Consider the following 57,127-nt stretch of genomic DNA (forward strand, 5'->3'; position numbering starts at 1 on the left):
GGCACTTATCCCGAACCGCCCCTGTAGCCTTGCTGCAGGGGCGGTTCTCTTTGTGGTGAGAAAAGTTGCGCAAAGCAAGAGACGTACGCGCTTCGTGAGGCGTCTGCTGCGCCCATGACGACGGCCTGAGCGTTGTCACAGCCCCATCACGTACATGCACGCTTGTAGAAGGCAGAGGCGAGAGGCTAGACTCCCCAGCCTTCTGTATTGGAGATGATGATGCAACCTCAAGAACTGTTGCTGTATTGCCGCCCTGGCTTCGAGGCTGACCTGGCCGCAGAAGTCAGCGAGAAAGCGGCGTATATCGGCACGCCGGGTTATCCGATTGCGGCACGCGACAGTGGCTTCGTGCGTTATGTGGTGACGGGTGATGAGCCCGCCAATGCCCTGCATCGTGACATGCCGCTACAGGCGTTGGTCTTCGCTCGTCAGACCCTGGTGGCGCTGGAGCCGCTGGTCGGCATGTCGCGGGAGAATCGTGTCTCGCCGATTCTGCAGCAGGTGGTCGACGCCGGCTGGAGCTTCGAGGAGATCCGCCACGAGATGCCGGATACCAATGATGGCAAGGCACTGTCGGGGCTGGGCAAGGCCGTCGGTCGCCCGCTGGAGTCCGCGCTCAAGAAGCGGGGTGCCCTGCGCCGCAAGGCCGGTGGTCGGGCGTTGCATGTCTTCTGGACGGATGGCGATGAAGTCCAGCTGGGCATGAGCTTCCCGGGCAACCGCAGCGAGTATGCCAATGGCATTCGTCACCTGCGTTCGCCGAGTCGTGCGCCCAGCCGCTCCACGCTCAAGCTGGAAGAGGCGTGGCACGAATTCGTGCCGCGCGATCAGTGGGAGCGTCGCATCGCCACTGGCATGCAGGCAGCGGACCTCGGTGCCGCCCCGGGTGGCTGGACCTTCCAGCTGGTCGAGAAGGGCATGTTCGTGTTCGCGATCGACAATGGTCCGATGAACAAGGACCTGATGGCGACAGGACAGGTCGAGCATCTCAAGGAAGACGGCTTCACCTGGGAGCCGCCGCTGCGCCTGGATTGGCTGGTCTGCGATATCGTCGACAAGCCGATTCGTGTGACCGAGATGGTCGAGCGCTGGCTGAAGAAGCGCTGGTGCAACGAGGCCGTCTTCAACCTCAAGCTGCCGATGAAGCAGCGCTGGAAGGAAGTCTCTCGCTGCCTTGACTATCTGGCCGCCAGTCTCGAGCGCTCCAACGTCGGTGCCGAGATTCGCTGTCGTCATCTGTATCACGACCGTGAAGAGGTCACTGTGCACGTGCGCATCACGCACTGATTGGCTGTTGCTCAATCAGCATGCACGAGTGGCACATGCCCCATACAAGAACCCCACGGCCAGTACAGGCCGTGGGGTTCTTGTATGGGGGCGTCTGATACCTTCGCTCGCCGGAGAGGTGCGCTCAGGTATGCTCCAGCAGGATTATCCGCTCCGGTTGGGATAGCATGGGCGCCAGGCGCGCCATCATGCGATCTCTGGCCGGACTGACCGACCATTCCTGCCATGCTCGTGCATCGCGCCATGAGGTGATCAGGATGCGGTGACCCGCGCGGCCGGTTTCCATCAGATTCTCGCCTGAGATGAAGCCCGGGACATGCGTGGCCTCGCGTACGACTTCACGCGAGGCCTGTTCGTAATCCTGTTCCAGTCCCGGCATGATATGCCGTTCGATCAGAACCTTGATCATGCCTGTCTCCCCTTTTTTGTACGTGCCGCCAGCCAGGGCGGCAGGATTGTCAGGAGTCTTCGATGACCGATATCACATTGCCCGAGGCCGATGCCGAACTGGAAACCAGTGGCCTGTATTGCCCGGAACCCATCATGATGCTGCACAACAAGGTGCGTGAGCTTGCCTCGGGTGATCTGTTGCGGGTGGTGGCGACCGACCCTGCCACCACCCGTGATGTGCCCAAGTTCTGCGCCTTTCTCGGCCACACCCTGGAGCTGAGCCACGAGACGCCGGAACAGTTCCTGTATTACATCCGCATCAGTTGAGCGCCATCCGCAGCCGCTGAGTCGCTGGCCATGACTGGTCCTCAGGCTTCGCGGTCATGGACCTCGACGCAGACCTGGTCGCTCTCGCCGGTCATCATCAGCGCGAGAGCCTCCAGCGTCGCCGGGTCCTGCTCGCGAATCTGATTGGCGATGGCGCGCTGGAAGAAATAGACCACATCATGCCGGCTGCGCCCCGGGTACAGGCAGTCGTCGCCGGCCAGCACGGGTGTCTGGGTGACGCGAGCCTCATCGACCAGCAAGGCCTCGATGTTGCCATCGCTGTAGAGACGCCAGCCGAAGACCTGCTTGAGCTGCCACTGTGTCTCGCCGTTGGTCATGCACAGCGCATGGGTACCCAGCGTGTCCGGCAGTTGCTGCAGCAGCGTCGTCTTGTCCGAGACTTCATAGTCGTAATAGGCCGCGGCATGTTCGAGCTCGAACACCTTGTGGTCAGGCGCCAGCATGAAGACTTCGTCGGTTTCCGGGTCGCGATAGCCGACGAAATGCCCCTGCTGGGGGTCTTCCAGCTCGTGGCAGGGCATCAGCCCCTCCATCCACGGCACCATGCCGACGACTTCACCATCCTCGCGCAGCCCCCAGGCCAGTACCGGAATGCTGTAATAGCTGTCCGGATCGCTGTCGAGCTGATAGAGCATTTCCAACCCGTCGTGTTCCGGCGCCAGCCGGAGAATACGACGTCGTGCACGCATCCTGTCACGCATGACACTCAGGTCGATGACCTTGGCGGAGCGGGGGGAAGATACTGGTACGCCCATGACGAACCCTCCTCAGCAGCTTGTCGATCGTCCTCGGCGTGTGCTGGTGCGTTCTCTCGCTTCTGCCATGTGTGTCGTCAGCGAGAGAGCACTGCCTTGAATAACCATTAGCACAGCCAGAGCCCTGACGGTAACCCCTCCTTGGACGAAATGACCGTCTATCAGCTTTTTCGTGTTTAAACGCAAAAGCCCCGCGTCACCCTGTCGGGTGTCGCGGGGCTTGCTCATCAAGGCGACTCAGGCAGCTGTCAGCCCAGTATCCAGGCCGTGCTTCCTGTTGGGATGCAGGCTGAGATGCAGGCGCTATCCGCCAGGCGTCACTGGCTCGCCAATGCCTCGTCACGCACGCCACGGCGCGCGATGATCCACAGGCGCCAACCGAGCAGCAGCGCCGCCACGGTCAGACCGGCCACCATGCCGATCCAGTAGCCATAGACGCCCATCTGCTCGATGGACCAGGGCGAGATCGGGAAGGCCTCACTGCCGACGCCCAGCAGGTGTCCGCCTCCCAGCCCGACCACCCAGTAGGCGAACATGGTGATCAGCATGATGATGCGCGTGTCCTTGAAGCCGCGCAGTGCGCCTGCCATGGCGACCTGCAGGGAATCCGAGACCTGATAGAGCATCGCCAGGGTAATCAGCGACATGGCCAGGGCCTGGACCTTGAGGTTGCTGGTGTAGAGCGCCACGGCCGGCTCGGCCAGTACCCAGATCACGATGTCATTCACCAGCGCCACCACCAGCGAGAAGGCCACGCCATTCCAGGCCACGAAACGTGCTTCGCGCATGTCGCCACGGCCGATGGTGTGGCCGACGCGCACGGTCAGGGCCATCGCCATCGACAGCGGCAGCATGAACAGCAGCGAGGTGAAGTTGAGCGCGACCTGGTGCGCCGCGACCTTGATCTCGCCGAAGCTGGCCACGAACAGGGCGATGACCGTGAACAGCGTGACCTCGAAGAAGATCGCTATCCCGATCGGCAGGCCGACCTTGAGCAGTTCGCCCATCTGCTTGAAGTGGGGGGCGCTGGGCTGGCACCACAGCGCCACGGCGCGATACGCGCTGCTGTAACGCGTGTAGGCGAACATGCTCAGGCACATGATCCACATCGCCAGGCCGGTGGCGATACCGCAGCCGGCGGCGCCCATGGCGGGGATGTCGCCCAACAGTCCCGGCAGGGTGATCCCCAGCAGGTCATCCACGCCCGCAGACCCGTAGATCAGCACGTAGTTGAGCGGGATGTTCGATATCAGGCCGATCAGGCTGATGATCAGTGCCGGGCGGGTATGGTTCATGCCGTCCGAGTAGGCGCGCAGGACCTGATAGAAGGCGGCACCCGGCATGCCCCAGGCGATGGCCATCAGGTAGAGGGTCGCCTGCTCGGCCACGGCCTCAGGCACCTCCATCAGGGTGAAGATCGGCGCGGCCAGATACCACAGCGCAAGCCCGGACAGGCTGCCGAGCACCAGCGAGATCCACAGCGATTGATGCACGTTACCACGCACCTCACCGCTGCGATTGCCCCCCATCAATTGCGCGACCACCGGCGTCAGACCCATCAGGGTACCCGCCATCAGCAGCAGCAGAGGCACCCACAGGCTTGAGCCCACCGACACGGCTGCCAGGTCCGTGGCCGAGGAACGTCCCGTCATCAACACGTCCACGGCACTCATGCCTGCCTGTGCCAGCTGCGCGCCACAGATCGGCAGCGCCAGGGTCAGCAGGCGTGAGGTTTCCGCTCTGACGCGGGGAATCAGTGGCGGAGGCGGAGAACCGGGGGCCGTCTGAGGCTTGGAGGGGGTGGATGAATCGGCGGGGGGCACGGCAGGCTCCTGCTAGTAATCGAGAATCATTCTTGCTTGGCGCGCCATCCTAGCAGATAAGCAGGTTTCATGAACGCAAGCTGATGAATTATCACGGCTGTGAGCGACACTGTCAGCTGAAATGACGCGCTATACGCTAGCCACGTACAATGAGCCATCCGACAGAGCAGGTTTTCCTGCCGCCATCGAATGCCCACACACTGCCAGCGCTTGCCGAGAATTGCCGTGTCGTCCCATGAGTCCCTACCTGCCGTCCATTGCTCTGATTCCGCCTGCGGGAGCCCCCGTCGTGCGCATGACCTCGCCACCTTGATGGCGTTGTTCGACGGCCTGTTCGGCGACACCTTCAACACCTTGCTGCGCTGTGATCCTGAAGAGCCGCTGTATCTTCCGGCCGGCATGCAGGGGGAAGGCAGGCATGTCCCGGAATCAGAGCTTGGCTATCACCGCATCTATCTGGCACGTGGCTTCTTTTCCAGCGCGCTGCATGAGATCAGTCATTGGTGCATCGCAGGCGCCAGACGGCGGCTCGAGGAAGATTACGGCTACTGGTATGCACCGGATGGCCGCGACGCCGAGCAGCAGCGCGCCTTCGAGAGTGTCGAGGTCGCGCCGCAAGCGCTGGAGCTGCTGTTTCACCGGGCGGTGGGCAAGCCGTTTCATGTCAGCGTCGACAATCTTGAGCTGGAGGTGGATCGAGACGCCTTCGCGCAACGTGTGATGCAGCGCGCCGCCGATGTCGAGCAGCGCGGCCTGCCCGCCCGGGCCGCTGCCTTCCGCCACGCACTCGCCGATGTCTGGCAGCAGGGGATGCCGCTTGAGCAGGCCATCGCCCATGCCAGGCCCCTGTTGCCTGCGGTGGGGGAGGACGGCCGACTGGCGTGAAGCCTTCCTGTGCATGCCAGGCGGCAGTGGCGTCGCCCGCTGGGCTTGCCTCCCGGAACTCGCCTACCTTAGCCGGATTGCATTATCTGCAAATCAGCGTTGCACTCACGTTGCAGGTGTCAGGGCTTTGTGATTAGAATGATTCGCATTGACACAATGGTTCCGCTTTTACTGGCCTGCAGGTCTGCTCATGGCAGTCCTCGTCAGGACAGGACACCTTGAACAGGGGTATTCGATGACTGCTGTATCCATGATTTCTGCATCCTCCGCTCGCAAGCTGTTGTTGAGTGCGCTGGTCGGCGTGACGGCTGTCACGGCCATGCCGGCGCAAGCCCAGGAAGAGGTGAACGTCTACTCCTATCGTCAGGCCTATCTGATCGAGCCGTTCCTCAAGGAGTTCACCGAGGAGACCGGCGTCAAGGTCAACGTGGTATTCGCCAAGCAGGGTCTGGCCGAGCGTCTCAAGCGTGAGGGTCGCAACACGCCGGCTGACGTCCTGCTGACGGTGGATATCGGTCGCCTGCAGGAGCTGGTCGACGAAGAGCTGGTCAAGAGCGTCAATGACGACGTCATCGAAGCCAACCTGCCCGAGCAGTATCACGGTCCTGACAACCAGTGGTTCGGTATCACCACCCGTGCCCGCGTGCTCTACACCAGCGTCGAGCGCCTCGAGGCCGGTCAGGTCGCAAGCTATGACGACCTGGCGGACCCGAGCCTCAAGGGCCGTGTCTGTTCGCGTGCCGGTGATCACCCCTACAACGTGGCATTGATCGCCTCGCGTATCGCCCACAACGGCGAGGAAGCGACCCGCGAATGGCTGGAAGGCTTCAAGGACAACCTGGCGCGCAAGCCGCAGGGCGGGGACCGCGATCAGATCAAGGCGATTCGTGACAACGTCTGTGACGTGGCCATCGGCAACAGCTACTACTACGGCAAGATGCTCGACAACGACGAGCAGCGTCCGTGGGCCGAGAAGGCACGCATCGAATTCCCGGACCAGAACGGTGTCGGCACGCACATGAACATCTCCGGCATGGCGATGACCAAGTACGCGCCGCACGAAGAGAATGCGCTCAAGCTGATGCGCTTCTTGACCGAGAAGACCGCCCAGCACATGTATGCCGAGGTCAATTTCGAGTACCCGGCCAACCCGGCTGCCGAAAGCTCGGAGCTGCTGACGTCCTGGGGCGAGTTCAAGCAGGATGACCTCTCGCTGACCGAGGTCGCCAAATACCGCAAGCGTGCTGCTCAGATGGTCAATGAAGTCGGCTTCAACCAGTAACGGCACTCACCGCTGGCGTAAGCCATCGGGTGGGATGTCATGAACGAAGAGGGGCTGTCGCGAAGCGACAGCCCCTCTTCGTTTGAGTGAACAATGTAAAATAGACGCAATTGCAGTTGGCAGGTCAGTGAGGAAGAACAGATGACGCAAGGCAAGCGGCTGTTGGCAAAGCGAGGTGCGAGCCTTGAAGAGGAAGCCTGCACGGCAACCAGCGCGACGGAGCTCGCCCTGGAGCGCGCGACTCACGGCACGTCAGTCGCCGAAGACGCGGCGATAAGACGTCGTCAGCGGCGCCTGGGTACTCACATGGGGTGGTTCGCGACGGCCTGGGGGGTCGCCGCGCTGGTGGTGATGCCGGTGCTGGCCGTCATCTGGCTGGCGTTGTTCGGCGATGATGGCAGTGATCAGGCCGGTGACGGCATCTGGCCGCACCTCGTCTCCACCGTGCTGCCTGATTACGTCATGACGAGTCTGGCGCTGGTGGCCGGGGTGGCAGTGCTCAGCGGCAGCATGGGCGTGGTATCGGCGTGGCTGACCACCATGTATCAGTTCCCGCTGCGGCGCACCTTCGAGTGGTCATTGCTGCTGCCGTTCGCGATTCCCGCCAACGTCATCGCCTACATCTACACCGATGTCTTCGAGTATGCCGGCCCCTTCCAGGGCGCGCTGCGTGCGCTGTTCGGCTGGGACTCGCCGCAGGATTACTACTTCCCCGAGATACGCAGTCTGGGTGGCGCCATCCTGATGCTGTCGCTGGTGCTGTTTCCGTATGTCTTCATGCTGGCGCGCTCGGCATTTCTCGATCAATCACCGTCACTGCGCGATGCCAGCCGCACCCTGGGCTGCAATGGCTGGCAGAGCTTCTGGCGCGTGGCGTTGCCCAGTGCACGCCCGGCGATCGCCGTCGGTCTGGCGCTGGCGATGATGGAGGCGCTCAATGATTTCGGCACCGTCGATTACTTCGCGGTGCGTTCGCTGACCGCCGGCATCTTCAATGTGTGGCTCAACATGGGCAGCCTGCGCGGTGCGGCCCAGATCGCGCTGTGCCTGATGATCTTCGTGGTCACGCTGATCTGGCTGGAACGACATGCCAGGCGCCGGCAGCGTCAGTTCGGCAAGGGCGATCGCTATCGTCGCTATCGTCGCCCGACCCTGCATGGCTGGCGCGCCGGGCTGGCGACACTGGCCTGCCTGCTGCCGCTGCTGTTCGGCTTCCTGTTGCCGGTGGGCCTGCTGACGCGGCATGCCATTCGCTACTTCGAGGAGTCGTGGACGCCGGACTTCGCCGGTTACGCGCTCAATAGCCTGATGCTGTCGGTGAGTGCTGCCGTGTTGACGCTGATCATCGGGGTACTGCTGGCCTACGCCAAGCGGCTGGATCGCACCGCCAGCGTACAGCAGGCGCTCAAGCTCTCGAGTCTCGGTTATGCCATGCCGGGCGCCGTGCTGGGGCTGGGCGTGCTGGTGCCGCTGTCCGGTTTCGACAATGCGCTGGACAGCTTCCTGCGCGCCAACTTCGGGTTCTCCAGCGGTCTGCTGCTGACGGGGACGATGGGCGCGATCATCATCGCCTATGTGGTGCGCTTCCTCGCCATCGCCGCGGGTTCCATCGAATCGAGTCTCGACAAGGTCACGCCCTCGATGGACATGGCGGCGCGCTCGCTGGGCGAGAACACCTTCTCGACACTGCGCCGGGTGCACCTGCCTTTGATCCGCCCCGGCTTGCTGACCGCGGCGCTGGTGGTGTTCGTCGATGCCATGAAGGAGCTGCCGGCCACCTTGTTGCTGCGGCCCTTCAACTTCGACACGCTCGCCACCCACGTCTATCAGTACGCCTCGGATGAAATGCTCGAGCAGGCGGCGTTGCCGGCGCTGGTGATCGTGGTGGTCGGCATCCTGCCGGTGATCGTGATCTCGCGCACCATCGTGGCCTCGCGCAGCGAGTCATGATGAAGACAGCGTCGGCATCAGCTTATTGCCATATGAGAGTTGTCCCTCGTGTGGAGATCGCCTAGGGTGCAGCGCTCGACACTGACAGGACAACGCCGGAGATGGTTCGCACGATGCTCAAGCCTTACGTAGCCAAGATGCGTGGTGGCCCCCTGAAGCGGGGCAGGCCGCATGTTGCCGATGCCCTGTGGTCGTGGCTCGGGGCCTTTCTGGGCATGGCGCTGATCGGCTGGCTGTCCTCGCACTACCTGGCGGTCAGCTCGCTGTTGCTGGTGGGGTCCTTCGGCGCGACCTCGGTGCTGCTCTACGGTGCGCCGCACAGTCCGCTGGCCCAGCCGCGCAATGTGCTGGGCGGCAACATGCTGTCGGCACTGGTCGGTGTCGCCTGCTATCACTGGCTGGGCGATGGCTGGCTGGCGGCCGCCATGGCGGTTTCGGTGGCACTGCTGGTCATGCAGCTGACGCACACCCTGCACCCACCGGGCGGCGCCACGGCCTTGATCGCGGTGATCGGCGGTCAGCCGCTGCACGAGCTGGGCTACTGGTACGCTCTGTTGCCGGTGGGGCTTGGCTGCTTGGCGATGCTGGTGCTGGCGGTGTTGATCAACAATCTGGCGCGTCATCGCCGCTATCCGCTGCACTGGCATTGAACCCATCGGATGCACGCTTCTGCAGGCGACGGCGGAAGATGGTAGACTGGGCCATCGCCTGACGCGAGCGACTGGCAGCAGCCGGATGAGGTCCCTCTGACCGACTCTTTCTTTTCTGCGCCTGATACGCCTCGCTCCCTCTCCCGGCACGTGCCCGGCCAGGCGCCATTCCTTAATGATCGACCAGCACGTGGCCGGTCAGCCGAAGAGATATTGATGACTGAGACTACTGCCAATTCCGTCCCGGCGTTTGCCTCCCTGGGGCTGTCCGCTCCTGTCCTGAAAGCGATCGCCGAGATGGGCTATTCCACGCCGTCTCCCGTCCAGGCAGGTGCGATTCCTGCCGTGCTGGAAGGCCGTGATGTGATGGCTGCCGCGCGCACCGGTACCGGCAAGACTGCCGGTTTCGCCCTGCCGCTGGTCGAGCGCCTCTCACAGAGCGCTCCCACGGGTGCCCGCAAGATCAAGGCCCTGATCGTCACGCCTACGCGTGAACTGGCCGCGCAGATCGACGAGAACGTCACTGCCTATTCCCGTCACCTGAAGCTGCGCAATGCCGTGGTATTCGGTGGCGTGAAGATCAACCCGCAGATCAGCCGCCTGTCCTCTGGCGTCGAGATCCTGACCGCCACGCCGGGCCGCCTGTTGGACCTGCACTCCCAGAAGGCCATCGACTTCTCCGATCTCGAGACGCTGGTGCTGGATGAAGCGGACCGCATGCTGGACATGGGCTTCATCCACGACATCCGTCGTCTGCTCAAGCTGCTGCCGACCAAGCGTCAGACGCTGCTGTTCTCCGCGACCTTCTCCGATGAGATTCGCGGCATGGCCAACAAGCTGCTGAATGACCCGGTGGCGGTGGAAGCCAGCCCGCGCAACACCACGGCCGAGAAGGTCGAGCAGCATATCCACACCGTGGAGAAGAGCCACAAGCCTTCACTGCTCAAGCACCTGATCATCAAGGAAAACTGGCACCAGGTGCTGGTCTTCACCCGTACCAAGCACGGTGCCAACCGTCTGGCGACCAAGCTCGAGAAGTCCGGCATCAGTGCTGCGGCGATTCACGGCAACAAGAGCCAGAATGCGCGTACCAAGGCACTGGCCGGCTTCAAGAACGGCGAAGTGCGAGTGCTGGTCGCGACGGACATCGCGGCGCGTGGTCTGGATATCGAGCAGCTGCCGCAGGTCGTCAACTACGAACTGCCCAACGTGCCGGAAGACTACGTGCACCGCATCGGACGTACCGGCCGTGCCGGCGCCAGTGGGCGTGCCATCTCGCTGGTCTCCAGCGATGAGCGCAAGGAACTCGGCGGCATCGAGCGTCTGCTCAAGGGCAAGCTCAAGCGCGTCGAAGTGGAAGGTTTCGTGCCGGAAGTCGATGTCGAGCCGGAACGTGAGCCGCGTCAGCCGCGTGGTGGCCAGCGCTCTGGCGGCCAACGCACTGGCGGCAAGCCTGCCGGTGAAGGCCGTGGCAATGGCGGCCAGCGTTCTGGCGGCCAGCGCACTGGCGGCAAGCCTGCTGGTGAAGGTCGTGGCAATGGCGGCCAGCGCTCTGAAGGTCAGCGTACTGGCGGTCAGCGCTCTGAAGGTCAGCGTTCTGGCGGCCAGCGCTCTGGCGGCGCGCGCTCGGGCGGCCAGCGTACTGGCGGCCAGCGTACTGGCGGCCAGCGCACTGGTGGTCAGCCTCAGCAGACTGCGCGTGTCGATGATGACAACCGCGGCAACCGTGCACCGGTGCAGCGTGAAGTCGATGGCAATCGCGTCGCGCCGCAGCCGGAGGTGAACGGCAACCGTGCGCCGAATGCGCCGAGCAATGATGAGCGTCCGCGTCGCCGCTCACGTGGTGGTCGCAATCGCTCCAGCGGTGGCAACGGTGGTGGCCGCTCCAACGGCTGAGCCGCGCCGTAGAGGCCAAGGCTTGAATGAGAACGCCCCGACAACCTTGCGGTTGTCGGGGCGTTTGCGTGTCAGGAGCAGGAGCGTCTGATCAGACGTCTTCTTCCCAGTCGATCTCGTAATCCGGGCCAGTGCCCTGGATGTGTTGCTCGCCACGCACGCCATCACCGCGCAGGCGGGTATGGATGGCCAGCATCACCAGCACCTCGTTGTCCGGGCGGAAGGGCTGCAGGCCCTGTTCGAACAGCATGTTGTTGCGCTCGCGCGCCCAGTCACCCGGGGCAAGCTCGGGGTAGAGGCCTTCCGCCGGCGCGAACTCGATGAAGGGGTCCATGTTGTAGGCGTCGAACAGGCGGGCCAGTGCCTGCTCGTCATCCATGACGCCGGTGGTATAGAGCGTGGTCTGGTAGTAGTCCTGCTCCAGCTCCTTGAGCACATCGAGGGGGCTGACGCCGAAGCTGCGCAGGTCGTCCAGGCTGTAGTCGCCCAGCTCCAGCATCTCGCCATCCAGCCATTCGTCATCCGGCTGGATCAGCACATGCTTCATCTGGCCATCGGGCAGCGCCCAGGCGATGGCCAGCGGCAGACTGGAGTCCTCGCCGGTCTCGACGGCGATGAATGCGGGGAAGTCCCCTGTTTCGGGTTCATATTCGTGCATGGTGATGTCCAGAGCAGGGAAGCGTGCAGGGAAAGTCGTTGATGCCGATTACAGGCGGAAGAAGCGTGTGGCAGTGGCGGTGGTGGCCTCTGCGAGTTCTTCCATGTCGATACCACGCAGCGCCGCGACCTCCGCCATGATCCACACCAGCAGTGAGGGTTCATGACGGCGCCCCTTGAGCTTGGCGGGCAGATTGCGCGGTACCAGATAGGGGCAATCGGTTTCCAGCATCAGGCGTTCGAGGGGAATCTCGCGGCACAGGCTGCGCAGGTGTTCGCCTCGGCGCTCATCACACAGCCAGCCGGTCAGGCCGATGTGCAGGTCGAGATCGAGATAGCCGTAGAGCGTCTCGCGCTCACCGGTGAAGCAATGCACGACGGCGTGACCGATATCGTCGCGCCAGTGCTTGAGCATCTCGAGCATCTGGCGACCGGCGTCACGTTCATGCAGAAACAGCGGCAGGCCTGTCTCGGCGGCCAGTGTCAGCTGCGCTTCGAACGCTCGGGCCTGTTCGGCGGGCGTCGAGAAGTTGCGATTGAAATCGAGGCCACATTCCCCCACCGCGACGACCTCCGGCTGCGCCAGTAGCTCCCGGATGCCGCGTTCGACGCCGTCGTTCCACTGGCTGGCATCATGCGGATGCACACCGGCGGTGGCAGAAAGGCCACGATAGCGAGCCGCCAGCGCCTGGGCCTCACGCGAGCCATCCAGGCTGGTGCCGGTCAGGATCTGCTGGCTCACGCCCGCCGCGCGTGCTCGCAGCAAGGTGCCCTCGATGTCGCGCGCGTAGCTCTCATGCGTCAGGTTGACGCCGATGTCGACCAGCGCAGAGGGGCTGGCGAAACGCAGCTCCGGTGCCAGCAGCGTCAGCGCGGCCGCGATATCGGCCTCGCCGAGTTCAAGGTCGTCACACAAGGCGGCAAGCGTCTCGTCGGACAGCCGCTCGCTATCATAGTAGGGCAGGGAGGCAGGATCGGCATGCGTGGGAAGCGCGGACATCGGACACCCTTGGGATCGCGGGGAGGGAGAAGACACGTGACAGCGCAAGGCTGGGCAACAGCCCGTCGGCCTGGCACTCGATAGCGCTGCATGCCAGGCGGGCCTTGGCAGTGCAGGGCACGTGACGTGATTTCAAGCGGTCGGCCATTCTACCCAAGGCGCCGGCGTCTTTCAGCCCTTGCGGCGTCTTCCATCGCCTGCACGCTGCGCCTCGGGTAGAATGGCAGCATTCTCCGGCGCGCGTCGCTGGCGGCGGCCTGTCCGCCTGACTCCCACTTCCTCCGTGGCCTTCCCGGCCGTGGACCCGTCACGAGTTGCTGCTGCACATGGCATTGTTACGACTGGAAAATCTTCAGCTGGCCTATGGCCATCACGTCTTGCTCAACGGGGCGGACCTTGTCGTCGAGCGCGGCGAGCGTCTGGCGCTCGTCGGCCGCAACGGCACCGGCAAGTCGACCCTGCTCAAGCTGATCACCGGCGAATTCCAGGCCGATGCCGGTGAGCTGTGGAAGGCGCCGGGCCTCAAGATCGGCGTACTCTCGCAGGACCTGCCGGCCGCCGAAGGACGCACCATCTTCGATATCGTCGCTGAAGGCTTGCCGAAGGCGGGCGCGCTGCTGGCGGAATATCATCATCTGATCAGCGATCCCGAGCCGGACCTCAAGCGTCTCGAGCACGTGCAGGTCGCGCTGGAAAGCGTCGATGGCTGGCAGTTCCAGCAGCGTATCGATACCGTGCTGACCCGCCTGGGCCTGCCGGAAGACACCATGATGGAAGACCTGTCCGGCGGCTGGCGCCGTCGTGTCGCGCTGGCGCGTGCGCTGGTGTCCGACCCGGACCTGCTGCTGCTCGATGAGCCGACCAACCATCTGGATCTCGATACCATCGCCTGGCTGGAAGAGCAGGTCGCGGCCTTCTCTGGTGCCGTGCTGTTCATCACCCACGACAGGGCCTTCCTGAAGCGCCTCGCGACCCAGATTCTGGAGCTGGACCGTGGCCGTCTCGGGCGTTACCCGGGCGATTACGCGGCCTATCAGGCCCAGAAGCAGCACGAGATGGATGTCGAGGCCAAGGAGAACTCCGAGTTCGACAAGAAACTGGCCCAGGAAGAGACCTGGATCCGCCAGGGGGTCAAGGCGCGTCGTACCCGCAATGAAGGCCGTGTGCGTGCGCTGGAGAAGATGCGTGCCGAGCGTGGCCAGCGGCGTGAAGTGCAGGGCCGTGCGCGTATCGCCGTCGACTCCGCCGAGCGCAGCGGCAAGCGGGTGGTGGAGCTGGAGAACGTCAGCTATCGCTACGATGAGGCGCAGGAGCAGTGGGTCATCCGTGACTTGAGCGTCGAGATCCAGCGCGGTGACAAGGTCGGCCTGCTGGGGCGCAACGGCGCGGGCAAGACTACGCTGCTGCACATTCTGCTCGGTCAGCTGGAAGCCAGCGAAGGCAAGCGCATCGAAGGCACCAAGCTGCAGATCGCCTACTTCGATCAGCTGCGCAAGGGCCTCGACATGGAAGCCACCGTCTACGACAACGTGGCGCGCGGCAGCGACCGTGTCACGGTCGGCGGGCGTGACATGCACGTGATGAGCTACCTGCAGAACTTCCTGTTCACGCCGGACCGCGCGCGTCAGCCGGTTCGCTCCCTGTCAGGGGGCGAGTCCAACCGTCTGCTGCTGGCGCGTCTGTTCACCATGCCGGCCAACGTGCTGGTGCTCGATGAGCCGACCAACGACCTGGATGTCGAGACGCTGGAGCTGCTCGAGGAGCTGTTGCTCGACTTCGACGGTACCGTGCTGCTGGTTTCCCACGACCGTGCTTTCATGGACAACGTGGTCACCAACATCCTCGCCTTCGAGGGCGACGGGGTCGTCAAGCCGTATGTCGGGGGTTACAGCGACTGGATACGTCAGGGCGGGCATCTGCCGCCGGCACCGTGGGAAGTCGAGCGTGAGCGCGAAGAAAAGCACCGTCGTGATGCCCAGGCAGAAGACGAGCGCCGCAAGCGTGAGGCCGCCCAGGCGCAGCAGGCCAACAAGAAGGTCAAGCTGCCCTACAAGTTCCAGCGCGAGCTGGACCTGATTCCGGCGACCATCGAGAAGCTGGAAGCGGAGATCGCGACGCTGGAAGCCGAGATCGCGGCGCCGGAGTTCTACACCGGGGATGCCAAGGCGGTGAAGAATACGCTGGAGAAGCTCAGCTACAAGCAGCAGGTGCTGGAAGAGACGATGGAACGCTGGATGGAACTTGAGGCCATGCAGGAAGGCTGAAGCCGCAAGTGACGGTCCTGCACACGTTCGGTCATGAACTACGGTCATGAGTGACGATGCTTGATGACCGTGCGGTGCAGAAAGCCCGTCAGCTGAACACACAAGAGGGCTGCCCATGGGCAGCCCTCTTGTCGTCCCTCACATGTCATCGACGTGAGGTGTCGTCTGGCATGAGGTGTCGGCTAGCCGGCCGCCATCATTCCTCGCTGTCATCCGCGCCGACGCGCACCGCCAGCACGTCACACTGGGCACCGTGCAGGACACCCGTGGAGGTGGAGCCCAGCAGCAGCGCAAAGCCATGTCGACCATGCGAGCCGACCACGATCAGGTCCACGTCGTGTTCGGCCGCGAAGCGATGAATCTCGCTGTCCGGCATGCCGACCACCACGTACTGGTCTTCGGCGGCGATATCATGAGGGGAGGCGATCTCGCCAAGCCGTTCACGGGCGTGGGAATCCAGCTGGTCCTGGATGCTGGTCAGGTCCATCGGGATATCACCGCCATAGGCAAAACCCAGCGGTTCCAGCGTATGGATGATGGAAATCTTGGCGCCGTTGCGCTTGGCGATCGGCAGTGCCCGCTCCAGCACCAGATGGGAATCCTTGGTCAGGTCGACAGCGACCAGTACATGCTTGTATTCGTTGCTCATCCTGAGGTCCTCCCGCAGAGGTTGGCCATTCGAGTGGCGTCGTGCACCTGCTTCCATGCTAGGCTTGCCGCCCCCTTGAACACAATGACTTACATCAACGTAATGGCAGTGCGTGATACGCAACACTGCGGGGCTGCATAGCCTATCCTGCTCTTTCACGCCACGTCCTGCTTGATGAAACCCTTGAATAGACAACCGTTGGATAGACGATGACGACTGCGCTGATCATCATTTTTGTCGTGCTGGCGATGCTGTCGCCGCTGACCTGGCTACGCCCCAGCAAACGCGAGACGCGCACTTCACTGGTCCGCAAGGCGGTGATCGCCGATGGCATGCGGGTGGATCTCAAGGCGCCGGCGCTTTCTGACGCGCCCAAGGGCATCGTCGGTTACCGCCGCCCCTGGCCGACCGAGCGCGATGTCACGCCCTTCATTCTGGTGCAGGATGAATGGGCCAGTGATGCCCTGCGTGAGGCGGTGCCGGGCTATCGCTGGCGCGAGGAGAGTCGCCTGGCGGATGACCCTGATGTCGCCGCAGCGTTGCTGCGCTTCACGCGCACGCTGCCGGAGGATGCCCTGATGCTGGAGTCGTCGCTCTCCGGCCTGACGCTGTGGTGGGGCGAGAGTCTGGATGTGGATAGCTGCCACGACTGGCGGCGCGAATTCGAGGCCTTGCATGCGTTGTTGATCGACAAGGCGCCTATCTCGCACAAGCGTCGACCGCTGGTGGGCACCGAGCCGAAGATGCCGGACGCCTGACACGCGCAGCCTTCCTGCCCGCAGAAAAAAGCCCCCATCGAGTCACTCGATGGGGGCTTTTTCATGTTCCGCTTGCGCTCATGTCCTGCTGGCGCGGCCGGCCATTTCCGGTCGGCGTGTAGGCTCAGGCGCTCTCCGGCACCTTCTCGGAGATTTCCAGGCCATTGCGCTCCATGACGCGCAGGCATTCACAGAATTGATCGACCTGCGCTTCGCTCAGGCCCTCGAGCATCTCGATGCGAGTCTGCTCGGCGATGGCATCGATCTTCTCGATCAGTGGCAGCGCCTTGCGGGTCAGGAAGATGCGCTTGGTGCGGCGGTCTTCCTCACAGGCACGGCGCTCGACCAGGCCCTGTTCGGTCAGTTGGTCCAGGGTGCGAACCAGCGACGGGGCTTCGATACCGATGGAGCGAGCCAGATCACATTGGGGCTGACCATCGCCCATGCGCCACAGGTGTACCAGCGTCATCCAGCGAGTCTGGGTCAGCCCTAGTGGGGACAGTCGCTGGTCCAGAATGGCGCGCCACAGGCGCGGCAGGCGGGAAAGCTTGAGTCCGATATCTTCATGCATGGATAGGTCGTCCGCTGAGTGCAAATGTGAAGGGGCTTTTGTCATTGGCGCGCGTCCAGCATCACTCAAACCTGAATGAGACTGATTCCTTGCGCGCGCCGCCCTTCACATCAGCATGCTAGGCAGTCTGGATAATTACAAGCCTGCGAACGAATTTTACGTCCAAGGTCGAGTAACTCAGCGTTCCCGCTTGTGGAGCGACTCATGATGACGACTGTCACAAACCCGGAATCAGGTTGGTGATACGCCAGCCGGGGATGCCGGGCGGCTGGCTGATGGTGCTGTCGGCCAGGGTGGCCTGCTGCGGATCATCGCTGACCACGAAGCGCAGACTGCCGATGCGCTGTCCGTTCATCGTCTCGACATCGATGCGCCACTCGCCCTCGCTGCCCTGCGGGAAGGCGGTCTTGTGCGTCCAGGCGCGGTAGCCTTCGCTACGCCCGCCATTGATGTTCAGGGCGATGCGATCGACGACTTCGCCGTCATGCCGCCAGACGTGATAGACCTTCTCCGACAGGCCGCGCGGCGCGCGGATGGCCGTGAAGGCGTAGAGGCCGCGGGCCGAGAGTTGCGCAGGCGTCAGCTGCATCTCGCCACGCGGTGCGCGCGCCGCGGTATCGAAGTCCGGCGACAGGCTGCTGGCATTGATCCACAGCGTGGCGGGCGGAATCCAGGCGCGTGCCCCCCATGCGCCTACCCCGAGCATCACGCTGATGCCGATCATCGCCAGACCGCCGACCACCCCACGCGCGATGCGCAGGTTGGCGACGCTGGGCAGCGCGAACAGGCTCATGGCGGCACAGGCGGCCAGCAGGCTCTCGCCCGTGGTCAGTTCCAGCAGCAGGGGCAGGGTGACCAGTACCACCACGAACACGCACAGGGCGTGGAAGCCGAAGTACAGCCAGCGATGGCGCTCGGCCAGCCGGTAGTAGAAGGGATCGAGAATCGACAGCAGGGTCGCGCCGCACAGCAGCAGCGTGAAGCCCGCCTGGCCGCTGGCCCAGTCGGTGGTCGCCAGGAAGAACGGCAGCGTGAAACACAGTGTCTCCTGCTGGATCAGCTGGGCCACGAAGGTCGCCAGCTTGCGGGGCAGGGCATTCTGGCCGCGATGGCGGCGCAGACGGCTCCACAGGCCTTCGGCGATCAGGATCAACCAGGCCAGCATCATGCCCAGCGCCAGCATGCCGCCCAGCCATTGCTGACGATTGACGAGGAAGAAACTGCAGATGCCGGCGGCAAAGCCGATGGGCGGCCATAGCCAGTGCCAGCGCTTGGTGCGTTCGACAAGGCCGGTCAGGCGCAGATACAGGGCGGTGAGAGTGCTGCTCATGAAAGCATGATATCGATGAGGCCTTTGAAAGCCTGCTGGCGCGCGAGGAGGTGTCGCGGCCAGCCTGCGGGTTGGGAAAGCGTTCAGGGTAACGCGGCTGCCTTGTGCGGTGTAGCGTCGATCTTTGCCTACATCGGCTGTCGATAGCGTGCGCCAGTCTGCCCGGGCCAGTATACAGACGGCCCGTGACCCCCGACCTTTCGCTAATGTCCGCAGGCTTGATCTTTGCCCGTCACTGGCCCAAGCTGGCTGTATTCAAACGCTTGTATGAAGCGCTGTGATGAGAGATGACTCTCGCGCGGTGCCTCTGCCAGCGGCGAGTCCGGCGAGGCCGGTTGCCAACGCCCTCATGGCCAACGCCAAATGGCAGTGACCCTCGAGCGCCCGGCAGCCCCTTCACCTCTTTCTCTTGTGGAGATCCGTGGATGATCTATTCAGGCAAAACGCTAACCGTCGAGGCCAATCAGGACGCCATCGCCCTGTTGACCCTCGATCTTGAAGGCGAATCGGTCAACAAGCTGGCCAGCTACGTACTCAAGGAGCTGGGAGAGGCGGTCGAGGCCATCAAGGCGACGGCCGATCTCAAGGGGCTGGTCATCCGCTCCGCCAAGGAAGCGTTCGTGGTCGGTGCCGATATCACCGAGTTCCATCAGATGTTCGAGAAGGATGAAGCCTTCCTCATCGACATGAACATGAACATCCATGGCATCTTCAATGCCATCGAGGACCTGCCGTTCCCCACCGTCACTGCCATCAATGGGCTGGCGCTGGGCGGCGGCTGCGAGATCACCCTGACCACCGATTTCCGGGTCATGGCCGACAGCGCCAAGATCGGCCTGCCGGAAACCAAGCTCGGCATCATCCCCGGCTGGGCGGGCTGTGTACGACTGCCGCGTCTGATCGGGGCAGACAACGCCATCGAGTGGATCTGTGGTGGCACCGAGAACCGTGCCGACAAGGCGCTGGCAGTGGGCGCCGTCGATGCCGTCCTGCCGGTGTCCGAGCTGGACGCGGCGGCACTCGACATTCTGGCGCGTGCCAATGCCGGCGAGCTGGACTATCAGGCGCGTCGTCTCGAGAAGACCTCGCCGCTCAAGCTCAATGCCATCGAGCAGATGATGGCCTTCGAGACCGCCAAGGGCTTCGTGGCCGGCAAGGCCGGTCCGCACTACCCGGCGCCGGTGGAGGCCATCAAGGTCATCCAGAAGGGCGCGGGGGAATCGCGTGAGCGTGCCCAGGCCATCGAGGCCAAGACCTTCGCCAGGATGGCGCTGACCGATGTGGCCTTCAATCTGGTCGGCCTGTTCATGAACGATCAGGTGGTCAAGAAGAAGGCCAAGGGCTACGAGAAGCAGGCCAGCGAGGTCAAGCAGGCCGCCGTGCTGGGGGCCGGCATCATGGGCGGCGGCATCGCCTATCAGAGCGCCAGCAAGGGTACGCCGATCCTGATGAAGGACATCAACGGCGAGGCCATCGAACTGGGCCTCAAGGAAGCACGCAAGCTGTTCGGCAAGGGCGTCGAGCGCGGCAAGCTGACCACCGAGAAGATGGCGCAGGGCCTGTCCAACATTCGCCCGACGCTGTCCTACGGTGACTTCGGCAATGTGGACCTGGTCGTCGAGGCGGTGGTCGAGAATCCCAAGGTCAAGGCCTCGGTGCTGGCCGAGCTCGAGGACAACGTCGCCGAGGACGCCATCCTGACCTCCAACACCTCGACCATCTCCATCACGCGGCTGGCCGAGTCGCTCAAGCGTCCCGAGAACTTCTGCGGCATGCACTTCTTCAACCCGGTGCACCGCATGCCACTGGTCGAGGTCATCCGTGGCGAGAAGTCCAGCGATGCGGCCATCGCCGCGACCGTCGCCTATGCCCGCCAGATGGGCAAGACGCCGATCGTCGTCAACGACTGCCCGGGCTTTCTGGTCAATCGCGTGCTGTTCCCCTACTTCGGTGGTTTCAGCCTGCTGGTCGAGAAGGGCGCCGACTATCAGCGCGTCGACAAGGTGATGGAGAAGTTCGGCTGGCCGATGGGGCCGGCCTACCTGCTGGATGTGGTCGGCATGGATACCGCGGTGCACGCCAATGCCGTGATGGCGGAAGGCTTCCCGGACCGCATGGCGCGAGACGGCAAGACCGCCATCCAGGTGATGTACGACAACAAGCGCCTCGGCCAGAAGAACGATCTGGGCTTCTACCGCTACGAGGAAGACCGCAAGGGCAAGCCGAAGAAGCTGGCGGATGATGAAGCTCAGGCACTGGTGGCCCAGGTCGTCAGCGAGACGCGCGAGTTCTCCGATGAAGACATCATCGCGCGCATGATGGTGCCGCTGTGCATGGAAACCATCCGCTGCCTGGAAGACGACATCGTCGGCAGCCCGGCCGAGGCTGACATGGCCTTGATCTACGGCATCGGTTTCCCGCCGTTCCGTGGTGGCGCGCTGCGCTATGTCGATGCCATGGGCGTGGCCGAGTTCGTCGCGCTGGCCGACAGCCTGGCCGATGAGCTGGGGCCGCTGTATCGCCCGACCGAGGCGCTGCGCGAGCGCGCCAAGCGTGGCGACGCCTTCTACTCCTGAGCCTTTGATGGCTGAGCGCCCGAGTGGCCGCCAGCACTATCCGACCAGAATTTTCGGCCCTCGCGACAGCGAGGGCCATGAGGGAGCCAGACAATGAATCTGAATCCGAGAGATGTGGTAATCGTCGATGGCGTGCGTACCGCCATGGCCAAGGCCAAGAACGGCGCCTTCCGGCACGTGCGCGCCGAGAATCTGTCCGCCGCGGTGATGCAGGCGCTGTTCGATCGCAATCCCGGCCTGGTGCCGGCCGAGGTCGACGACATCATCTGGGGCTGCGTCAACCAGACCCTGGAGCAGTCCATGAACATCGCGCGCAACGCCGCCATTATGACTGGCATTCCGCGTACCGTGCCGGCGCAGACGGTCAACCGCCTGTGTGGTTCCTCGATGAGTGCCCTGCATATCGCCACCGCCAACATCAAGGCCGGCATGGGCGACTTCTATATCATCGGCGGTGTCGAGCACATGGAGCACGTGCCGATGGCACACGGGGTCGACGTCAACCCGGCGGCCAGCAAGCACGCGGCCAAGGCGGCGATGATGATGGGCCTGACCGCGGAACTGCTCGGCAAGATGCATGGCGTGAGTCGTGAGCAGCAGGATGAGTTTGGCGTGCGCTCTCACCAGCGTGCCCAGGCCGCCGCCGATGAAGGTCGCTTCGATGACGAGATCATCGGCGTCGAGGGCCATGATGCCGAGGGGCGTCGCGTGATGGTGACCCGCGATGAGGTCATCCGTGGCGATGCCAGCATGGAATCCATGGGCAACCTCAAGCCGGTGTTCGATCCCAAGGGCGGCAGCGTCACGGCGGGTACCTCCTCCGCGCTGTCGGTGGGTGCCTCGGGCATGGCGGTGATGAGTGCCGAGCGCGCCGAAGCGCTGGGCCTCAAGCCCATCGCTCGTGTGCTGTCCACTGGTGTGGCAGGCTGTGACGCCTCCATCATGGGCTACGGGCCGGTGCCGGCCTCCAAACAGGCGCTCAAGGCGGCAGGCCTGACCATCGAGGACATTCAGACCGTCGAACTCAATGAGGCCTTCGCGGCGCAGTCGATTCCGGTACTCAAGGACCTCGGCCTCTTGGAGCGTGTCGACACGGCGGTCAACCTCAACGGCGGCGCCATCGCGCTGGGCCACCCGCTGGGCTGTTCCGGCTCGCGTATCTGCACCACACTGCTCAACGTCATGAAGCAGCAGAACACGCGCCTGGGTCTGGCGACCATGTGCATCGGCATGGGCCAGGGCGTCGCGACCGTGTTCGAGCGTCTCGACTGAACGTCAGCGCCTTCCGTCAGCGTCTTCGATAAGCGATCAGGCCCCGCCTGATACCTCAAGCGGCATGTCTTCGGACATGCCGCTTTTTCGTTGGCAGGCTTTTGTCTGGAAACGAGAAGGGCGGCGCAGTATCGTGGCAATGGGCGATCGAGCGTCACGTCGCCCCGGGCTTGATGATTGAGGTTACGCGAGGGAGTCGCATCGATGGACTGGAATCATGTCGAGCAGGATCTGCCGCGCGCCACGCCGCCCAGACCCTTGCCACACCCCCTGACCTTCCGGTTGCCGGCGGGCAGTATAGATTGTCACCTTCACCTGTTTGGTGACCCGGTGCGTTACCCATTGGCGGCGGACAGAACCTATGACCCGGCCCCCGTGGGGCTCAATGAAGCACTCGAGATGCATCATGCACTGGGCGCCAGCCACGGCGTGCTGATACAGCCCAGTGTCTATGGCTATGACAATCGCCTGCTGTGCGACAGCCTGCAGAGCTGTCGTGAGCGTGGGCTGGATTACCGTGGCGTGGCGGTTGTCACGCCCGACATCAGTGATGCCGAGCTTGAGCGGCTCTCCGAGCTGGGAGTCTGTGGCGTTCGCCTCAACCTGATCTTCGCCGGCGGGTTGCGCTGGCGTGATGTGGTGCTGCTGGCGGATCGCCTGGCACGCTTCAAGTGGCATCTGGAATGTCTGATCGATGTCTCGACCTTCCGTGACATGGAAGCGCGCCTCGGCAGCTTGCCGGTGCCGGTGGTGATCGACCACATGGGCCATCTGGCGGCCACGCGTGGCCCTGAATGTCCCGGCTTTGCCGCGCTGTGTCGACTGCTCAAGCAGGGGCGCACCTGGGTCAAGCTGTCGGCGCCTTACCGGCTGACCACGCGTGGTCGCTTGCCTTACTCCGATGTCACGGCGCTGGTGCGGGCGCTGGTAGCGGCCAATCCGGAGCGCGTGGTGTGGGGCAGTGACTGGCCGCATCCCTATATCGGCGTCGAGATGCCGGAGGAGGACACCCTGGCCGAGCTGATGCAGCGCTGGTTGCCGGAGCGCGAGATGCGCGAGAAGATCTTCCGCGACAATCCGCGCAAGCTTTATGGCTACAAGGCGTTCGTGAAGTCCAAGGCGGATGCGGCGCACTGAGCGAAGAGTTGCCACGCTTGCAGGGCGCAATTGAGTGACGCGGTATCACTTGTATAAGCCGAAAAGCCGCATAAGGCACAGAAGCCGAATGACAAGACGCCCTCATCAGCCTGCTGGTGGGGGCGTCTTGATGATTGGCGAAGAAAGACAAGAGGGGAGCCGGAGAAAGACAAGAGGGGAGGCGAAGAGAAAGACAAGCGACGAGCAGGGGAGAAAGACAAGCGAGGAGAGGCGTGGCGCGCAGCGTCTAGTGCGTCTGGAAGGCCACGCGCGTGCCATGGGCCAGCAGGCTGGCATTGTCGATCGGCGTCGTGGGCAGGCCGATCATCTCATCCTGTACTTCCGCCCAGGTCTGCACGCCGTGGGTCAGCCCCAGAGGCAACAGCAGGCGACTGATCCACTGGGTGCCGGTGAAACGCAGGGACTGGCCGCTGTCATCGACCAGACGACTGATGCCAGCGGCATGATGCAGGCGAACCACATGAAGCCCTTGATCCAGCATCTGCACTTCCACTGTCAGGGTATTGCCTTCGGCGAGCCACCGCCGCAGGGTCTCGACGTCGACGGCTTCGCCAAGCGTGCTGGAGGAAGTCTGCATGCGTTCTCCCGGGTGTCTGAATCACACCACCTTGTAGGCGTGGGGCAGTTCGGCCAGTGGGCCGCGTCCGCCGGCGAGCGTCAGGGCGAGATCGACCATCCCGTCCCAGATGGGCAGCGTCATCCCGCCCTTGATCGCCATGTCGAGTCGCTGCGAGAACAGCAGCAGCTTGTGCAGGCGCTTGTGGGGCAGGCGGTTGAGCGCCTGTTGATAGAAGGGGCGACGCTTGTCGAAGATCATCGGCTTCTGCGCCTTGCAGGCATGCTCGAAGCTCTGGCCTTGATCGAGGTGCTGGCGCAGCGAGAGCAGGGTGCGCAGCTCGCGGGTCAGCGCCCACAGGATCACCGGCGGCTCGACGCCTTCTCCCCGCAGCCCGAGCACGATGCGGCCACTGCGCTCGACTTCCCCCTTCAGACACGCATCGGCCAGCGTGAAGACATCATAGCGGGCATTGTCCTCGACGCCCTGGACGATGGCATTGCCATCCAGGCGTGCGCCCGGCGGGTGCAGCAGCGCCAGCTTCTGCAACTCCTGATCCGCGGCCAGCAGATTGCCCTCGATGCGCTCGGCCAGCAGGCGAGCGGCGTCCTGATTCAGCTCGAGGCCGTGACGACGGGCGCGGTCGCGAATCCAGAAGCCGAGGCGGGAATGGTCCACCGGCCACACCGCGATGAAGACGCCGACCTTCTCCAATGCCTTGAACCACGCCGTCTGCTGCACCTTGCGATCGAGACGCGCCGCGGTGATCAGCAGGATGTCGCCATCCTTCTCGATGCGCTCGGCGTAGGCCTTGAGGACCTTGCTGCCTTCCTGGCCGGCACTCTGGGTGCCCATGCGCAGCTCGATCAGCTTGCGCGAGGCGAACAGTGACATGCTGGCGGCAGACTCGGTCAAACGGCCCCACTGAAAGCCGTTCTCGACATGCAGTACCTCGCGCTCCTCGACACCGGCAGCGCGCGCCGCACGCCGGATGGCGTCGCAGCTTTCCTGGTGAATCAGCGGCTCATCACCGGCCACGATGTAGACGGGAGACAGGCGCTTGTTGAGCTGCTCGTCGAGCTTGTCGGGATAGACCTTCATGAATGTCCTTCGATACTGCGCGGGTCTGGTGGGCAAGTGCGCCTAAAGGCTCAGGCGACCAGTCACGAGCAGGGTGCTAGCCCCGGCGTGATGGTGGCCCTGAACAGGCACGGCCCCATGATGATCGGTTGCCCGATATCGTGGAGCCGTGCCTGGCGAACGTTGCGATTTCCAATCTCTACCAATCTCTACCAATCTCTACCAACTGCTGCCTGCTTCCTTCCACTTCTCCCGGCTTCGCCTGTCGTCAATCGTCTGTCGTCAACTGTCTGGCCTTTCAGCACTCATGGATCACGACTCATGACTTACGAACGGGGCGCCTCAGTGCGGGAGCGTGGAGCTCAGGGCTTGATCGCGCGCAGGCGCTCCAGCAACTGACGGCTCAGATCACGATTGACTTCCTTGGCCGCGCGCTCGCGCAGGTCATCGGTGTTGAGCAGGTCGTCATCGTTGGTGTAGTAGAGGCTGCTGGCCTGCAGCTCCTGCTGGTTGGCCAAGTAGGCCCCATCGGACTTGCGCTGCAGCGAGTAGGTCAGGCGATAGGTCAGCTCACGCTTGATGCTGCCGGCATCGCCGTAGGTGATCTGCTGCACGTTCTCACGGACCTTGCCCAGGTTGAGGGTCAGCGGTGCGCTGTCGCTCAACTGGACGTCGGCACGCTCGAGGGCGTCGCGCAGGGCGTCGTGGGTCTTGGTGATCGGTGCCTGGACGTCCAGCTCGGTGATGGCCATCGGCGCATCGTTCACGCCGCGCAGCTGGAAGCCGCAGCCGCTCAGTGTCAGCGCCAGGCCGACGCCGAGGGCGGCCAGCACACGACGGCGGCCAAGGCCGCGGGATGCATGCTCTGATGTGTCTGCTGAAACACTGGAAGACTTCGCTTGCGTCACCGTGACCTCCTGTCATGAACGAGTGTCATGAATATCTTGCGAGAGCGCTGCGTGGTGCCTGTCAGCATCACGCAGCGCACGGAATATGGCCGTCAGAGACCGACATCCTTCCAGCTGCCTGTCGGCCTCTGACGGGACCGGCGACTCGGGCCGCCGGTATCTTGCTCTGCCTGGTCGGGTCGCTATCAGTTGGCGACGATATTGACCAGCTTGCCCGGCACCACGATCACCTTGCGCACCGTCTTGCCATCGGTGTGCTTGGTGACATTGGCATCTGCCAGCGCCGCGGCTTCGATGGCGTCGCGATCGGCATCGGCGGCGAAGGACAGACGCGCACGCAGCTTGCCGTTGACCTGCACGACCAGTTCGATGCTGTCCTTCTTCATCGCCTCGGCATCGGCGGCCGGCCAGCTGGCGTCAATCACGGCTTCGTCGTGGCCCAGTGTCGCCCACAGCGAGTGGCTGGCATGCGGGATGATCGGCGACAGCAGCAGCACGCAGGCTTCGACGGCTTCACGGCTGACGGCCAGACCCTGCTCGGAGGTGTCCTCGAAGCGGCTGATGGCGTTGACCAGCTCCATCACGGCCGCGATGGCGGTGTTGAAGGTGGTACGGCGGCCGATGTCATCGCTGCACTTGGCGATGGTCTCGTGTGTCTTGCGACGCAGCGCCTTCTGATCATCGTTCAGGGCAGTCACGTCCAGCGCGCCCGGAGTGCCGGCGGCGACATGTTCGTGGACCAGACGCCAGACGCGCTTGACGAAGCGGTGCGCGCCCTCGACACCGGAATCGGACCATTCCAGAGACTGCTCCGGCGGCGCGGCGAACATCATGAACAGGCGCACGGTGTCGGCACCGAAGCGGTCGATCATCGACTGCGGGTCCACGCCGTTGTTCTTGGACTTGGACATCTTCTCGGTGCCACCGATTTCCACCGGCAGACCATCGGACTTCAGTACGGCCTTGATGGCGCGGCCCTTGTCGTCGGTCTCGACGTCCACGTCCAGCGGGTTGAACCAGTCGCGGCCGCCCTTGGCGTTGATGCGGTAGTAGGTGTCCGCGATCACCATGCCCTGGGTCAGCAGCTGCTTGAACGGCTCGTCGCTGTCGACCAGACCGAAGTCACGCATCAGCTTGTGGAAGAAGCGCGAGTAGAGCAGGTGCAGGATGGCGTGCTCGATGCCGCCGATGTAGTAATCGACCGGCAGCCAGTAGTTGGCGCGCTCGTCCAGCATGGCATCGGCGTTGTCCGCACAGCAGAAGCGCGCGTAGTACCAGGAGGACTCCATGAAGGTGTCGAAGGTATCGGTCTCGCGCTGCCAGCCATCGCCCAGGTCACTGAAGGACGGCATCTTCTTGATCGGCGAGCCACCGGAGGCGTCGAATTCGACTTCCAGCGGCAGGGCGACCGGCAGTTCGTCGTCGGTCAGCGGGATGGATTCACCGTTCGGGCCATTCTTGACCGGGATCGGTGCGCCCCAGTAGCGCTGACGGGAGACGCCCCAGTCGCGCAGACGGAAGTTGGTCTTGACCTCACCACGGCCCTGCTCGACCAGGCGCGCGGCGATGGCATCGAAGGCGCTCTCGAAGTCGAGGCCATCGAAGTCACCGGAGTTGATCAGCACGCCGTGCTCGGTGAAGGCGGCTTCGCTGACGTCAGGCGCATTGCCGTCGGCATCGGCGATCACGGCTTCGATCGGCAGGTCGTACTTGGTGGCGAATTCGTGGTCACGCTCGTCGTGGGCCGGCACGGCCATCACGGCACCGGTGCCGTATTCCATCAGCACGAAGTTGGCGACGAAGACCGGCACTTCACGGCCCGTCAGCGGGTGGATGGCCTTGAAGCCGGTATCCATGCCGCGTTTTTCCATGGTCGCCATGTCGGCTTCGCTGGTGCCGCCACGCGCGCACTCGGCGTTGAACTCGGCAAGCTCCGCATTGTGCTCCGCCGCGGCCTTGGCCAGCGGGTGAGCGGCGGCGACGCCGACGTAGGTCACGCCCATCAGGGTGTCCGGACGGGTGGTGAAGACGGTCAGGGATTCCTGCACCTGGCTGGCCTTGGCATCGAGGCCGAAGCTCAGCTCGACACCGCGCGACTTGCCGATCCAGTTGCGCTGCATGGTCTTGACCTGCTCCGGCCACTCGACCTTGTCGAGGTCGGCCAGCAGCTCTTCGGCGTAATCGGTGATGCGCAGGAACCACTGCGGGATTTCCTTGCGCTCGATCAGTGCGCCGGAACGCCAGCCACGGCCGTCGATGACCTGCTCATTGGCGAGCACGGTCTGGTCCGCCGGGTCCCAGTTGACGATGGAACTCTTCTTGTAGACGACACCCTTCTCGACCAGCTTGGCGAAGAACCACTGCTCCCAGCGATAGTATTCCAGGTCGCAGGTGGCGAATTCACGGCTCCAGTCGTAGGCGAAGCCCAGCGCCTTGAGCTGATCGCGCATGTAGGCGATGTTCTCGTGGGTCCACTTGCCCGGCGCGACGTTGTTCTTCATCGCGGCGTTTTCCGCCGGCAGGCCGAAGGCGTCCCAGCCCATCGGCTGCATGACGTTCTTGCCCTGCATGCGCTGGAAGCGCGAGATCACGTCACCGATGGTGTAGTTGCGCACGTGACCCATGTGCAGCTTGCCGCTGGGGTAGGGGAACATCGACAGGCAGTAGAACTTCTCGCGGTTGGCATCTTCCACCGCCTTGAAACACTGATTTTTCTCCCAGTACTGCTGGGCAGCCTGTTCGATCTGATCGGGAGCGTACTGTTGAGAAGTATCCTGTGAATCCATCGGGTCCGTCACTACCTTGGCATTGGCCGCTACCCGTCACCAGGGACAGGCAGGGCGTGAAGAGGTGGGCGGTCACATCGGGATGGGCCGCCGCTGTCTGCGATGGGGTCAAGTCTACCCCAGACGCCAGGACTCAGGTAGGGGAGGCGAGCGCTGTGGCGCCAGGCGAATGCGCTTCATGCTGCCAGTGCCACGCGCTTGATGCGTGTCAGGGAGTGGAAGCGTGTGGCTTGTGTCGCAACGCCAACGCCACCATGCTGAAGGTAGAGCGCCATGCCCTCCCGCAGTTCGGGAGAAGGTGAAGACACAAGGAGAGTCCATGAGCCAACCACGTGAACCCCGCGATCCCCATGAGCCGATCAGCGCCACGGATCGTGATACGGCTGCCACGTCCTCGCATGACAGTGGCTTTGAAGATACACCGATGCCTTCGCGCTCAGCCTCCAGTCAGCCACAGGGCGAAGGTGAAGGACGTCTCGGCGATGCCTATGGGCGAATCCTGACGCGGCTGGAAGACAGCAGCGGTGAGCTGTCGTGGGATGGCCTCAAGGCCGAGCTGGATGAAGCGGTCAAGTTCGAGGCCGAGGTCGAGGAATTCACGCTGGACGAGCTGGCGCTGCTGCGTGCCTGGGTCGAACGTGACATGCGCGAATTCCGCCGCCACCTGGCGACCGGTGGAGAAGGGATCGCCAGCTGGCTGGGGATCGATCTCTCGGTGCTGTCGCGCAGTGTCAGTTCCGCGCTGATGTCGATCGCGGACCGCACCGTGGTGGACCGCGCCCACTTCGAGGAAGACCTCGAAGCCGCGCGCGCCGACTACACCAGCGGCGAGGTCATCGCGCCGGGGCTATTGCATTGCGTGCACTGTGAATCGACCACCACGCTCACGCGGCCCAGCGTGCTGGAACCCTGTCATGCCTGTGGACATCGATTCTTCTCGCGTGGCGCGCCGCCCGTCACTCGTCAGCCTCCCGCGGCCGATGAGAGTGATCAGGGCTGATGGCGACACCGTCAGACTGGTTCGCCCCGGCGCATGCCACCTGGAGCGCCGGGCAGCGCCACAAGGCGTTGCAACAGCTGATCGATCACTTCAATCAGCGCCCGCGTCCACGTGAGGCGGGCCTCTTCAAGCAGATCTCCTATTACCTGTTTCTGCTCGCGGATTATCGCTCGGCCAGCCAGATTCTGGCCCAGGGGCATGTGGAGTGTCCGGCCGATGAAGAGATCGCGCTCAATCAGGTAGTGTGTCTGTCGCGCGCCAATGATGCCGCCGGCTCGCTGGCGACCGGTGAGGCATTGGCCGCACGAGGCTGTCTCAATCCGGTGCTGTTCGACTCGCTGGCCAGCAGCGCGGCCAGACTCAAGCGCCATGATGAGGCACGCGAGCATGGCAGTCGCGCCCTGGCGCTCAAGGACGAGCAGCATGGGGGCCTGGCGTTGGCGAAGGGCTGGCGGCTGCCCGCTGAATCCCCCTCGGCAGTCGCCGCCGGCAAGACGCGCGTGCTGTCCTTCGGCCTCTGGGGCAAGGGGCCGCGCTACTTGAACGGCATGCTGCATAACCTGCTGCTGGCACCGGTGCTGTATCCGGGGTGGCGGGTTCGGCTCTATCACGATGACAGCGTGCCCGATGATTTCCTGGCCCTGGCGCGGGAACTGGACGCCGAGCTGATCGAGCGTCCCTCCAGTGACACCCTGAGACAGCGGCTGTGTTGGCGCTTCGCGGTCGCCGATGACCCGACGGTGGGCTACTTCGTGGTTCGCGACTGCGACAGCGTCATCAGCCTGCGCGAAGTGCGCGCGGTGCAGATGTGGCTGACGTCCGGGCGCTTCTTCCATGTCATACGCGACTGGTGGAGTCATACCGATCTGGTGCTGGCGGGGCTGTGGGGCGGGGTGGCCGGTGTCCTGCCGCCACTCGAGACATTGCTGGCCCAGTGGCAGCCACAGCATGTCGAGACGCCGAATATCGATCAGTGGTTCATGAAGGAATGCGTGTGGCGCTACCTGCGCGAAAGTCTGATCAGCCACGACCGGTGTTACTCGTTGCAGATCAAGGGTCGTGACAGCCTGAAGTTCCCGGATGATGTGTTGGGAGAAACACCTGGTGGCACGGCGCATGTCGGCAGTGACGAGTGGACGCGCGATCGCGCCTTCCAGCTCCGCCAGCTGGGGCCATGGCTCAAGGAGGCCAGCTGGATGCGTGACAGCGACGTCTGAGCACAATCCTGCGATAAGCTCCCGATGAGCGGGTTATATAGACACACGAAGGGCTGCCCACGGGCAGTCCTTCGTGTGTCTTGCCAGCAGTCCTTCGCTTGTCTTGCCAACAGAGCTGTCGGGTCTAGCGACCTACCAGCCAGCCGATCCATTCATGCAGTGCCCAGCGTGACTGGGTCAGCGCGGAGCTGTTGGGAATCCAGGCATCGATGCCCAGTCCGGAGACCGTGGTGTAGCCCACCGGCGCCGGGATGATGGTGCGGAAGCCCTGGTTCTGGAAATTGCGCATCGCGCGCGGCATGTGCCAGGCGCTGGTCACCAGCACGATCTTGTTGATGTCGTCCTGCTCGAGCATCTCGCGGGTGAAGAGCGCATTCTGCTGGGTGTTCTCGCTGCGATTCTCCAGCCAGCGCGCCGGGTAGTCGAATTCATCGATCAGCGAGCGCTGCATCAGCTCGGCGAGGGTGCCGTCATCGGAGGACGATACCTTGCCACCGGTGAGCAGAATCGGCAGCTCCGCGTTGCGGGCCACGCGGACGCCTTCGTCCAGGCGGCTGAGCGTCTCACCATTGATGCGATCGCGGCCTTGCAACTCCGGGGCGTCGTAGTAGCGTCCGCCGGAAAGCACCACCACGGCCTGCGCCTGGATCCACTCTGCCGGTTCACTGGGCTGAATGCGCTCCAGCCCTGACATCAGGCGCGTGGAGACGACCGGCGAGGACAGCAGCCACATGCCCAGGATGGCCACGACCATCATGGCGCGCGCCAGGCCCGGCCAGCGCTTGAGCACGAGCATGGCCAGAAACAGCAGCAGGAGAGGCCCGCCGGGCGGCAATACCAGGTCCTTGATGATGCCGAGTAACTCGGTGATGCCCATTGTGGTCTCGCTTGTGCAGAGGCAGTGCCGGGCATCGGCCCGGCAACGGGTAAGGTTGAGCGTTCAAGCGTCTGAGGCCCTGGGGACTCACACGTTCTGGCCCTCAGGCGTCCTGCGGGCGTTGACGGCGCGACTTGAGGCATTCGTTGATGCCCAGCACAAGGCCCGGCGCCAGCAGCAGCGCGATCAGGATCCACACCGGCAGCAGGCCGTAGTGCATCCAGGGCGTCATGCCCAGTTGCAGGCGGATATCGCCAGTGACGGTGGCCTCCTCGAACTGGGGTGCCCGGGCGATGATCTCACCCTGCGGCGAGATGATCGCCGTGACGCCATTGCTGGTGGCTCGCAGCAGATAGCGGCCGTTTTCCAGCGCGCGCAGCTGGGCCATCTGCAGGTGCTGCAGCGGGCCGATGGAGTGACCGAACCAGGTGTCGTTGGAGACGGTCAGCAGCACGGTAGAGCTCAAGGCGCGCTGGCGGACCAGCTCCGGATAGACGATCTCATAGCAGATCGCCACGCCGATACGCAGACCGCTGACCATCAGTGGCGGCTGCTGGCTGTCGCCTGACTGCATGCTCGACATCGGCAGGTCCAGGAAGCCGATGATGCCCCGCAACCAGCTTTCCAGCGGCACATACTCGCCGAAGGGCACCAGATGCTCCTTGCGATACTGGGCCGACGGGTCATCGATGGGAATCACGCTGTTGTAGAAGCGATTGTCGGCATCACGCTCGACGATCCCGGTGATCAGACCGGTCTTGGGCGGCAGAGTTGCCTGGATGCGCTCGAGGAAGGGCTCGGCCTGATCGCGCAGCATCGGCAGTGCCGTCTCCGGCCAGACGATCAGGTCGGCATCGTCCTGCACGGCGCGCGTCATCGCGGCGTAGGTATTGGCCGCACGACGCTGCCCTTCGGCGCTCCACTTGATCAACTGCGGCAGGTTGCCTTGCAGCAGGGCGACGCGTGCCGGCTGGCCGCCGGACTGTGTCCAGTCGGTCGGCAGCAGCAGACCCGCGCTCCACAGCACGAGCAGCGGCGCGATCGCCCACCAGCGGCGACGCAGCGCCAGATTCCACAGCAACGCCCCGGACAGCGCGATGATCAGCGAGATACCGTAGACGCCAAGCACCGGCACCCAGCTGGCCAGCGGCGAGCCCACGGCACTGTTGCCCAGCAGCAGCCACGGGAAGCCGGTGAAGGCCCAGGTGCGGAACAGCTCGCTGAGCACGAATACCGCAGCGAATGACAGTACATCGAGCTTGCGTGAGCAGAAGCGCTGCCACAGGCCCATCCACAGCATCGGGAACAGCGCCATGCAGGCCACGAACAGCATCGTCAGCAGCACCGCCAGCGGCATGCCGGTATAGCCATAATCATGGATCGAGACGTAGACCCAGCTGGCTCCGCTGCCGAACAGGCCGACCCCGAACCACCAGGCGCGCAGGAAGCCACCGCCTTCCATGCGCAGCGCCCCGTAGAGCAGGCCTGCGCCGATCGGGCCCAGCCACCACTGCTCGAAGGGGGCAAAGCTCAGGGTGACCAGTACCCCGGCAATGATCGCCAGTACATTGGCCAGCAACGAGGCGCCCGGGAAGCTCCTCGCGCGGGGGGAATCTGACATGCCGCTCTCCTTGTAAAATGCCAGACACATCGGCGGATGTGTCTGGCATTGTCCTCTATCGGGTCAGCCTGTGATCAGGCCATGAATCACTCGCCGCTGATGTGCGCACGATGCTCGGTCGAGGGCGGCGCGTCACCGGTGGCATCTTCCAGACGACATACCTGTACCTGACGAATGCGACGATTGTCCGCATTGAGCACCGTGAAGCGCCAGCCGGCGAAATCGGTGGATTCCTGACGGCGCGGCATGTGACCGAAGCGCTGAATCATCAGACCGCCGATGGTGTCGAATTCCTCATCGGAGAAGTCGGTATCGAAGTGCTCATTGAAGTCATCGATGGTGGTCAGCGCGCTGACGGCGAATTGGCCATCGCCCAGCTCGCGGATGTCCTCATCCTCATCGGTGTCGTGCTCATCCTCGATATCCCCGACGATCTGCTCGAGGATATCCTCGATGGTGACAAGGCCTGCCGTGCCGCCGTACTCGTCGATGACCACCGCCATGTGATTGCGGGTCTCGCGGAATTCCTTGAGCAGGCTGTTGAGGCGCTTGGATTCGGGGATGAACATCGCCGGACGGATCGCTTCGCGCAGATCGAAGCGCTTGCGCTCGCTGTCATTTTGCAGAATCAGCGGCAGCAGGTCCTTGGCCAGCAGGATGCCGAGCACCTCGTCGAGGTTCTCGTCGATGACGGGATAGCGGGAGTGAGCCGATTCGAGAATCAGCGGCAGGTACTCCTCCGGGCGCTGATCGACCTGAATGGCCTGCACCTGGGAGCGGGGGATCATCACCTCGCGCACCTGCTGGTCGCTGATTTCCAGCGCGCCTTCGATGATGGCGATGGCGTCCTGATCGAGGTTGAGGCGTGGGCCTACCTCAGCCAGAAACTGGAGCAGCTCGCTACGGGAGCTGGGTTCGTCGGTGTCGCTTGAGAAGGCGCCGAACAGCTTATCGAGCCAGGTTTTCGATTGGCTTCCCGATCGGTCTTCGCTCATGCGTTAGTTTCTCTTTTCCTCGGTGGCGATACCCCATCGTCGTGGTGGTATCGGGGCAGCCGAGTGACCCGGGGACAAGCCCCGAGCCACCCGACGGCGGGTGCTGCCGATGCGCAGGGGCGCCGGCATCAGTGATTCTCTTCCCGGTAGGGGTCGGCGATGCCGAGCCCTGCCAGCACATGACGCTCGAGCGCTTCCATGCGTTCGGCTTCATCGTCCTCGATATGGTCATAGCCGAGCAAGTGCAAGGTGCCATGGACCAGCATGTGGGCGAAATGATTTTCCAGCGACTTGCCCTGTTCGCGCGCTTCGCGGGCGACGACATGCACGCTGATGATCAGGTCGCCCAGAAAGCGCTGCTCATCCTGGCTTTGCTCATCAAGAGCTTGCTCAGCCGCGGTCTCGGTAGCCGCAGAGCCGAGGGCAGAAGACGCGGCGCCAGAAGTCGAGAAGCCAGAAGACGCGGCCTCAGAGACGTCTGCCTCGTCAGCTTCGCTCATGGCGTCTGACGCCAGCATGACATCGTCGCTGTTGTGACCGTCGAGACCTTCCTCTACGCCGGCGTCCAGATCGCCCTCCGGCATGCCCGCAAGCGGCAGGCTGTCGTCATCGCCTTCCTCGGCGAAGCGCGCGGCCAGTTCCGGCGGCAGGGCGAAGTCGTCCAGATCCAGCGGCTCATGCGGGAAGGACAGCACGTTGGTCGGGGAGTCCTTGCCGCGATAATCGCGATTGAGGTCCTGACTCTCGGCTTCTTCCACCAGACGCACGGTCAGCTCGTACGGCGCCGCGGCGGCGCTGGCATCGCGCTCCAGCGCGCCGTCTTCCGCGGCGGCCAGCAGCGCAGCCGCCACCCAGGCTTCCAGCTGATGGCTGGCCGGCAGCGGCTGGCCATCGAATTCACTCTCGCCAATGGCCAGTTGCAGGTCCACGACGACCGCAGGGGCTTCGCTCACTGGCTACCTCCCGTCGGGGTGCTGGCAGGCGGCACGTTGCTCTGGGCATTCAGCGCCGCCATGCGGGCTTCGCGCTCGGCCTGACGCTGCTCGCGACGCTCGCCTTCCTGCTGCTCTTCCGCGGCTTCGAAGGTGTCGTAGGCCTCGACGATGCGCTGCACCAGCGGGTGACGCACGACGTCCTTGGCCAGGAAGCGCGTGATGCTGATCCCCGGGGTGTCCTTGAGGACCTCCATCACGTGCGCGAGACCCGACTGAGTGCCACGCGGCAGATCGACCTGCGAGACGTCACCGGTGATGACGGCGGTGGAGCCGAAACCGATGCGCGTCAGAAACATCTTCATCTGCTCGCGCGTGGTGTTCTGGGACTCATCGAGAATGATGTAGGCGTTGTTGAGCGTCCGGCCGCGCATGTAGGCCAACGGCGCGATCTCGATGATCTGGCGCTCGATCATCTTGTTGACGTGCTCGAAGCCGAGCATCTCGTACAGGGCGTCGTAGAGCGGGCGCAGGTAGGGGTCGATCTTCTGGGCCAGGTCCCCCGGCAGGAAGCCGAGCTTCTCGCCGGCCTCGACCGCCGGACGCACCAGCAGGATGCGTCGCACTTCGTTGTTGTTGAGCGCTTCCACGGCAGCGGCGACGGCAAGATAGGTCTTGCCGGTACCGGCCGGGCCGATGCCGAAGTTGATGTCGTGGTTGCGCATCTCGGTGACATAGCCCTGCTGGTTGAAGCCGCGTGGGCGCACCAGCACCTTGGGCGTGCGAATCACCACATCACCGTAGGTGGCGCCCTGGTCCTCGGCGGCCTCGACCAGCGCCTCGACGCCGGATTCCTGCAGGAACAGATGAACGGTCTCGGCATCGACTTCGCCGGCGCCGGTCTCGCGATACAGATGCTCCAGCACGTTGGCGGTCGCCTTCACGGCGGCCGCGGGGCCTGCGATCTGGAAGTCATTGCCGCGATTGCGCAGGGTGACACCGAGCCGGGATTCGATCAGCTTGAGATGCTCGTCGCGCTGGCCGGTCAGGCTGGCCAGACGCTGCGGGTCTGCCGGCTCAAGCGTCATGTTGAGAATGCGATTGGCTTGCTGTGACTGGTGGCTCAAGGCGTCGAATATCCTGATAGTGATGAGTGACGATGATGCTTGGCGATGAGGGGCAGCCGCGATGGCGTGATGCAAGGGGCGCTCTACCCGCCACGGCGCATGACGGCGCCATTTCAGTGTCAATGGTGACGCGTTGCCGAAGTCTCAAGAGAGCTTAATGCGCGATGGCCGTACAGGGCAATTGTCCTGTACGGCCAGCGTGGCTATCTGCTTGATAGTGGGGGCTGATGGCGCCTCGTCAATGTCGTGAGCGACGAGCGATCAATAGCGGTAGGGCGAGCTGAGCTCACCGCGCAGCGAGTTGGGGTAGGCCTCGGTGATCTCGACATCCACCAGGTAGCCGATCAGCTCGGTCGGGTTGGCGGCGCGGAAGTTGACCACCCGGTTGTTCTCGGTGCGCCCTGACAGCAGGCCCGGGTCACGCGGCGAGAAGCCGGAGACCAGGATGCGCTGGGTGGTGCCGACCATCTTGCGACCGATCTGCATCGCCTGCTGGTTGATGCGCTCCTGCAGGATGAGCAGGCGCTCCTTCTTCACTTCTTCCGGGGTGTCATCTTCCAGATTCGCCGCCGGGGTGCCCGGACGCGCGGAGTAGATGAAGCTGAAGGAGTGATCGAAGCCGATCTGGCCGATCAGGTCCATGGTGTCCATGAAGTCCTGATCGGTCTCGCCCGGGAAGCCGACGATGAAGTCGGAGGAGAAGCTGATGTCCGGACGCAGCGCGCGGATGCGCTCGAGCTTGTCGATGTAGAGATCACGCTCGTGGCCGCGCTTCATCGCCGCCAGGATGCGGTTGGAGCCCGACTGCACCGGCAGGTGCAGGTGGCTGACCAGCTCCGGAATCTCACCGAAGGCCTCGATCAGCGAGTCCTTGAACTCCAGCGGATGCGAGGTGGTGAAGCGGATGCGGTCGATGCCCTCGACCTGCGCCACGCAGCTGATCAGCTCGGCGAGGTCGATCTCCTCACCCAGCTGGTTGAGACCGGCGTAGGCGTTGACGTTCTGGCCCAGCAGGTTGATCTCGCGCACGCCCTGGTCGGCCAGGTGGATGACTTCATCCATCACCTTCTCGAAGGGACGCGAGACTTCCTCACCGCGGGTGTAGGGCACCACACAGAAGGTGCAGTACTTGGAGCAGCCTTCCATCACCGAGACGAAGGCGCTGGCACCGTCGCTCTTGGGCGCGGGCAGGTTGTCGAACTTCTCGATCTCGGGGAAGGTCACGTCGACCACGGAAATCTGCTTGAGACTGTCGCGGCGGGTGTCGAGCATCTTCGGCACGCGGTGCAGGGTCTGCGGGCCGAACACCATGTCCACATGCGGGGCACGCTTGCGCAGGTTGTCGCCTTCCTGGCTGGCCACGCAGCCGCCGACGCCGATCACCAGGTCCGGGTTCTTTTCCTTGAGCTTCTTCCAGCGTCCCAGCTGGTGGAACACCTTCTCCTGCGCCTTCTCGCGGATGGAGCAGGTGTTGAGCAGGATGACGTCTGCTTCGGATTCGTCGCTGGTGACTTCCATCTGATGCGATTCGCCGAGCAGATCCGCCATGCGCGCGGAGTCATACTCGTTCATCTGGCAGCCGTGAGTCTTGATGAAGAGTTTCTTCGCCATTGCCTTGTGTGAACGCTCTGAGCTGCGCGCCCGGGCTTCGTGCGCCTCGCGCCCGGGCACATGGTGGCGGCGGGCAGCGTCAGCGGTCAGGAGAAGCGGGCGCGACTTGTAATGAATGAGCCCCGGCGCCGATGGCTGGCCGGGAATCGAGGGCGCGACGATACTGTGCCAAGCGGCACGCTGATCGGGTCGAGGCCAAAATCGGGACGGCACAGTATAGGAGTCTGCCGGCCATGCGGCCAGCCCTGTCGCATCGCTGTCAGCAATGAGGAGGATGCCTGCCAACCACCGGTTCAGCCTGATGGTGGCTGTGGTATCCTCACGAGAAAGCCCGCGCATGCCCTGACGCTACAACAGGGGCTTGGCATGTTTCATAGTTATCAGGCAGGTGTTGCGCAACGCACATCAGGCTGTCAATGGCTTGATTTGTTGAGGTTTTCATGCCGATAGCCCGGCTGCCTGAGCTGGTTAAAATTTGATCGATTTGTTGGCGGGGCAGGCATTTCGCCGTGCGCAGACCTGCCCCTTTGAGGTTGTCCCAAGACTTATCCACAGAAAGTGTGGATGTCTGAAGACACTGAAATGACAGTCTCGGATTTTTCTCGCGGCAATTTCGTTACCGTACGTCCAAGCGCGACAGCGATGCCAGGCAGGACGCCTTGCATTGCGCAACCTGGCAGACACCGCATGGGCAGACAGGGCGAGCCTTCCCTCGCCCAAAAGCGGTCGATCATGTTCGGCTTGTGGGGACGCAGGATTCAGCGCGCTTGCTCCTCGTGCCCACACGCCTGACACGGTCGGCTTACGCCCTTAGACAGCCATGAAGAACACGATATGACGCGATTCTCCATTACCAGCACCCCTTCATCTTTCGGTTTCCTGTCACCCCGATCGCCGTGTTCGACGCTTGCGCGCTCACTGCGCCGTGTGGTGCTGGGGGCTGGCGTCGCCGGCAGCCTGCTGCTGGGTGCACCGCTGGCCAATGCGGCCACCGACCGCTGGGTTGCCGATGACCTCACCACCTTCGTGCGCAGCGGCCCGACGGATGGCTACCGCATCGTGGGCACGGTGGAAGCCGGCCAGCCGGTCGAGCTGCTCGAGGTCCAGAATGACTACAGCAAGATCCGCACCGCCAGCGGCGACGTGGTGTGGATCCCCTCCGCTGATCTGCAGGACACCCAGAGCGTCAATGCCCGGGTGCCCGAGCTGAGCGCCAGGGTCAAGGAGTTGACTGCCAAGCTCGACGGCATCAATGAAGAGTGGGAAACCCGTGTCGAGGACATGAAGACCGGCCTCGAGACGCGTCAGGCGCGCATCGAGGAGCTTGAGCAGGCCAGCAACAGCCAGTCAGCCGAGCTTGCCCAGGCGCGCAGCAAGATGCAGGACATGGAAACCAAGCTCGATACCAAGAAGCAGGACCTGCTGATGCGCTACTTCATGTACGGCGGTGGCGTGGCGGGTGTCGGCCTGCTGGTCGGCCTGATCGTGCCGCACCTGCCGCGTCGCAAGAAGAAGCGTCACGGCTTCCTGTAAGGCATCCCGGTAACCGATAGCAGAGGGAGTGCGCCAGCTCATGTCGGCACAAGACACGACGATGGACGCGACGCCGGCCAGCGACCCCTGGCTGGCGCGATGGCAGGAAGGGCGGATCGGCTTTCATCTGCCCGCCACGCATTCGGCGCTGGAGCGCTGGTGGCCGCGGCTTGAGATTGCGGCGGGCGCCAAGGTGCTGGTGCCGTTGTGTGGCAAGAGTCTCGACATGCGCTGGCTGGCGGCGCAGGGCTATCCGGTGCTGGGCATCGAGCTTGCACGCCAGGCCTGTGAGCAGTTCGTCGCCGAAGGCGCTGGTGATGTCTCGCGCTATCGGCTGGAGCACTTCGAATGCTTCCGCCAGGGCATGGTCGAGCTGTGGTGCGGAGACTTCTTCCACTTCCATATCGACCATGTCGATCATCTCGACGCCTTCTATGATCGCGCCGCGCTGATCGCCTTGCCGCCGGCCACCCGGCAGCGCTACGCCTTCCATCTGGCGCAGCTGCTGCCCCCGGGCGCGCGTGGCCTGTTGATCAGTCTCGAGCGGCAGACTGAGCAGCATCAGGGCCCGCCGTTCCATGTCGCCGAAGACGAGATTCGTCAGCTGTTGAGCGCCAACTTCACGCTTGAGGTGCTGGAGCGTCGCGCCCCGGATGAGCGCGGCCTGCGTGAGACGGTATGGAGTCTGGTGCGCAAGGGACCGCGTCGCTGACGACTCAGGGGTGACCTTGTCAGTCAGGTCCAGTCTTCTTGAAAGTCCAGTCCTCATGAAAAACGCCACCGCCGCCCAATGGGCGGCGGTGGCGTTTTCGTTGGTGGCGAGCTGCTGATCGAACTTGCTGATTGAGCTTGCTGATCGAACCTACTGGTCGAGCTGGCGGATCAGCGTGGTGTCCTGGAAGGCGCGAGTCAGCGCATCGCCGATCACCTCAGAGACCATCTCGGTGTTCTTCTCCTGACTCGGCTTGAGGGCATAGCCCTGATCACGCGTCGCGGTGTAGCTGCCGGTATAGCGCTGCTTGCCGGACACGGCGACGGCCTTGATCACGCCATTGAGTGTCGCGGTATCGGTAATCAGGCCGCCACGCTTCACGCCATAGGCCAGCTCGGTCAGCGAGATGGTCAGCTCTGCTGCGCCCTGGTTGGCCTGCTCGGCGGATACCGGCACGAAGCCCATGCGGCGCAGGGCGCTGACGGTCTGGGCCTCAAGCTTGGGCGTCAGGTCGCCGGTCGGCACGACCAGATAGCTCGAGGCATTGGTGGCGCCATCGCGAGAGCCGATGCGCTCTGACGGACGCTCATCGAGCACGTCCACCACCACCTGTTGCCCGTGGCCGACCACGCCCATCTCGCCGACCTGCGGATTGACGTACAGGCGCTGCGGGCTGGTGCCGCAAGCGCTGAGAAGTGCCGCCGTGGCGATCAGTGCCACGCTCATGCAGGTGGTGCGCAACTTGTGCATCATCATCGGGGTTCCTGGGCCTGAGGCCGGTTGTCATGGGAGTCATCTCGGCCATCCGTTGCCAATATCTCGCCTGCAGCGCGGGATGGCCGGAGCGCAATGGCGCGAGTATAGGGCCAGAATGGCGCCCGAGCGTAGTGGAAATTCAGGCTCAGGCCTGTCCTCTGCAAGCGACAGTTGGCGAGGTTCATGGCCCGTAGCTCATGGTCCATGGCTCATGCGCCGTCGACGCGCCTGCTCAAGGCCAGCAGGCCCAGCAGCGGGCCGGGCAGCAAGGCCAGCAACAGCAGGCTGCCGTGGCCGGCGATCAGTGGCGTGAGCAAGGCGATCGAGACCAGCGACAGGCTGAAGCCGAAGGCATTCATCATCGCCAGGGCACTGGCTTGCAGCTCGACCGGGGTGCCGCCCGCGGCGAGTGCCGAGAACTGTGGCGAGTCGATCACGGCCAGAAGGCTCCACAGCGCCAGCAGTGCCAGCAGCACGCCATAACCGGCCTCAAGCTGCGTGGCGGCGACGAAGACCAACGTCAGCGTCACCGAACCGGCGAGCCCGAGGCGCGCCACCCACAGACTGCCTCGGCTGCGCGAGAGCCAGCCCCCGATGACACAGCCGGGCGCGCCGATGGCGATCACCAGGAAGCTATGCCAGGCCAGGCTGGCAGGAGAGAGCGTCACGCCTGTCGCGCTGGCCATCTGGGTCAGCAGCAGAGGTGTCAGCGCCCACAGGGTGTACAGCTCCCACATGTGGCCGAAGTAGCCCAGTGCGCCGCGCACGAAGCCGGGATATTGCCAGGCCGCCAGGCCTCGAGTGGCACGCGTGAGAAAGGTGTTGCGGCCGTCTTTCGCCGCTGGTGCTTGGCGGGGCGCCGAGGTGGCTTTGGCCACCGGTGGGGCCAGCATGGCGACCAGACCGGCACCGACGATGGCCAGCAGCGAGGCGGTGCTGATGGCCGCGCCCCACGGCAGCTGCATGCCTTCGCCCTGTTGCAGTGCGGCCAGCGCATGCGGCAGCCCGGTGCCAAGCACCAGCATGCCGACCAGCCAGGCGAGTGCGGCACCGGCACGGTCCGGTGCGGTCTGCACCATCAGCTTCAAGCCGATGGGGTAGATGCCGGCCAGTGCCAGCCCCGTCAGCACGCGCAAGCCTGAGGCGCTCAGTAGTCCCGGCGCGATCAACAGCGCCAGATTGGTCAGCGCGCCCAGCACGCAGGAAGCCATGAACAGATGGCGCGCCGCGAAGCGGTCCGCCAGGCCGGCAAGTCCCAGCACCAGGGTGCCGACGATGAAGCCGCCCTGCACCGAGGAGGTCAGCTGGCCGAGTGCCGCGGCGCTATCGCCGGCGAAGCCCCAGCTCGCCAGCATCGGCGTGAGTACTGCATTGGGGGTGAACCACAGGCTGGTGCCGAACAGCTGCGCCAGGGCGATCAAGGCGACCGGATAGCGGTTGGCCCATTGCCGCCAGCCAGAGATGGGCGGCGTGAGTGACTTGGTTGAGGACACGAGGGCACCTTGTAGGGCAGATGGCGTGATGGCGCAGCAAGACGCGAACGGGCGACACCGAAGTGTCGCCCGTCACAGATAGCCCGCCCCATCAATGGGGTCAAGGCGTCATTGATGGGGCAGCTCGGCGATGCGATGCAGAGACTACCCCGTCGCAGCCGTCGTCTACAGCCCCATGGCCGAAGAGGTGGAGCGACGCGGGTCAGCACCGCCGTAGAAGGTGCCGTCGTCGATCATGATCGACTGGATGGCGCCCATGGCGTCCTTGGTCACTACCTTGTGGCCCATCGCCTCGAGCAGACGGATGGTGTCCTTGCTGATGCCCGCCTCGATACGAATCTCGTCCGGCAGCCACTGGTGGTGGATGCGTGGCGCACTGACCGCCGACTGGATGTTCATGCCGTGGTCGATCACGTTCATGATCACCTGCAGGGTAGTGGTGATGATGCGCGAGCCGCCGGGGCTACCGGTGACGAGGAAGTTCTTGCCATCCTTCATCACGATGGTCGGGCTCATGGAAGACAGCATGCGCTTGTTCGGCTCGATCTTGTTGGCGACGCCACCGATCAGGCCATAGGCATTCGGCACGCCCGGCTTGGCGGAGAAGTCATCCATCTCGTTGTTGAGCAGGAAACCTGCGCCATCGACCACGATGCCGGAGCCGTAGCTGAAGTTGATGGTGTAGGTATTGGAGACGGCCAGACCATTGCCATCGGCAATCGAGAAGTGGGTGGTCTGATTGGACTCATACGGCTGCGGCTTGCCGGGCTTGACCTCACTGGAGGGCGTGGCCTTGTCGAGCTCGAACTGGGCGCGCAATTCCTTGGCGTAGTCCTTGGAGATGATGCCCGACAACGGCACATCGACGAAGTCGGTGTCGCCCAGATACTCGGAGCGGTCGGCGTAGGCGCGGCGCATCGCTTCTGCCATCACATGGATAGTGGCGGCGGAATTGAAGCCCATCGCCTGGAGGTCATCGCCTTCGAGCATGTTGAGAATCTCGACGATGTGCGCGCCGCCGGAGGAGGGCGGGCTCATCGAGAAGATGTCATAGCCACGATAGGTACCGTGGACCGGCTCGCGGATGGCCGGCTCGTAGGCCTTGAGGTCATCCAGCGTCATGATGCCGTCGTGGCGCTCCATCTCGGCGACGATCAGCCGGGCGGTCTCACCCTCGTAGAACTCGCGCGGACCATTGGCGGCGATGCGCTTGAGGGTCGCGGCCAGTTCCGGCTGCTTGAACAGCTCACCGGCTTGATAGTTGCTGCCATCCGGCTTGTAGAACACCTTGGCGGTGCTGTCCCACTTGGCCAGACGGTCCTTGGCATCGCTCAAGCCCTTGGCGAAGCGCGTCGGAATCACGAAGCCGTCTTCGGCCAGCTTGATGGCCGGGGCGAGGGCCTGCTCGAGACTCAGGGTGCCGTAGTCTTCCAGCGCCTTGGCCAGGCCAGCGACGGTGCCGGGCACGCCTGCCGCACGGTGGGTGAAGCGTGACCACTCGGAGACCGCCTCGCCATTCTCGTCCTGGAACATCGTCTCGCTGGCCGCCGCCGGGGCCTTCTCGCGGTAGTCGATGGCGACCACTTCGCCGGTCTTCTCATCCGACACCAGCATGAAGCCGCCGCCACCGATGTTGCCGGAGCGCGGCTGGGTCACGGCCAGCGCGAAGCCTGCCACCACGGCGGCGTCGACGGCGTTGCCGCCATCGGCCAGCACATCGCGTGCGACCTGAGAGGCCAGATAGTGGCTGGTCGCGACCATGCCGTGCTGACCTTCCTGGGGGTGGAAGCGCTCGCCTTCCAGAATCGCGGAAGACTCGGCGAAGGCGGCGGGAATCGCCGTCGGCAGCAGGCCGGCCAGCGGCAACAGTGCGGCGGCGGCCAGCGCCTTGAGATGTCTGCGGTTTGCGAGAGAGGTGTCGAACATGAGAGGTGTCGGTTCCTGTTATCGTTATAAGAGATGCGACATGACGCGTGCAGTGCGAGGAACATGCGCAGAAGGCCAGCGAGCTGCTCACTGGGCCGAGAGAACAGCTTAACTATCAGTTGCTAATGCACCAATTTCAACTTTGCACGGCAATATTCTTGTTGGTGTCTGATCTGGAAGGGTAATGAGGGCTTGGTGTGAGGGCGGCTTGAGGGTGTGAGTCGCAGTGGGGTGCCTGGCGTGGGCCGGCGGCGACGGATCGGCAGCGATGGACCGGCAGGCTGGCGGTGCACATTCACACAGCGCCTGTCTTTTGTGAGAGGGTGGCGTAAAATGCCCCTTCCACTTCTCGCTGGCGCCTGATGACATGTCTGAACTACTGCCGAATGACTTCAAGATTGCCCCGTCGATCCTGTCCGCTGACTTCGCCCGCCTGGGGCAGGAGGTCGAGGATGTGCTGGCCTCCGGGGCCGATATCGTCCACTTCGACGTGATGGACAATCATTACGTGCCCAACCTGACCATCGGGCCGATGGTGTGCAAGGCGCTGCGTGATTACGGCATCAGCGCCGAGATCGATGCCCACCTGATGGTCACGCCGGTCGACCGCATGATCGGTGACTTCGCCGAGGCCGGTGCCAGCTACATCACCTTCCATCCGGAAGCCTCCGACCACGTCGATCGCTCGCTGCAGCTGATTCGTGATGCGGGCTGCAAGTCCGGGCTGGTATTCAATCCGGCCACGCCGCTGTCCTACCTCGACTACGTGATGGACAAGGTCGACATGATCCTGTTGATGAGCGTAAACCCGGGCTTCGGCGGCCAGTCGTTCATCCCCGGCACCCTCGACAAACTGCGTGAAGCGCGTCGTCGCATCGATGCCTCCGGCTACAACATCCGTCTCGAGATCGATGGTGGCGTCAAGGTCGACAACATCGCCGAGATCGCGCGTGCCGGTGCCGATACCTTCGTGGCCGGTTCCGCCATTTTCAATGCGCGCAGTGACAGCGATGCCAACCGCTACGACAGCGTATTGGCGAAGCTGCGTGCCGAGCTTGCCAGCGTGCGCAGCTGATCGCGTGACGGATGACAGCGCGCGAGCTGGCGAGGCAGTCGACGGCTCGGTTCACGCCGCGGCGCTCAGCGAGTGGTCGCTGTATGTGCTCGAGACGGCCCAGGGGCGCCTCTACACCGGTATCAGTACCGATGTGGCGCGCCGCCTGAGCGAGCATGAGCGCGGCAAGCGCGGTGCGCGGGCGCTGCGCGGCAAGGGGCCTTTGATGCTGTGTTATCAACAGGTGGTCGGCGATCGCTCGCGGGCGCTCAAGCTTGAGTATCGCGTCAAGCAGTTGAGTGTGGCGGCCAAACGCCGCTTGATCGCCGGTGAGATGACACTGGACAGCCTGCTCGGCGAGACCTGACGGTCTGCTTGATTGAATGCGTGAAATGAAAACGCCCCCGACGGAATCCGTCGGGGGCGTTTTACGTTTTGCGTTACTGGCGAGCGATCAATGCAGTTTCATCTTCGGACGCAGGTAACGGTTCAGGCCGTCGACCACCACCGTCATGCCGGTCTTGACCACGCCGTGGATCGCCATCTGGTGCATGCGATACAGCGAGGCGTAGAAGAACTTGGCCAGGCGGCCCTCGATGAACAGCGAACGCGCCGAGGCACCGCGCATCAGCGAGCCGACGGCATCGAAGTGCGCCAGCGAGATCAGCGAGCCGTGGTCCTTGAACACGAAGTCCTTGAGCGGCTTGTTGGCCATCGCGGCGCGCAGGTTCTTGACCATCAGGCTGGCCTGCTGGTGAGCGGCCTGGGCGCGCGGCGGGACGCGCTTGTCATCCGGCTGCGGGCAGCTGGCACAGTCACCGAGGGCAAAGATGAACTCATCATCGATGCTCTGCATGGTCTGGTGCACCTTTACCTGATGGTTGCGCTCGGTGGACAGACCCAGCTCGGACAGGAAGGCGGGCGCACGGATACCGGCGGCCCACACGCTCAGGTCGGCTTCGATCAGGGTGCCATCGGCAGTGGTGATGCCGCGTGAGTCGGCGCAGGTCACCCGGGTATCGACGTGGATATCGACGCCCAGCCTGGTCAGCTCCTTGGCGACCGGCTTGCCGATGCGTTCCGGCAGGGCGGGCAGGATACGCGGTGCGGCCTCGATCAGGTGGACCTTGACCTGGCGGTCTTCCAGCGAGGAGAAGCCGTAGCTGTGCAGCATCTTGGAGGCATCGAACAGCTCGGCGGAGAGCTCGACCCCGGTGGCGCCGGCACCGATGATGGCGACGTTGAGCTGCTGGCGCTCACATTCCTCGCCGTTGGCGCTGAAGCGCAGGAAGGTGTCGAGCATGTCGCGGCGGAATTTCTCGGCCTGCTGCGGGCTGTCCAGGAAGTGACAATGCTCGGCGACGCCTTCGGTGCCGAAATCATTGGATACGCTGCCCAGTGACAGTACCAGATAGTCATAGCTGAGCTGGCGGGCGGGCAGCAGCACGTTGCCCTTGGCGTCATGGATGGCGGCCAGGGTCAGCTGCTTCTCTTCACGCTCCAGGCTTTCCAGGGTGCCGCGCTGGAACTTGTAGCCGTGGGCCTTGGAATGGCCCTGGTAGGAGACTTCATCGAGACCGGAATCCAGCACGCCGGTGGCCACTTCGTGCAGCAGCGGCTTCCAGATGTGCGTGGAATTGCGGTCGATCAGAATGATCTCGGCTTTCTTCTTGCGGCCCAGCTTGTGGCCCAGTTTGGTGACGAGTTCCAGACCGCCGGCGCCTCCGCCAACGACTACGATGCGGGGAATGGCCATTGAGTGCTCCTCAGTGACAAGATTGATGGGAAGGTGTGGAAAGAGTCGGCCGGCTATCGAGTCAGAACATGCAAGGCCCGGAGTCGATAACTGGCGTCGCGATACCGCTATGATAACAAGATAATGAGCGTGCTAAATAGTGCTGCATGCGCGAGATGTCGTTATTTTACGTATATTCGCCATGAGCACGCGAGAACTCGTCGTTGCGCTTTTGGCACCTACACGAATTCTGTCGCTGAAAAGGAGCAAGGATGCACGATCATCCCACATTCACAGGTCCGGTACATCCGTCGCTCAGGGCGATCGAGATGGTCGCCTTCGACCTCGATGGCACCCTGATCGACTCGGTGCCGGACCTCGCCCATGCGATCGACTGCATGCTTGAGCAAGAGGGCCTGACGGCGCTGGGCGAGGCGCGGGTACGCGACTTTGTCGGCAATGGGTCGCGGGTACTGGTGGAGCGCGCCCTGGCAGCACATGGCCTGGCGACCGATGACCTGGCGCGGGTCGAGCAGGCGCATCAGAGCTTCCTGGCACATTACGCCGCCGACCCCAGCTCGCGTACGCGACTCTATCCCGGGGTGCGGGAATGCCTGGAGGGTCTGCGCCAGGCCGGGATCCCGCTGGTGCTGATCACTAACAAGCCGGAAGCCTTCATCGAACCGCTGCTTTCGCACTTCGCGCTGAGCGAGCATTTCGCGCTGGCGCTGGGCGGCGATAGCCTGCCGACGCGCAAGCCGGACCCCGCGCCCTTGCTGTTCGCCGCCGAGCGTCTGGGAGTGTTGCCGCGTCAGGGCTTGATGGTCGGTGACTCGCGTCACGATATCGCGGCAGGCCGCGCCGCCGGTTTCCGCACCCTGGCGGTACCTTACGGCTACAACCATGGCGAGCCGATCTCGCGCAGCCACCCGGACTACCTCGTCGACTCACTTGCCGAGCTGGTCGTGGCTGGCTGAGTGACGCTGATTGATTGGAATTGATTGACAGAGCGAGGCTGGTGTCCCGCTCGGGCGCGCAGTGAGGCATGAGATGGCAGAACTTGCCTCCACCAGCGCTGCCGCCAGCGACCCGCGATGATAGACTGAGTCCCAGACAAGCCGGCCCCGTGTCGGCAACGCACCCTCCGTGGAAGGAACTGCAGGTCATGATGACCCCACAACACTTCGCTGAACTGGCCGAAGCCGGTTACAACCGCATTCCCGTCACCCGTGACGTGCTGGCGGATCTCGACACGCCACTGTCTACCTATCTCAAGCTGGCCGACATGCCGTGGACCTTCCTGCTGGAGTCCGTGCAGGGCGGAGAGAAGTGGGGGCGTTACTCCATCATCGGCCTGCCGTGTCGTGAGCGCATCGAGGTGCGTGGCCAGGTGGTCTCGCATCTGATCAATGGCGAGCAGACCGGCATGACCGAGGTCGAGGACCCCCTCGACTGGATCGAGCAGTTCCAGACCCGTTTCCGTGTGCCGGTCATCGACGGTGCGCCTCGCTTCAATGGCGGTCTGGTCGGCTACTTCGGCTATGACACCGTGCGCTATATCGAACCGCGCCTGCGCGGCGTCGAGAAGCCGGACCCGCTGGGCGTGCCGGACATCCTGCTGATGGTCGCCGACGAGCTGGTGATCTTCGACAACCTGTCCGGGCGTCTGACGCTGTTGACCCACGCCGACCCGGCAACGCCCAACGCCTACGAGGCCGCCTGCGAGCGTCTCGAGCGCCTCGAGATCCAGCTGCGCAGCGCGACCCTGAACACCGTAAGCCCCGGCACCGGCGGCGAGCCGGTCAAGGAGACCGACTTCACCTCCGGCTTCACCGAGGAAGGCTTCAAGGGTGCAGTGGAGAAGATCAAGGAATACGTGCTGGCCGGTGATGTCATGCAGTGCGTGCCGTCGCAGCGCATGTCGATTCCCTACCGCGCTGCGCCGCTGGATCTCTATCGTGCACTGCGCAGCCTGAATCCTTCGCCGTACATGTTCTTCTTCAATCTGGATGACCACCACGTCATCGGCTCGTCGCCGGAGATTCTCTCGCGTCTCGAGGATGGCGAGGTCGCGGTGCGCCCGATCGCCGGTACCCGCGTGCGTGGCGCCACCGAAGAGGAAGACCTGGCGCTGGAGAAGGACCTGCTGTCAGACCCCAAGGAAGTCGCCGAGCACCTGATGCTGATCGACCTGGGGCGCAATGACGCCGGTCGCATCAGCCAGACCGGCAGCGTCAAGGTGACGGACCAGATGGTGGTGGAGCGCTATTCCCACGTCATGCACATCGTCTCCAACGTCACCGGCAAGCTGAAGGAAGGCCTGGGGCCGATGGACGTGCTGCGGGCCACCTTCCCGGCCGGCACCCTGTCCGGCGCACCGAAGATTCGCGCCATGGAGATCATCGATGAGGTGGAGCCGGTCAAGCGCGGCATCTATTCCGGCGCGGTGGGCTATCTCTCCTGGCACGGCAACATGGATACCGCCATCGCGATCCGCACCGCGGTGCTCAAGGACAAGGTGCTGCACGTCCAGGCCGGCGCCGGCATCGTGGCCGATTCCGTGCCGCAGTCCGAGTGGGACGAGACACTCAACAAGGGGCGTGCCCTGTTCCGTGCCGTGGCGATGGCGGAGCGCGGTCTGGACAATCTGGACTGATCGGCGCGCCACGCATTTCAGGAGTGACTCGCCAGTGTTCGCGGGTCACTCCCTGCAACGGCGCATGTGATTGACACTCCTGGCAGCTCAACGCACTATTGACCCATGACGCTACGTAACCCGCACGACCTCAGCCAGCAGTGGTGGCGCTCCTGACAAGGGGGCGGCTTTCGCATGTCTGAAGTTCGAGGACGTACGACCAGAAGAATGCCGCCGACCAGGGCGGCATTTTTGTTGCTGGACGGCGGGAACGACACCACAGGAGAGCGGGCAGGCCGGTCAATCACGGCGCATGATCCGCTCCCGAGAATGGACACTGACCATGCAGACATTCACTTCGCAGGACGCCAGCACGCCACGCGTGCTGATGATCGACAACTTTGACAGCTTCACCTACAACATCGTCCAGTATCTGAGTGAGCTGGGCGCGGAAGTGCTGACCGTGCGCAATGACGCCATCACGCTCGAGCAGATCGAGGCGCTCGGCGCATCACATCTGGTGCTGGGTCCGGGGCCGTGTACGCCCAACGAGGCCGGCATCACGCTGGAAACCATTCGCCACTTCGCCGGCAAGCTGCCGATTCTGGGCGTGTGCCTCGGTCACCAGGCCATCGGTCAGGTCTACGGTGGCAAGGTGGTACGTGCGCCCCAGGTGATGCATGGCAAGACCTCCGCCGTGCGTCACGACAACAGCGGTGTCTTCGCTGCGCTGGCCGAGCCGCTGGAAGTCACGCGCTATCACTCGCTGGTGGTCGATCGTGAGAGCCTGCCCGAGTGTCTGATCGTCACCAGCTGGACGGATGATGACGATGTCACGCCGCAGTTGATCATGGGCCTGCGCCATCGCGAGCTGGATGTCGAAGGTGTCCAGTTCCACCCTGAGTCGATCCTGACATTGCAGGGTCATGAGCTTCTGGCTAACTTCCTGCGTCGCGGCGAGGCTGTGAAAGCCGCCTGAGCGGGCATTGATCGCAAGAGTCACATCCTATTTTTTCATGCGTCAGCCGCCGAGGCTGGCGCCTGCGGAGACACAACATGCAGATGCGTGAGGCGATTGGCGCAGTGATGCGCCGCCAGCACCTGAGCTACGACGACACTCATGCGGTCATGACGGCCATCATGACCGGCGAGGCGACCCAGGCGCAGATCGGGGCCTTGCTGATGGCCCTGTCGATGAAGGGCGAGACCGTCGATGAGCTGGCCGCCGCCGCCCAGGTGATGCGTGAGCTGATGACGCGCGTCACGGTGCGTGCCACCGATGCGGTGGATATCGTCGGCACCGGCGGTGATGGTGCCAACCTGTTCAATGTCTCCACGGCGGCAAGTTTCGTGGTGGCGGCCGCCGGTGGCCATGTAGCCAAGCATGGCAACCGCAGTGTCTCGTCCTCCTCCGGCAGTGCCGACCTGCTTGAGTCGGCCGGCATCAATCTGGCGCTGGACGCCGAGCAGGTCGCACGCTGCATCGATGATATCGGGGTCGGCTTCATGTTCGCGCCCAACCATCACGCCGCCATGAAGCACGTGATCGGCCCGCGTCGCGAGATGGGGGTGCGTACCATGTTCAACATCCTCGGTCCGCTGACCAATCCGGCCGGCGCCACCCGTCAGGTGCTGGGGGTCTATGACCCGGCGCTGGTACCGCTGATGGCCGAGGTGCTCAAGCGCCTCGGGGCCGAGCATGTGCTGGTGGTGCACAGCGACGATGGTCTGGACGAGATCTCGCTGGCGGCACCGACGCTGGTCAATGAGCTCAAGGATGGCGAGATCCGCGAATACCGCATCGCGCCGGAAGACTTCGGTATCGCGCGCCAGTCGCTGGAAAGTCTGGCAGTGGAGACCTCGGACGCCAGCCTCAAGCTGGTGCAGCAGGCGCTGCGCGGTGATGAAGGCCCGGCCAGTGACATCGTGGCACTCAATGCCGGTGCGGCCCTTTACGTGGCGGGCATCGCGGACAGTCTCAAGGAGGGTGTCAGCATTGCCGAGGACGTGCAGGCCAGCAAGCTGCCGTTCGAGAAGATGAAGGAATTGGCGGATTTCACCCGTGTCTACGCCCAGGTCAATGATGAAGGAGCGACCCGCTGATGAGCACCGAGCAGACGACTGACAAGGCATTGCCGACTATCCTGGCCAGGATTCTGGCGCGCAAGGAAGAAGAGATCGCCGAGCGCAGCGCCGCGGTGAGCGAGGCGGACCTGCAGACCCTGATCGAGAAACAGAGCGCGCCGCGCGGCTTCATCGAGGCGCTGACGTCGCGCATCGACCGTGGCGAGCCGGCCATCATCGCCGAAGTGAAGAAGGCGTCACCCTCCAAGGGCGTGATCCGTGAAGACTTCGTGCCCGCCGAGATCGCCGTGGCCTACGAGCAGGCCGGCGCCGCCTGTCTGTCGGTGCTCACCGATGCCGACTTCTTCCAGGGGCATGAGGACTTCATGATCGAGGCGCGCGACGCCGTCTCGATTCCGGTGATTCGCAAGGACTTCATCATCCACCCGTATCAGGTGCTGGAGGCGCGCGCCATCGGCGCCGACTGCATCCTGTTGATCGTTGCGGCGCTGGACGATGCGCGCCTGAGCGCTCTGTATCGTCAGGCGCGTGAGCTGGGCATGGATGTGCTGGTCGAGGTGCATGACGGCGAAGAGCTCAAGCGTGCACTGGCGCTGGGCATCGAGCTGGTCGGCATCAACAACCGCGACCTGCGTACCTTCGAGACGTCGCTGGAGACGACGCTGGACCTGCTGACCGACATGCCGCAGGGTGTGCGTGTGGTCACCGAATCCGGCATCCATACCCGTGACGACGTGGCGAAGATGCGCGACGCTGGCGTCCACGGCTTCCTGGTGGGAGAAGCCTTCATGCGCTTTGATGATCCGGGCGAGGGTCTGCGGGGATTGTTCTTCGGGGATTGATAGCCGGTAGTTGGCGTTATTCGTTATCTTATGGATAACAAAAGCCCGCATGGCAATGCCATGCGGGCTTTTTCATGCCTGTCTGCTGACTTCTGTCCAAAGGCCTGTGGCCGTCATCCTGCTGGAGGTCTATGGCTGCCATCAGGCACAGGGTCAGGCGTCTGTCTTGACGCTCTCGACTCCCTTGCGTGCCGTGAGCAGAGCCTCGGCAATTTCCTCGACGCCGGCGCCATGACTGTGGCGCGTCACCCAGCTGGGCTCCCAACCGAGTGCCGCGCGGTGCTGGATAATGTTGGCCACGCCCACGGTGTGGCGGAAGGTGGCGAACATCGGCGCATCATTGGGCGCATCGCCGACGTACATCACCTCCTGCTCCAGCTGCATGCGGTCCAGGCCGAAGGTCTCGGTGAGGACCCGCACCGCCATGCGCGCCTTGTCGAACTCGCCCTGCCACGCATTGATGTGGATGGAGCTGGCGCGCGCCTGAATACCGGCGGCCGTGAAGCCGGCGATGATGGCGCGAATCTCGCTCTGGGCCAGCGGGCCGACCGCTTGGCAGTGGTCCACCGCGACATCGGCGAAGCGGAAGGGCTGGTCCTGGGCCAGTGCCGCGCGCGGATGGTTGAGCAGCAGCTGGCGGGCGACGGTCATGACATGGCGTTGACGAGCGCGCAGGCGCTGCTCGTCTTCCCACCAGGTGGTGAGGATGCGCTGCCCCTGGCGGCGGAAGGCAAAGGCACCGTTCTCACCGATCACGCTGGCGACCGGCCAGGCGCGTGCGATGTGATCGCACCAGCCCGCACAACCGCCCGTGACGGGGATGACCTTGATGCCGGCGGCATCCAGACGCTCCAGCGCCGCCAGCGTCGATGCCGCGAGACGCCCTTCATGGGTGAGGGTGTCATCGATATCGGTCAACAGATACCGGATACCCGACAGGGTGCTGGCAGGACAGTGGGCGAAGGCTTGCATGGTGATTCCAGAAATCCTCAGAAGGTAAGCGGGAGCGCGGCTGTCATCAGTCGCGTGTCCCTTCAGTATCGTCGATGCGTGCCGGCTTGCGCGACGCGCCTCGGTTCAGGCAGTGAAACGCACCGACAGGCTCTGCTGGCTGGCAGCCTCCAGCGCGCTGCGATAATCGGGCTGATGGGGCAGCTCATCGGTGACCAGCAGGTCGATCTCCTCGAGCGGGGCGATGCGGCACATGGCGGCGCGCCCCCATTTGCTGGCGTCGGCGACCAGAATCCGGCGCTGGGCGTGATGGACCAGCGCACGGCTGACCGCGGCTTCTTCCGGATCGAAGTCGAGCAGCCCACCGGCATCGAGACCGCCACAGCCAAGGACCGCGATATCGACCTGATGACGCGCGAAGAAGGCCACGGTGGCGCTGCCGACCACATCGAGATCCTGCGGGCGCAGTTGTCCTTCCGCTAACTGGACGGCGACATCCGGATGAGTCGAGAGCGCCTGCGCCACCTGCAGATTGTTGGTGATCACGCGCAGGCCGCGCCGGGCAAGCAAGGCTTCGGCGACCGCCACCACGCTGGTGCCGATGCCCAGCGCCAGGGTGGCGCCATCGGGAATCTCGGCGACCACGCTGGCGGCCATGGCCTGCTTGGCAGTGCGCGCCAGCATGATGCGCTGGGAATGTCCCAGGTTGTAGCCGCCCGGTGGGCGCTCGATGCCGCCGTGGCGCCGACGCGCCAGCCCGCGCTCACACAGCACGCCCAGGTCACGCCGGATGGTCTGGGGCGTGACGTCGAAGGCATGGGCCAGCGGGTCGACCGCCAACTGGCCCTCGCGGGCCAGTCGCTCGAGTATCTGTTGCTGGCGCGGCGTCAGTGCCTCATGGCTTGCGTGTTCGACGCTGCGACTGTCGCGCTCGATGCCCGGGGTCATGTCTGGGGTAGCCCTTGCGTGGTGGTGTCGTTCGGTAGAGTGGGCTCGCGGTCTTCCTCGCTGAAGATGGCCGGGTCATCGCTGATGACGGCATCCACACCCCAGGCCCAGCGCGGCGCGAAGGCGGCCGCATCGTTGGGCGTGTAGCAGAGCAGCTTGTGGCCCCGGCTGGTGATGCCACTGGCCGCGGCCCGCGTCAGGGCGCGCCAATCGGCATGCACGGAACTTGCGTTCAGCTCATCGGCCAGGCTCTGCCAGTCGTCGGGGATGTCATCGTAGAGCAGGCCGATATGCACCTGCGGGTCGCGTTGACGCGTCAGGCGCAGCGCCTGGGGATCAAACGACGAGATGATCAGGTGTGAGGCGGGCAGATGGGCACTGGCCATCGGGATGGCGGCATCGACCAGCGCCTGGGCATCGTGGCCAGGGCTGAGCTTGAGTTCCAGATTCAGGCGCATGTCCAGGCGCGCGATCAGCTCCAGCGCCTGCTTGAGAGAGGCCATGCGCTCACCGGCAAAGCACGCATTGAACCAGCTGCCGACATCGAAGGTCTGCACGCTGTCCCAATCCAGATTCTTGAGCTTGCCACGCCCATCCGAGCAGCGATTCACGCCGGCATCGTGCCAGATGACCGGCGTGCCATCGCCCAACAACTGCACGTCCAGCTCCACCCATTGAAAGCCGGCCTCATGCGCCGCCTGAATGGCGGCCAGGGTGTTTTCCGGCGCATAGGCCGACAGGCCGCGATGTGCGATCGCCAGTGGCAGGGACAGGACGCTGTCAGTTGAATGTGATGCGTCGGCTGAATGTGACGATGAAACCATGGTGAATCCTCACAGAAAGAATGGCATGTCTGCCCGCCACGCAGCTGTGGCGCTGATCGGTCGAGGCGGATCACTGATGCTCAGACGCGAGACTGATCAGGGCAGGTCTCAAGCATTACCATCCAATGATGACGTTATCAGGGCAAGGGGTTCCGTCGGCCCGCGACAGGACGGCAGCGCTCATTCGATGGCCGCTGTCGCCTGCTCGCGGGTTGCCAGCCGCTTGCCGTCGGCGCCGAACAGATGGGCACGCGCCGGAAGGATGGCCAGGCGCAGCGTCTGTTCTTCCGCGACGGCGTGCTCGCCATCCAGTCTCACCACCAGCGGCTCGCTCTGGCCTTGCAGTCGGCAGTACGCCAGGGTGTCCGCGCCCAGCGGTTCGACCAGCTCGATGCGCGCCTCAAGCTCCGCGGCCCCTGCGGGCAGGGCATCGGCTGCTCCCAGTATCTGCAGGTGCTCGGGGCGAATGCCGAGGGTCAGCTCGGCGCCCGGGGTCAGGCCTTCGCCCTTCAGGGTAATGGTTGCGCCACACGGCAGCGCAAGGCCTGCCTGTGCCTGGGTGGCGCTCAGGAAGTTCATCGCCGGCGAGCCGATGAAGCCGGCGACGAACTGGCTGGCGGGCTGATCGTAGAGCGCCATCGGCGTGCCGAACTGCTCGACATGGCCGCCATTCATCACCACCAGGCGGTCCGCCAGGGTCATGGCCTCGGTCTGATCATGGGTCACGTAGACGGAAGTGACCTTGAGGCGCTTCTGCAGGCGACGGATCTCGAGACGCATCTGCACGCGCAGCTTGGCGTCCAGATTCGAGAGTGGCTCATCGAACAGGAAGACCTGCGGCTTGCGCACGATGGCGCGCCCCATGGCGACACGCTGGCGCTGGCCGCCGGAGAGCTGCTTGGGGCGGCGATCGAGCAGCTCGGTCAGGCCCAGCAGCTCGGCGGCCTCGCTGACGCGCTGTTGGATCTCGTCCTTGGGCGTGCGCCGGTTCTTGAGGCCGTAGGCCATGTTGTCGAACACGCTCATGTGCGGGTAGAGCGCGTAGTTCTGGAACACCATCGCGATGTCGCGCTCGGCGGGTTCCAGCTCATTGACGCGCTTGCCGTTGATCTCCAGATCGCCCTCGGAGATGTCCTCCAGGCCTGCCAGGGTGCGCAGCAGGGTCGACTTGCCACAGCCGGACGGGCCGACGATGACGATCAGCTCGCCTTCGCCGAAAGCCAGATCGATGCCATGCAGAGCCTGGTAGCCGTTGGGGTACTGCTTCTTGAGCTGCTTGAGCGCCAGTGTTGCCATGAGTTGTGTATCCAGAGCGGTGGCGTGACGGGCAAGTCTGTCCATCACGGCGTAACGGAATCAGGGGGCTTGGGGCGAGGTGTCGCGGGTCGGAGCGCGAGATCACTTCTCGCTGTCCACCAGGCC

At 63.9% G+C, this 57,127-nt stretch carries 50 protein-coding genes and 1 pseudogene (1 of these 51 cut by a window edge); 23 read left to right on the forward strand and 28 right to left on the reverse strand.

Going from position 1 to position 57,127, the window contains the following annotated elements; all coding sequences use genetic code 11:
• Positions 1-213: 213 nt before the first annotated feature.
• Positions 214-1,287, forward strand: a complete 1,074-nt coding sequence (rlmM, locus tag QD208_RS14270) for a 23S rRNA (cytidine(2498)-2'-O)-methyltransferase RlmM (RefSeq protein WP_131431318.1) — start codon at positions 214-216, stop codon at positions 1,285-1,287.
• A gap of 124 nt (positions 1,288-1,411) precedes the next feature.
• Here the strand turns inward: rlmM and QD208_RS14275 are convergent, their stop codons facing one another.
• Positions 1,412-1,696: an antibiotic biosynthesis monooxygenase gene (locus QD208_RS14275; protein ID WP_043335322.1), complete on the reverse strand. Its 285-nt coding sequence runs from the start codon at positions 1,694-1,696 to the stop codon at positions 1,412-1,414.
• Between the two features lie 62 nt (positions 1,697-1,758).
• Between QD208_RS14275 and tusA the strand changes: the two genes are divergently transcribed.
• Complete coding sequence (gene tusA / locus QD208_RS14280; protein WP_054555155.1) at positions 1,759-2,004, forward strand: sulfurtransferase TusA; 246 nt, start codon at positions 1,759-1,761, stop codon at positions 2,002-2,004.
• Between the two features lie 41 nt (positions 2,005-2,045).
• On the opposite strand, the gene QD208_RS14285 is transcribed toward tusA, so the two are convergent.
• Together QD208_RS14285 and QD208_RS14290 are read right to left on the reverse strand one after the other, a co-directional pair.
• Positions 2,046-2,780, reverse strand: coding sequence for a hypothetical protein (locus QD208_RS14285; protein WP_052384769.1), 735 nt, complete (start codon positions 2,778-2,780; stop codon positions 2,046-2,048).
• A gap of 317 nt (positions 2,781-3,097) precedes the next feature.
• Positions 3,098-4,537, reverse strand: a complete 1,440-nt coding sequence (locus QD208_RS14290; protein ID WP_240548781.1) for an MATE family efflux transporter — start codon at positions 4,535-4,537, stop codon at positions 3,098-3,100.
• A gap of 378 nt (positions 4,538-4,915) precedes the next feature.
• On the opposite strand from QD208_RS14290, the gene QD208_RS14295 reads away from it, so the two are divergent.
• From QD208_RS14295 to QD208_RS14315, 5 genes and pseudogenes are all read left to right on the forward strand, one after another.
• Entirely contained in the window at positions 4,916-5,488 is a 573-nt protein-coding gene (locus tag QD208_RS14295; protein WP_279837223.1) for an elongation factor P hydroxylase, read from the forward strand.
• Positions 5,489-5,723: 235 nt separating this feature from the next.
• Positions 5,724-6,770, forward strand: coding sequence for a Fe(3+) ABC transporter substrate-binding protein (locus tag QD208_RS14300; RefSeq protein WP_225347558.1), 1,047 nt, complete (start codon positions 5,724-5,726; stop codon positions 6,768-6,770).
• Between the two features lie 141 nt (positions 6,771-6,911).
• Positions 6,912-8,720 (forward strand): iron ABC transporter permease, encoded by a 1,809-nt coding sequence (locus QD208_RS14305; RefSeq protein ID WP_244994992.1) that lies wholly within the window; start codon positions 6,912-6,914, stop codon positions 8,718-8,720.
• Between the two features lie 113 nt (positions 8,721-8,833).
• Positions 8,834-9,370 (forward strand): HPP family protein, encoded by a 537-nt coding sequence (locus QD208_RS14310; protein WP_043335366.1) that lies wholly within the window; start codon positions 8,834-8,836, stop codon positions 9,368-9,370.
• A 216-nt stretch (positions 9,371-9,586) separates the two neighbouring features.
• A pseudogene (locus tag QD208_RS14315) lies at positions 9,587-10,741 on the forward strand (DEAD/DEAH box helicase); the annotation flags it as partial.
• Between the two features lie 616 nt (positions 10,742-11,357).
• Here QD208_RS14315 and QD208_RS14320 read toward each other — a convergent pair.
• Positions 11,358-11,924, reverse strand: coding sequence for a hypothetical protein (locus tag QD208_RS14320; RefSeq protein WP_279837226.1), 567 nt, complete (start codon positions 11,922-11,924; stop codon positions 11,358-11,360).
• 48 nt (positions 11,925-11,972) lie between these two features.
• Entirely contained in the window at positions 11,973-12,923 is a 951-nt protein-coding gene (locus tag QD208_RS14325; RefSeq protein ID WP_279837228.1) for a TatD family hydrolase, read from the reverse strand.
• 326 nt (positions 12,924-13,249) lie between these two features.
• Here QD208_RS14325 and QD208_RS14330 point away from each other — a divergent pair, with 326 nt between their 5' ends.
• Positions 13,250-15,187 (forward strand): ATP-binding cassette domain-containing protein, encoded by a 1,938-nt coding sequence (locus tag QD208_RS14330; protein ID WP_279837230.1) that lies wholly within the window; start codon positions 13,250-13,252, stop codon positions 15,185-15,187.
• Positions 15,188-15,383: 196 nt separating this feature from the next.
• Here QD208_RS14330 and QD208_RS14335 read toward each other — a convergent pair whose 3' ends face one another.
• On the reverse strand, positions 15,384-15,836 hold the full coding sequence (locus QD208_RS14335) for a universal stress protein (protein WP_043335309.1): 453 nt from the start codon (positions 15,834-15,836) through the stop codon (positions 15,384-15,386).
• 209 nt (positions 15,837-16,045) lie between these two features.
• Here QD208_RS14335 and QD208_RS14340 point away from each other — a divergent pair, with 209 nt between their 5' ends.
• Positions 16,046-16,594 carry a preprotein translocase subunit YajC gene (locus QD208_RS14340; RefSeq protein WP_279837233.1) on the forward strand — a complete coding sequence of 183 codons (549 nt, stop codon included), beginning with the start codon at positions 16,046-16,048 and terminating at the stop codon, positions 16,592-16,594.
• Between the two features lie 124 nt (positions 16,595-16,718).
• On the opposite strand, the gene slyA is transcribed toward QD208_RS14340, so the two are convergent.
• Together slyA and QD208_RS14350 are read right to left on the reverse strand one after the other, a co-directional pair.
• Positions 16,719-17,165 (reverse strand): transcriptional regulator SlyA, encoded by a 447-nt coding sequence (slyA, locus tag QD208_RS14345; RefSeq protein ID WP_043335305.1) that lies wholly within the window; start codon positions 17,163-17,165, stop codon positions 16,719-16,721.
• Between the two features lie 217 nt (positions 17,166-17,382).
• The gene (locus tag QD208_RS14350; protein ID WP_043335301.1) at positions 17,383-18,495 is read right to left on the reverse strand and encodes a DUF5924 family protein; all 1,113 of its coding nucleotides are present in this window, start codon (positions 18,493-18,495) and stop codon (positions 17,383-17,385) included.
• A 425-nt stretch (positions 18,496-18,920) separates the two neighbouring features.
• On the opposite strand from QD208_RS14350, the gene fadB reads away from it, so the two are divergent.
• The 3 genes from fadB to QD208_RS14365 all read left to right on the forward strand — a co-directional run bounded on the left by fadB (position 18,921) and on the right by QD208_RS14365 (position 23,480).
• On the forward strand, positions 18,921-21,071 hold the full coding sequence (fadB, locus tag QD208_RS14355; protein WP_279837235.1) for a fatty acid oxidation complex subunit alpha FadB: 2,151 nt from the start codon (positions 18,921-18,923) through the stop codon (positions 21,069-21,071).
• A 93-nt stretch (positions 21,072-21,164) separates the two neighbouring features.
• Positions 21,165-22,343 carry an acetyl-CoA C-acyltransferase FadA gene (fadA, locus tag QD208_RS14360; protein WP_043335293.1) on the forward strand — a complete coding sequence of 393 codons (1,179 nt, stop codon included), beginning with the start codon at positions 21,165-21,167 and terminating at the stop codon, positions 22,341-22,343.
• 204 nt (positions 22,344-22,547) lie between these two features.
• Positions 22,548-23,480: an amidohydrolase family protein gene (locus tag QD208_RS14365; RefSeq protein WP_107335475.1), complete on the forward strand. Its 933-nt coding sequence runs from the start codon at positions 22,548-22,550 to the stop codon at positions 23,478-23,480.
• 247 nt (positions 23,481-23,727) lie between these two features.
• On the opposite strand, the gene QD208_RS14370 is transcribed toward QD208_RS14365, so the two are convergent.
• From QD208_RS14370 to QD208_RS14390, 5 genes are all read right to left on the reverse strand, one after another.
• Positions 23,728-24,078, reverse strand: a complete 351-nt coding sequence (locus QD208_RS14370) for a hypothetical protein (RefSeq protein ID WP_279837236.1) — start codon at positions 24,076-24,078, stop codon at positions 23,728-23,730.
• A 21-nt stretch (positions 24,079-24,099) separates the two neighbouring features.
• On the reverse strand, positions 24,100-25,158 hold the full coding sequence (holA, locus tag QD208_RS14375; protein ID WP_043335288.1) for a DNA polymerase III subunit delta: 1,059 nt from the start codon (positions 25,156-25,158) through the stop codon (positions 24,100-24,102).
• Between the two features lie 341 nt (positions 25,159-25,499).
• Positions 25,500-26,045 (reverse strand): LPS assembly lipoprotein LptE, encoded by a 546-nt coding sequence (gene lptE / locus QD208_RS14380; RefSeq protein WP_279837237.1) that lies wholly within the window; start codon positions 26,043-26,045, stop codon positions 25,500-25,502.
• A gap of 185 nt (positions 26,046-26,230) precedes the next feature.
• Positions 26,231-28,831, reverse strand: a complete 2,601-nt coding sequence (gene leuS, locus QD208_RS14385) for a leucine--tRNA ligase (RefSeq protein ID WP_279837238.1) — start codon at positions 28,829-28,831, stop codon at positions 26,231-26,233.
• A 176-nt stretch (positions 28,832-29,007) separates the two neighbouring features.
• Positions 29,008-29,139 (reverse strand): hypothetical protein, encoded by a 132-nt coding sequence (locus QD208_RS14390; protein WP_279837239.1) that lies wholly within the window; start codon positions 29,137-29,139, stop codon positions 29,008-29,010.
• A gap of 11 nt (positions 29,140-29,150) precedes the next feature.
• On the opposite strand from QD208_RS14390, the gene QD208_RS14395 reads away from it, so the two are divergent.
• Together QD208_RS14395 and QD208_RS14400 are read left to right on the forward strand one after the other, a co-directional pair.
• The gene (locus QD208_RS14395) at positions 29,151-29,831 is read left to right on the forward strand and encodes a zinc ribbon-containing protein (protein ID WP_324691608.1); all 681 of its coding nucleotides are present in this window, start codon (positions 29,151-29,153) and stop codon (positions 29,829-29,831) included.
• A complete protein-coding gene (locus QD208_RS14400) occupies positions 29,831-31,048 on the forward strand; it encodes a hypothetical protein (protein WP_279837240.1) in 1,218 nt (405 codons plus the stop codon). The genes QD208_RS14395 and QD208_RS14400 overlap by 1 nt, the downstream gene beginning before the upstream one ends.
• Before the next feature lie 124 nt (positions 31,049-31,172).
• On the opposite strand, the gene QD208_RS14405 is transcribed toward QD208_RS14400, so the two are convergent.
• The 6 genes from QD208_RS14405 to miaB form a co-directional block, all read right to left on the reverse strand.
• Entirely contained in the window at positions 31,173-31,925 is a 753-nt protein-coding gene (locus QD208_RS14405; RefSeq protein ID WP_043335281.1) for a YdcF family protein, read from the reverse strand.
• Between the two features lie 103 nt (positions 31,926-32,028).
• Positions 32,029-33,546: an apolipoprotein N-acyltransferase gene (gene lnt, locus QD208_RS14410; RefSeq protein ID WP_279837242.1), complete on the reverse strand. Its 1,518-nt coding sequence runs from the start codon at positions 33,544-33,546 to the stop codon at positions 32,029-32,031.
• Positions 33,547-33,632: 86 nt separating this feature from the next.
• On the reverse strand, positions 33,633-34,541 hold the full coding sequence (locus QD208_RS14415; protein WP_279837243.1) for a transporter associated domain-containing protein: 909 nt from the start codon (positions 34,539-34,541) through the stop codon (positions 33,633-33,635).
• A 128-nt stretch (positions 34,542-34,669) separates the two neighbouring features.
• Positions 34,670-35,377: an rRNA maturation RNase YbeY gene (ybeY, locus tag QD208_RS14420; RefSeq protein WP_347882006.1), complete on the reverse strand. Its 708-nt coding sequence runs from the start codon at positions 35,375-35,377 to the stop codon at positions 34,670-34,672.
• Positions 35,378-35,490: 113 nt separating this feature from the next.
• Positions 35,491-36,600 carry a PhoH family protein gene (locus QD208_RS14425; RefSeq protein ID WP_052384763.1) on the reverse strand — a complete coding sequence of 370 codons (1,110 nt, stop codon included), beginning with the start codon at positions 36,598-36,600 and terminating at the stop codon, positions 35,491-35,493.
• A 261-nt stretch (positions 36,601-36,861) separates the two neighbouring features.
• Positions 36,862-38,211, reverse strand: a complete 1,350-nt coding sequence (gene miaB / locus QD208_RS14430; RefSeq protein ID WP_192838307.1) for a tRNA (N6-isopentenyl adenosine(37)-C2)-methylthiotransferase MiaB — start codon at positions 38,209-38,211, stop codon at positions 36,862-36,864.
• Positions 38,212-39,045: 834 nt separating this feature from the next.
• Between miaB and QD208_RS14435 the strand changes: the two genes are divergently transcribed.
• Together QD208_RS14435 and tmpT are read left to right on the forward strand one after the other, a co-directional pair.
• Positions 39,046-39,744, forward strand: coding sequence for a TIGR04211 family SH3 domain-containing protein (locus QD208_RS14435; RefSeq protein ID WP_279837245.1), 699 nt, complete (start codon positions 39,046-39,048; stop codon positions 39,742-39,744).
• Between the two features lie 40 nt (positions 39,745-39,784).
• Entirely contained in the window at positions 39,785-40,456 is a 672-nt protein-coding gene (gene tmpT, locus QD208_RS14440) for a thiopurine S-methyltransferase (protein ID WP_225996460.1), read from the forward strand.
• A gap of 150 nt (positions 40,457-40,606) precedes the next feature.
• On the opposite strand, the gene QD208_RS14445 is transcribed toward tmpT, so the two are convergent.
• The 3 genes from QD208_RS14445 to ggt form a co-directional block, all read right to left on the reverse strand.
• Positions 40,607-41,212 (reverse strand): YajG family lipoprotein, encoded by a 606-nt coding sequence (locus QD208_RS14445; RefSeq protein ID WP_052384762.1) that lies wholly within the window; start codon positions 41,210-41,212, stop codon positions 40,607-40,609.
• Positions 41,213-41,421: 209 nt separating this feature from the next.
• Positions 41,422-42,705 (reverse strand): MFS transporter, encoded by a 1,284-nt coding sequence (locus tag QD208_RS14450; RefSeq protein WP_279837247.1) that lies wholly within the window; start codon positions 42,703-42,705, stop codon positions 41,422-41,424.
• Between the two features lie 165 nt (positions 42,706-42,870).
• The gene (ggt, locus tag QD208_RS14455; RefSeq protein ID WP_279837248.1) at positions 42,871-44,631 is read right to left on the reverse strand and encodes a gamma-glutamyltransferase; all 1,761 of its coding nucleotides are present in this window, start codon (positions 44,629-44,631) and stop codon (positions 42,871-42,873) included.
• Between the two features lie 367 nt (positions 44,632-44,998).
• Here ggt and rpe point away from each other — a divergent pair, with 367 nt between their 5' ends.
• Entirely contained in the window at positions 44,999-45,706 is a 708-nt protein-coding gene (gene rpe / locus QD208_RS14460; RefSeq protein ID WP_043335268.1) for a ribulose-phosphate 3-epimerase, read from the forward strand.
• Between the two features lie 4 nt (positions 45,707-45,710).
• Entirely contained in the window at positions 45,711-46,052 is a 342-nt protein-coding gene (locus QD208_RS14465; protein WP_347882005.1) for a GIY-YIG nuclease family protein, read from the forward strand.
• Positions 46,053-46,139: 87 nt separating this feature from the next.
• On the opposite strand, the gene QD208_RS14470 is transcribed toward QD208_RS14465, so the two are convergent.
• The gene (locus QD208_RS14470) at positions 46,140-47,441 is read right to left on the reverse strand and encodes an NAD(P)/FAD-dependent oxidoreductase (RefSeq protein WP_153635139.1); all 1,302 of its coding nucleotides are present in this window, start codon (positions 47,439-47,441) and stop codon (positions 46,140-46,142) included.
• A gap of 251 nt (positions 47,442-47,692) precedes the next feature.
• On the opposite strand from QD208_RS14470, the gene QD208_RS14475 reads away from it, so the two are divergent.
• The 5 genes from QD208_RS14475 to trpC all read left to right on the forward strand — a co-directional run bounded on the left by QD208_RS14475 (position 47,693) and on the right by trpC (position 52,982).
• Positions 47,693-48,397: a phosphoglycolate phosphatase gene (locus tag QD208_RS14475; protein WP_279837250.1), complete on the forward strand. Its 705-nt coding sequence runs from the start codon at positions 47,693-47,695 to the stop codon at positions 48,395-48,397.
• Between the two features lie 191 nt (positions 48,398-48,588).
• Positions 48,589-50,076, forward strand: coding sequence for an anthranilate synthase component I (trpE, locus tag QD208_RS14480; RefSeq protein ID WP_043335326.1), 1,488 nt, complete (start codon positions 48,589-48,591; stop codon positions 50,074-50,076).
• A gap of 322 nt (positions 50,077-50,398) precedes the next feature.
• A complete protein-coding gene (locus QD208_RS14485; RefSeq protein WP_225347575.1) occupies positions 50,399-51,034 on the forward strand; it encodes an aminodeoxychorismate/anthranilate synthase component II in 636 nt (211 codons plus the stop codon).
• Positions 51,035-51,111: 77 nt separating this feature from the next.
• Positions 51,112-52,158 (forward strand): anthranilate phosphoribosyltransferase, encoded by a 1,047-nt coding sequence (gene trpD / locus QD208_RS14490; RefSeq protein ID WP_043335260.1) that lies wholly within the window; start codon positions 51,112-51,114, stop codon positions 52,156-52,158.
• On the forward strand, positions 52,158-52,982 hold the full coding sequence (gene trpC, locus QD208_RS14495; protein ID WP_213114585.1) for an indole-3-glycerol phosphate synthase TrpC: 825 nt from the start codon (positions 52,158-52,160) through the stop codon (positions 52,980-52,982). The genes trpD and trpC overlap by 1 nt, the downstream gene beginning before the upstream one ends.
• A gap of 153 nt (positions 52,983-53,135) precedes the next feature.
• Here the strand turns inward: trpC and QD208_RS14500 are convergent, their stop codons facing one another.
• The 5 genes from QD208_RS14500 to ugpE form a co-directional block, all read right to left on the reverse strand.
• Entirely contained in the window at positions 53,136-53,954 is an 819-nt protein-coding gene (locus tag QD208_RS14500) for an HAD-IIB family hydrolase (protein WP_107335461.1), read from the reverse strand.
• Between the two features lie 105 nt (positions 53,955-54,059).
• The gene (locus tag QD208_RS14505; RefSeq protein WP_279837254.1) at positions 54,060-54,881 is read right to left on the reverse strand and encodes a DeoR/GlpR family DNA-binding transcription regulator; all 822 of its coding nucleotides are present in this window, start codon (positions 54,879-54,881) and stop codon (positions 54,060-54,062) included.
• Positions 54,878-55,705: a glycerophosphoryl diester phosphodiesterase gene (locus QD208_RS14510; RefSeq protein ID WP_279837256.1), complete on the reverse strand. Its 828-nt coding sequence runs from the start codon at positions 55,703-55,705 to the stop codon at positions 54,878-54,880. Before QD208_RS14510 ends, QD208_RS14505 begins: the two co-directional genes overlap by 4 nt.
• 180 nt (positions 55,706-55,885) lie before the next feature.
• Positions 55,886-57,001 (reverse strand): sn-glycerol-3-phosphate import ATP-binding protein UgpC, encoded by a 1,116-nt coding sequence (locus tag QD208_RS14515; protein WP_279837258.1) that lies wholly within the window; start codon positions 56,999-57,001, stop codon positions 55,886-55,888.
• 102 nt (positions 57,002-57,103) lie between these two features.
• Positions 57,104-57,127 carry the end of a sn-glycerol-3-phosphate ABC transporter permease UgpE gene (ugpE, locus tag QD208_RS14520; RefSeq protein WP_279837259.1) on the reverse strand. It continues 822 nt past the right edge of the window, so the window shows 24 of its 846 coding nt (coding positions 823-846); its start codon lies off the right edge, out of view — the gene reads right to left on this strand; it ends in the stop codon at positions 57,104-57,106.

The organism is Cobetia sp. 29-18-1 (assembly GCF_029846405.1).
Classification (GTDB): domain Bacteria; phylum Pseudomonadota; class Gammaproteobacteria; order Pseudomonadales; family Halomonadaceae; genus Cobetia; species Cobetia amphilecti.

What these genes read in the sequence shown, in the direction of transcription:
- rlmM (WP_131431318.1), top strand. Translation starts at nt 214, where the DNA reads ATGATGATGCAACCTCAAGAACTGTTGCTGTATTGCCGCCCTGGCTTC.
- QD208_RS14275 (WP_043335322.1), bottom strand. Translation starts at nt 1,696, where the DNA reads ATGATCAAGGTTCTGATCGAACGGCATATCATGCCGGGACTGGAACAG.
- tusA (WP_054555155.1), top strand. Translation starts at nt 1,759, where the DNA reads ATGACCGATATCACATTGCCCGAGGCCGATGCCGAACTGGAAACCAGT.
- QD208_RS14285 (WP_052384769.1), bottom strand. Translation starts at nt 2,780, where the DNA reads ATGGGCGTACCAGTATCTTCCCCCCGCTCCGCCAAGGTCATCGACCTG.
- QD208_RS14295 (WP_279837223.1), top strand. Translation starts at nt 4,916, where the DNA reads ATGGCGTTGTTCGACGGCCTGTTCGGCGACACCTTCAACACCTTGCTG.
- QD208_RS14300 (WP_225347558.1), top strand. Translation starts at nt 5,724, where the DNA reads ATGACTGCTGTATCCATGATTTCTGCATCCTCCGCTCGCAAGCTGTTG.
- QD208_RS14305 (WP_244994992.1), top strand. Translation starts at nt 6,912, where the DNA reads ATGACGCAAGGCAAGCGGCTGTTGGCAAAGCGAGGTGCGAGCCTTGAA.
- QD208_RS14310 (WP_043335366.1), top strand. Translation starts at nt 8,834, where the DNA reads ATGCTCAAGCCTTACGTAGCCAAGATGCGTGGTGGCCCCCTGAAGCGG.
- QD208_RS14320 (WP_279837226.1), bottom strand. Translation starts at nt 11,924, where the DNA reads ATGCACGAATATGAACCCGAAACAGGGGACTTCCCCGCATTCATCGCC.
- QD208_RS14325 (WP_279837228.1), bottom strand. Translation starts at nt 12,923, where the DNA reads ATGTCCGCGCTTCCCACGCATGCCGATCCTGCCTCCCTGCCCTACTAT.
- QD208_RS14330 (WP_279837230.1), top strand. Translation starts at nt 13,250, where the DNA reads ATGGCATTGTTACGACTGGAAAATCTTCAGCTGGCCTATGGCCATCAC.
- QD208_RS14335 (WP_043335309.1), bottom strand. Translation starts at nt 15,836, where the DNA reads ATGAGCAACGAATACAAGCATGTACTGGTCGCTGTCGACCTGACCAAG.
- QD208_RS14340 (WP_279837233.1), top strand. Translation starts at nt 16,046, where the DNA reads ATGACGACTGCGCTGATCATCATTTTTGTCGTGCTGGCGATGCTGTCG.
- slyA (WP_043335305.1), bottom strand. Translation starts at nt 17,165, where the DNA reads ATGCATGAAGATATCGGACTCAAGCTTTCCCGCCTGCCGCGCCTGTGG.
- QD208_RS14350 (WP_043335301.1), bottom strand. Translation starts at nt 18,495, where the DNA reads ATGAGCAGCACTCTCACCGCCCTGTATCTGCGCCTGACCGGCCTTGTC.
- fadB (WP_279837235.1), top strand. Translation starts at nt 18,921, where the DNA reads ATGATCTATTCAGGCAAAACGCTAACCGTCGAGGCCAATCAGGACGCC.
- fadA (WP_043335293.1), top strand. Translation starts at nt 21,165, where the DNA reads ATGAATCTGAATCCGAGAGATGTGGTAATCGTCGATGGCGTGCGTACC.
- QD208_RS14365 (WP_107335475.1), top strand. Translation starts at nt 22,548, where the DNA reads ATGGACTGGAATCATGTCGAGCAGGATCTGCCGCGCGCCACGCCGCCC.
- QD208_RS14370 (WP_279837236.1), bottom strand. Translation starts at nt 24,078, where the DNA reads ATGCAGACTTCCTCCAGCACGCTTGGCGAAGCCGTCGACGTCGAGACC.
- holA (WP_043335288.1), bottom strand. Translation starts at nt 25,158, where the DNA reads ATGAAGGTCTATCCCGACAAGCTCGACGAGCAGCTCAACAAGCGCCTG.
- leuS (WP_279837238.1), bottom strand. Translation starts at nt 28,831, where the DNA reads ATGGATTCACAGGATACTTCTCAACAGTACGCTCCCGATCAGATCGAA.
- QD208_RS14395 (WP_324691608.1), top strand. Translation starts at nt 29,151, where the DNA reads ATGAGCCAACCACGTGAACCCCGCGATCCCCATGAGCCGATCAGCGCC.
- QD208_RS14400 (WP_279837240.1), top strand. Translation starts at nt 29,831, where the DNA reads ATGGCGACACCGTCAGACTGGTTCGCCCCGGCGCATGCCACCTGGAGC.
- QD208_RS14405 (WP_043335281.1), bottom strand. Translation starts at nt 31,925, where the DNA reads ATGGGCATCACCGAGTTACTCGGCATCATCAAGGACCTGGTATTGCCG.
- lnt (WP_279837242.1), bottom strand. Translation starts at nt 33,546, where the DNA reads ATGTCAGATTCCCCCCGCGCGAGGAGCTTCCCGGGCGCCTCGTTGCTG.
- QD208_RS14415 (WP_279837243.1), bottom strand. Translation starts at nt 34,541, where the DNA reads ATGAGCGAAGACCGATCGGGAAGCCAATCGAAAACCTGGCTCGATAAG.
- miaB (WP_192838307.1), bottom strand. Translation starts at nt 38,211, where the DNA reads ATGGCGAAGAAACTCTTCATCAAGACTCACGGCTGCCAGATGAACGAG.
- QD208_RS14435 (WP_279837245.1), top strand. Translation starts at nt 39,046, where the DNA reads ATGACGCGATTCTCCATTACCAGCACCCCTTCATCTTTCGGTTTCCTG.
- tmpT (WP_225996460.1), top strand. Translation starts at nt 39,785, where the DNA reads ATGTCGGCACAAGACACGACGATGGACGCGACGCCGGCCAGCGACCCC.
- QD208_RS14445 (WP_052384762.1), bottom strand. Translation starts at nt 41,212, where the DNA reads ATGATGATGCACAAGTTGCGCACCACCTGCATGAGCGTGGCACTGATC.
- ggt (WP_279837248.1), bottom strand. Translation starts at nt 44,631, where the DNA reads ATGTTCGACACCTCTCTCGCAAACCGCAGACATCTCAAGGCGCTGGCC.
- rpe (WP_043335268.1), top strand. Translation starts at nt 44,999, where the DNA reads ATGTCTGAACTACTGCCGAATGACTTCAAGATTGCCCCGTCGATCCTG.
- QD208_RS14470 (WP_153635139.1), bottom strand. Translation starts at nt 47,441, where the DNA reads ATGGCCATTCCCCGCATCGTAGTCGTTGGCGGAGGCGCCGGCGGTCTG.
- QD208_RS14475 (WP_279837250.1), top strand. Translation starts at nt 47,693, where the DNA reads ATGCACGATCATCCCACATTCACAGGTCCGGTACATCCGTCGCTCAGG.
- trpE (WP_043335326.1), top strand. Translation starts at nt 48,589, where the DNA reads ATGACCCCACAACACTTCGCTGAACTGGCCGAAGCCGGTTACAACCGC.
- QD208_RS14485 (WP_225347575.1), top strand. Translation starts at nt 50,399, where the DNA reads ATGCAGACATTCACTTCGCAGGACGCCAGCACGCCACGCGTGCTGATG.
- trpD (WP_043335260.1), top strand. Translation starts at nt 51,112, where the DNA reads ATGCAGATGCGTGAGGCGATTGGCGCAGTGATGCGCCGCCAGCACCTG.
- trpC (WP_213114585.1), top strand. Translation starts at nt 52,158, where the DNA reads ATGAGCACCGAGCAGACGACTGACAAGGCATTGCCGACTATCCTGGCC.
- QD208_RS14500 (WP_107335461.1), bottom strand. Translation starts at nt 53,954, where the DNA reads ATGCAAGCCTTCGCCCACTGTCCTGCCAGCACCCTGTCGGGTATCCGG.
- QD208_RS14505 (WP_279837254.1), bottom strand. Translation starts at nt 54,881, where the DNA reads ATGACCCCGGGCATCGAGCGCGACAGTCGCAGCGTCGAACACGCAAGC.
- QD208_RS14510 (WP_279837256.1), bottom strand. Translation starts at nt 55,705, where the DNA reads ATGGTTTCATCGTCACATTCAGCCGACGCATCACATTCAACTGACAGC.
- QD208_RS14515 (WP_279837258.1), bottom strand. Translation starts at nt 57,001, where the DNA reads ATGGCAACACTGGCGCTCAAGCAGCTCAAGAAGCAGTACCCCAACGGC.